General features: G+C 71.1%; 57 protein-coding genes and 1 pseudogene (2 of these 58 only partly in view). 29 read left to right on the top strand and 29 right to left on the bottom strand.

Features of this window, described 5'->3' with window-relative positions; all coding sequences use genetic code 11:
• A protein-coding gene (locus AB0I83_RS14135; protein WP_363304751.1) for a sigma-70 family RNA polymerase sigma factor crosses the window boundary here: on the bottom strand, positions 1-820 show its 5' portion. 767 nt of this gene lie to the left of the window's left edge; the window shows 820 of its 1,587 coding nt (coding positions 1-820); it begins with the start codon at positions 818-820; the stop codon falls past the left edge of the window.
• A gap of 232 nt (positions 821-1,052) precedes the next feature.
• A complete protein-coding gene (locus AB0I83_RS14130) occupies positions 1,053-1,247 on the bottom strand; it encodes an antitoxin (protein WP_356529891.1) in 195 nt (64 codons plus the stop codon).
• 329 nt (positions 1,248-1,576) lie between these two features.
• Here AB0I83_RS14130 and AB0I83_RS14125 point away from each other — a divergent pair, with 329 nt between their 5' ends.
• Entirely contained in the window at positions 1,577-2,380 is an 804-nt protein-coding gene (locus AB0I83_RS14125; RefSeq protein ID WP_363304750.1) for an SAM-dependent methyltransferase, read from the top strand.
• 34 nt (positions 2,381-2,414) lie between these two features.
• Positions 2,415-3,704: an FAD-binding protein gene (locus AB0I83_RS14120; RefSeq protein WP_363304749.1), complete on the top strand. Its 1,290-nt coding sequence runs from the start codon at positions 2,415-2,417 to the stop codon at positions 3,702-3,704.
• Positions 3,705-3,785: 81 nt separating this feature from the next.
• Here the strand turns inward: AB0I83_RS14120 and AB0I83_RS14115 are convergent, their stop codons facing one another.
• From AB0I83_RS14115 to AB0I83_RS14105, 3 genes are all read right to left on the bottom strand, one after another.
• On the bottom strand, positions 3,786-4,775 hold the full coding sequence (locus AB0I83_RS14115) for an MASE1 domain-containing protein (RefSeq protein ID WP_363304748.1): 990 nt from the start codon (positions 4,773-4,775) through the stop codon (positions 3,786-3,788).
• 66 nt (positions 4,776-4,841) lie between these two features.
• Positions 4,842-5,666: a PP2C family protein-serine/threonine phosphatase gene (locus AB0I83_RS14110; RefSeq protein WP_356529898.1), complete on the bottom strand. Its 825-nt coding sequence runs from the start codon at positions 5,664-5,666 to the stop codon at positions 4,842-4,844.
• Positions 5,667-5,790: 124 nt separating this feature from the next.
• A complete protein-coding gene (locus AB0I83_RS14105) occupies positions 5,791-6,270 on the bottom strand; it encodes a MarR family transcriptional regulator (RefSeq protein WP_363304747.1) in 480 nt (159 codons plus the stop codon).
• Positions 6,271-6,381: 111 nt separating this feature from the next.
• Here AB0I83_RS14105 and AB0I83_RS14100 point away from each other — a divergent pair, with 111 nt between their 5' ends.
• From AB0I83_RS14100 to AB0I83_RS14090, 3 genes are all read left to right on the top strand, one after another.
• Positions 6,382-6,792, top strand: coding sequence for an organic hydroperoxide resistance protein (locus tag AB0I83_RS14100; protein ID WP_356529901.1), 411 nt, complete (start codon positions 6,382-6,384; stop codon positions 6,790-6,792).
• A 281-nt stretch (positions 6,793-7,073) separates the two neighbouring features.
• Entirely contained in the window at positions 7,074-7,235 is a 162-nt protein-coding gene (locus AB0I83_RS14095; protein WP_356529902.1) for a hypothetical protein, read from the top strand.
• Positions 7,236-7,303: 68 nt separating this feature from the next.
• Complete coding sequence (locus tag AB0I83_RS14090; protein WP_356529903.1) at positions 7,304-7,936, top strand: SGNH/GDSL hydrolase family protein; 633 nt, start codon at positions 7,304-7,306, stop codon at positions 7,934-7,936.
• A 38-nt stretch (positions 7,937-7,974) separates the two neighbouring features.
• Here AB0I83_RS14090 and AB0I83_RS14085 read toward each other — a convergent pair.
• Positions 7,975-8,445 (bottom strand): annotated as a pseudogene (locus AB0I83_RS14085) (ATP-binding protein); the annotation flags it as partial.
• A 209-nt stretch (positions 8,446-8,654) separates the two neighbouring features.
• On the opposite strand from AB0I83_RS14085, the gene AB0I83_RS14080 reads away from it, so the two are divergent.
• Both AB0I83_RS14080 and AB0I83_RS14075 read left to right on the top strand, forming a co-directional pair.
• Complete coding sequence (locus AB0I83_RS14080; RefSeq protein WP_356529905.1) at positions 8,655-8,891, top strand: DUF397 domain-containing protein; 237 nt, start codon at positions 8,655-8,657, stop codon at positions 8,889-8,891.
• 151 nt (positions 8,892-9,042) lie between these two features.
• On the top strand, positions 9,043-9,951 hold the full coding sequence (locus AB0I83_RS14075; RefSeq protein WP_363304746.1) for a helix-turn-helix transcriptional regulator: 909 nt from the start codon (positions 9,043-9,045) through the stop codon (positions 9,949-9,951).
• A gap of 36 nt (positions 9,952-9,987) precedes the next feature.
• Here the strand turns inward: AB0I83_RS14075 and AB0I83_RS14070 are convergent, their stop codons facing one another.
• The gene (locus AB0I83_RS14070) at positions 9,988-10,803 is read right to left on the bottom strand and encodes an SAM-dependent methyltransferase (RefSeq protein WP_356529907.1); all 816 of its coding nucleotides are present in this window, start codon (positions 10,801-10,803) and stop codon (positions 9,988-9,990) included.
• Positions 10,804-11,212: 409 nt separating this feature from the next.
• Here AB0I83_RS14070 and hemC point away from each other — a divergent pair, with 409 nt between their 5' ends.
• The 3 genes from hemC (at position 11,213) to AB0I83_RS14055 (ending at position 13,297) form a co-directional block, all read left to right on the top strand.
• Positions 11,213-12,148, top strand: coding sequence for a hydroxymethylbilane synthase (gene hemC / locus AB0I83_RS14065; RefSeq protein WP_363304745.1), 936 nt, complete (start codon positions 11,213-11,215; stop codon positions 12,146-12,148).
• A gap of 220 nt (positions 12,149-12,368) precedes the next feature.
• Positions 12,369-12,812: an SRPBCC family protein gene (locus AB0I83_RS14060; RefSeq protein ID WP_363304744.1), complete on the top strand. Its 444-nt coding sequence runs from the start codon at positions 12,369-12,371 to the stop codon at positions 12,810-12,812.
• Between the two features lie 101 nt (positions 12,813-12,913).
• Positions 12,914-13,297, top strand: a complete 384-nt coding sequence (locus AB0I83_RS14055) for a VOC family protein (RefSeq protein WP_356839272.1) — start codon at positions 12,914-12,916, stop codon at positions 13,295-13,297.
• A 112-nt stretch (positions 13,298-13,409) separates the two neighbouring features.
• Here AB0I83_RS14055 and AB0I83_RS14050 read toward each other — a convergent pair whose 3' ends face one another.
• The 5 genes from AB0I83_RS14050 to AB0I83_RS14030 all read right to left on the bottom strand — a co-directional run bounded on the left by AB0I83_RS14050 (position 13,410) and on the right by AB0I83_RS14030 (position 16,923).
• Positions 13,410-14,510, bottom strand: a complete 1,101-nt coding sequence (locus AB0I83_RS14050) for a YncE family protein (RefSeq protein ID WP_363304743.1) — start codon at positions 14,508-14,510, stop codon at positions 13,410-13,412.
• Between the two features lie 450 nt (positions 14,511-14,960).
• Positions 14,961-15,521: a restriction endonuclease gene (locus AB0I83_RS14045; RefSeq protein ID WP_363304870.1), complete on the bottom strand. Its 561-nt coding sequence runs from the start codon at positions 15,519-15,521 to the stop codon at positions 14,961-14,963.
• A 207-nt stretch (positions 15,522-15,728) separates the two neighbouring features.
• A complete protein-coding gene (locus AB0I83_RS14040; protein WP_363304742.1) occupies positions 15,729-16,145 on the bottom strand; it encodes a DUF393 domain-containing protein in 417 nt (138 codons plus the stop codon).
• Between the two features lie 83 nt (positions 16,146-16,228).
• A complete protein-coding gene (locus tag AB0I83_RS14035; RefSeq protein ID WP_356529917.1) occupies positions 16,229-16,621 on the bottom strand; it encodes a VOC family protein in 393 nt (130 codons plus the stop codon).
• Entirely contained in the window at positions 16,618-16,923 is a 306-nt protein-coding gene (locus tag AB0I83_RS14030; RefSeq protein ID WP_356529919.1) for a metalloregulator ArsR/SmtB family transcription factor, read from the bottom strand. Before AB0I83_RS14030 ends, AB0I83_RS14035 begins: the two co-directional genes overlap by 4 nt.
• Before the next feature lie 271 nt (positions 16,924-17,194).
• Between AB0I83_RS14030 and AB0I83_RS14025 the strand changes: the two genes are divergently transcribed.
• The gene (locus AB0I83_RS14025; protein ID WP_363304741.1) at positions 17,195-18,298 is read left to right on the top strand and encodes a glycerophosphodiester phosphodiesterase family protein; all 1,104 of its coding nucleotides are present in this window, start codon (positions 17,195-17,197) and stop codon (positions 18,296-18,298) included.
• A 133-nt stretch (positions 18,299-18,431) separates the two neighbouring features.
• Here AB0I83_RS14025 and AB0I83_RS14020 read toward each other — a convergent pair whose 3' ends face one another.
• The 3 genes from AB0I83_RS14020 to AB0I83_RS14010 form a co-directional block, all read right to left on the bottom strand.
• A complete protein-coding gene (locus AB0I83_RS14020; RefSeq protein ID WP_356529923.1) occupies positions 18,432-18,602 on the bottom strand; it encodes a hypothetical protein in 171 nt (56 codons plus the stop codon).
• A gap of 221 nt (positions 18,603-18,823) precedes the next feature.
• The gene (locus AB0I83_RS14015; RefSeq protein WP_363304740.1) at positions 18,824-19,534 is read right to left on the bottom strand and encodes a hypothetical protein; all 711 of its coding nucleotides are present in this window, start codon (positions 19,532-19,534) and stop codon (positions 18,824-18,826) included.
• 143 nt (positions 19,535-19,677) lie between these two features.
• The gene (locus tag AB0I83_RS14010; protein ID WP_363304739.1) at positions 19,678-20,061 is read right to left on the bottom strand and encodes a DoxX family protein; all 384 of its coding nucleotides are present in this window, start codon (positions 20,059-20,061) and stop codon (positions 19,678-19,680) included.
• A gap of 455 nt (positions 20,062-20,516) precedes the next feature.
• On the opposite strand from AB0I83_RS14010, the gene AB0I83_RS14005 reads away from it, so the two are divergent.
• Genes AB0I83_RS14005 through AB0I83_RS13995 form a run of 3 tightly spaced genes read left to right on the top strand, consistent with a single transcriptional unit; the run spans position 20,517 to position 24,412 of the window.
• A complete protein-coding gene (locus AB0I83_RS14005; protein ID WP_363304738.1) occupies positions 20,517-21,362 on the top strand; it encodes an ABC transporter ATP-binding protein in 846 nt (281 codons plus the stop codon).
• Positions 21,359-22,339 carry an iron-siderophore ABC transporter substrate-binding protein gene (locus tag AB0I83_RS14000; RefSeq protein ID WP_363304737.1) on the top strand — a complete coding sequence of 327 codons (981 nt, stop codon included), beginning with the start codon at positions 21,359-21,361 and terminating at the stop codon, positions 22,337-22,339. Before AB0I83_RS14005 ends, AB0I83_RS14000 begins: the two co-directional genes overlap by 4 nt.
• Before the next feature lie 6 nt (positions 22,340-22,345).
• Positions 22,346-24,412 (top strand): iron ABC transporter permease, encoded by a 2,067-nt coding sequence (locus AB0I83_RS13995; RefSeq protein WP_356529929.1) that lies wholly within the window; start codon positions 22,346-22,348, stop codon positions 24,410-24,412.
• Between the two features lie 59 nt (positions 24,413-24,471).
• Here AB0I83_RS13995 and AB0I83_RS13990 read toward each other — a convergent pair whose 3' ends face one another.
• From AB0I83_RS13990 to AB0I83_RS13980, 3 genes are all read right to left on the bottom strand, one after another.
• Entirely contained in the window at positions 24,472-25,326 is an 855-nt protein-coding gene (locus AB0I83_RS13990) for a DUF3592 domain-containing protein (RefSeq protein WP_363304736.1), read from the bottom strand.
• A 100-nt stretch (positions 25,327-25,426) separates the two neighbouring features.
• Positions 25,427-25,705 (bottom strand): hypothetical protein, encoded by a 279-nt coding sequence (locus AB0I83_RS13985; protein ID WP_363304735.1) that lies wholly within the window; start codon positions 25,703-25,705, stop codon positions 25,427-25,429.
• A complete protein-coding gene (locus tag AB0I83_RS13980; protein ID WP_356529935.1) occupies positions 25,702-26,136 on the bottom strand; it encodes a hypothetical protein in 435 nt (144 codons plus the stop codon). Before AB0I83_RS13980 ends, AB0I83_RS13985 begins: the two co-directional genes overlap by 4 nt.
• 208 nt (positions 26,137-26,344) lie before the next feature.
• Between AB0I83_RS13980 and AB0I83_RS13975 the strand changes: the two genes are divergently transcribed.
• The 3 genes from AB0I83_RS13975 to AB0I83_RS13965 are packed head-to-tail and all read left to right on the top strand — an operon-like array spanning position 26,345 to position 32,010.
• Positions 26,345-27,718: a hypothetical protein gene (locus tag AB0I83_RS13975; protein ID WP_363304734.1), complete on the top strand. Its 1,374-nt coding sequence runs from the start codon at positions 26,345-26,347 to the stop codon at positions 27,716-27,718.
• Entirely contained in the window at positions 27,715-29,031 is a 1,317-nt protein-coding gene (locus AB0I83_RS13970) for a hypothetical protein (protein ID WP_363304733.1), read from the top strand. The genes AB0I83_RS13975 and AB0I83_RS13970 overlap by 4 nt, the downstream gene beginning before the upstream one ends.
• A 3-nt stretch (positions 29,032-29,034) precedes the next feature.
• Entirely contained in the window at positions 29,035-32,010 is a 2,976-nt protein-coding gene (locus AB0I83_RS13965; RefSeq protein WP_363304732.1) for a hypothetical protein, read from the top strand.
• Between the two features lie 200 nt (positions 32,011-32,210).
• Here the strand turns inward: AB0I83_RS13965 and AB0I83_RS13960 are convergent, their stop codons facing one another.
• Entirely contained in the window at positions 32,211-32,660 is a 450-nt protein-coding gene (locus AB0I83_RS13960) for a hypothetical protein (RefSeq protein WP_363304869.1), read from the bottom strand.
• Between the two features lie 660 nt (positions 32,661-33,320).
• Between AB0I83_RS13960 and AB0I83_RS13955 the strand changes: the two genes are divergently transcribed.
• The 3 genes from AB0I83_RS13955 (at position 33,321) to AB0I83_RS13945 (ending at position 36,725) form a co-directional block, all read left to right on the top strand.
• Positions 33,321-35,525 (top strand): helix-turn-helix transcriptional regulator, encoded by a 2,205-nt coding sequence (locus tag AB0I83_RS13955; protein WP_363304731.1) that lies wholly within the window; start codon positions 33,321-33,323, stop codon positions 35,523-35,525.
• A gap of 6 nt (positions 35,526-35,531) precedes the next feature.
• Positions 35,532-36,086 carry an XRE family transcriptional regulator gene (locus AB0I83_RS13950; RefSeq protein WP_356529942.1) on the top strand — a complete coding sequence of 185 codons (555 nt, stop codon included), beginning with the start codon at positions 35,532-35,534 and terminating at the stop codon, positions 36,084-36,086.
• Between the two features lie 189 nt (positions 36,087-36,275).
• Positions 36,276-36,725 carry a spore-associated protein gene (locus AB0I83_RS13945; protein WP_363304730.1) on the top strand — a complete coding sequence of 150 codons (450 nt, stop codon included), beginning with the start codon at positions 36,276-36,278 and terminating at the stop codon, positions 36,723-36,725.
• Positions 36,726-36,891: 166 nt separating this feature from the next.
• Here the strand turns inward: AB0I83_RS13945 and glpK are convergent, their stop codons facing one another.
• Complete coding sequence (glpK, locus tag AB0I83_RS13940; RefSeq protein ID WP_363304729.1) at positions 36,892-38,409, bottom strand: glycerol kinase GlpK; 1,518 nt, start codon at positions 38,407-38,409, stop codon at positions 36,892-36,894.
• A 27-nt stretch (positions 38,410-38,436) separates the two neighbouring features.
• Complete coding sequence (locus AB0I83_RS13935) at positions 38,437-39,282, bottom strand: MIP/aquaporin family protein (RefSeq protein WP_356529946.1); 846 nt, start codon at positions 39,280-39,282, stop codon at positions 38,437-38,439.
• Positions 39,283-39,626: 344 nt separating this feature from the next.
• On the opposite strand from AB0I83_RS13935, the gene AB0I83_RS13930 reads away from it, so the two are divergent.
• From AB0I83_RS13930 to rox, 3 genes are all read left to right on the top strand, one after another.
• Entirely contained in the window at positions 39,627-39,857 is a 231-nt protein-coding gene (locus tag AB0I83_RS13930) for a hypothetical protein (RefSeq protein ID WP_363304728.1), read from the top strand.
• Positions 39,854-40,114, top strand: a complete 261-nt coding sequence (locus AB0I83_RS13925) for a hypothetical protein (RefSeq protein WP_363304868.1) — start codon at positions 39,854-39,856, stop codon at positions 40,112-40,114. Before AB0I83_RS13930 ends, AB0I83_RS13925 begins: the two co-directional genes overlap by 4 nt.
• Before the next feature lie 354 nt (positions 40,115-40,468).
• On the top strand, positions 40,469-41,917 hold the full coding sequence (gene rox, locus AB0I83_RS13920; RefSeq protein ID WP_363304727.1) for a rifampin monooxygenase: 1,449 nt from the start codon (positions 40,469-40,471) through the stop codon (positions 41,915-41,917).
• Positions 41,918-42,071: 154 nt separating this feature from the next.
• On the opposite strand, the gene AB0I83_RS13915 is transcribed toward rox, so the two are convergent.
• The gene (locus AB0I83_RS13915; protein WP_363304726.1) at positions 42,072-42,956 is read right to left on the bottom strand and encodes a SigB/SigF/SigG family RNA polymerase sigma factor; all 885 of its coding nucleotides are present in this window, start codon (positions 42,954-42,956) and stop codon (positions 42,072-42,074) included.
• A gap of 266 nt (positions 42,957-43,222) precedes the next feature.
• On the opposite strand from AB0I83_RS13915, the gene AB0I83_RS13910 reads away from it, so the two are divergent.
• Positions 43,223-44,410: a PP2C family protein-serine/threonine phosphatase gene (locus AB0I83_RS13910; RefSeq protein ID WP_363304725.1), complete on the top strand. Its 1,188-nt coding sequence runs from the start codon at positions 43,223-43,225 to the stop codon at positions 44,408-44,410.
• A gap of 36 nt (positions 44,411-44,446) precedes the next feature.
• Here the strand turns inward: AB0I83_RS13910 and AB0I83_RS13905 are convergent, their stop codons facing one another.
• On the bottom strand, positions 44,447-44,944 hold the full coding sequence (locus AB0I83_RS13905; RefSeq protein WP_356529955.1) for a MarR family transcriptional regulator: 498 nt from the start codon (positions 44,942-44,944) through the stop codon (positions 44,447-44,449).
• Positions 44,945-45,230: 286 nt separating this feature from the next.
• Here AB0I83_RS13905 and AB0I83_RS13900 point away from each other — a divergent pair, with 286 nt between their 5' ends.
• Positions 45,231-45,596, top strand: coding sequence for an STAS domain-containing protein (locus AB0I83_RS13900; RefSeq protein ID WP_363304724.1), 366 nt, complete (start codon positions 45,231-45,233; stop codon positions 45,594-45,596).
• Between the two features lie 83 nt (positions 45,597-45,679).
• Here AB0I83_RS13900 and AB0I83_RS13895 read toward each other — a convergent pair whose 3' ends face one another.
• A complete protein-coding gene (locus AB0I83_RS13895) occupies positions 45,680-46,516 on the bottom strand; it encodes a hypothetical protein (protein WP_363304723.1) in 837 nt (278 codons plus the stop codon).
• Between the two features lie 213 nt (positions 46,517-46,729).
• Positions 46,730-47,548, bottom strand: coding sequence for a response regulator (locus AB0I83_RS13890; protein ID WP_363304722.1), 819 nt, complete (start codon positions 47,546-47,548; stop codon positions 46,730-46,732).
• Between the two features lie 104 nt (positions 47,549-47,652).
• On the opposite strand from AB0I83_RS13890, the gene AB0I83_RS13885 reads away from it, so the two are divergent.
• A complete protein-coding gene (locus AB0I83_RS13885) occupies positions 47,653-49,266 on the top strand; it encodes an ATP-binding protein (RefSeq protein WP_363304721.1) in 1,614 nt (537 codons plus the stop codon).
• A gap of 46 nt (positions 49,267-49,312) precedes the next feature.
• On the opposite strand, the gene AB0I83_RS13880 is transcribed toward AB0I83_RS13885, so the two are convergent.
• Together AB0I83_RS13880 and AB0I83_RS13875 are read right to left on the bottom strand one after the other, a co-directional pair.
• Positions 49,313-50,047: an ABC transporter ATP-binding protein gene (locus AB0I83_RS13880; RefSeq protein ID WP_363304720.1), complete on the bottom strand. Its 735-nt coding sequence runs from the start codon at positions 50,045-50,047 to the stop codon at positions 49,313-49,315.
• Positions 50,044-51,123 (bottom strand): ABC transporter permease, encoded by a 1,080-nt coding sequence (locus AB0I83_RS13875; protein WP_363304719.1) that lies wholly within the window; start codon positions 51,121-51,123, stop codon positions 50,044-50,046. Before AB0I83_RS13875 ends, AB0I83_RS13880 begins: the two co-directional genes overlap by 4 nt.
• 239 nt (positions 51,124-51,362) lie before the next feature.
• Here AB0I83_RS13875 and AB0I83_RS13870 point away from each other — a divergent pair, with 239 nt between their 5' ends.
• Positions 51,363-52,583 carry a sensor histidine kinase gene (locus AB0I83_RS13870; protein ID WP_363304718.1) on the top strand — a complete coding sequence of 407 codons (1,221 nt, stop codon included), beginning with the start codon at positions 51,363-51,365 and terminating at the stop codon, positions 52,581-52,583.
• Positions 52,580-53,221: a response regulator transcription factor gene (locus AB0I83_RS13865; RefSeq protein WP_363304717.1), complete on the top strand. Its 642-nt coding sequence runs from the start codon at positions 52,580-52,582 to the stop codon at positions 53,219-53,221. Before AB0I83_RS13870 ends, AB0I83_RS13865 begins: the two co-directional genes overlap by 4 nt.
• Before the next feature lie 39 nt (positions 53,222-53,260).
• Here the strand turns inward: AB0I83_RS13865 and thpR are convergent, their stop codons facing one another.
• Positions 53,261-53,857 (bottom strand): RNA 2',3'-cyclic phosphodiesterase, encoded by a 597-nt coding sequence (thpR, locus tag AB0I83_RS13860; RefSeq protein ID WP_363304716.1) that lies wholly within the window; start codon positions 53,855-53,857, stop codon positions 53,261-53,263.
• Between the two features lie 242 nt (positions 53,858-54,099).
• Here thpR and AB0I83_RS13855 point away from each other — a divergent pair, with 242 nt between their 5' ends.
• Positions 54,100-54,408, top strand: a complete 309-nt coding sequence (locus AB0I83_RS13855; RefSeq protein ID WP_356529971.1) for a hypothetical protein — start codon at positions 54,100-54,102, stop codon at positions 54,406-54,408.
• A 173-nt stretch (positions 54,409-54,581) separates the two neighbouring features.
• Here the strand turns inward: AB0I83_RS13855 and AB0I83_RS13850 are convergent, their stop codons facing one another.
• Positions 54,582-54,925, bottom strand: the 3' portion of a protein-coding gene (locus AB0I83_RS13850) for a DUF4396 domain-containing protein (protein ID WP_363304715.1). Its footprint extends 169 nt past the window's final position; 344 of the gene's 513 nt are visible here — the last part of the coding sequence; its start codon lies beyond the right edge, outside the window; it ends in the stop codon at positions 54,582-54,584.

Genomic DNA, 54,925 nt, shown 5'->3' with positions numbered 1-54,925 from the left:
TAGCGGCCGCGGGAAGAAACGCCGTCGGCAGGAGATCGGTCCCGGAGCCACCGGCGGACGCGGCGACGGGTACCAGGGCGAGCCCGACCAGGAGTCCCTCCGCCGGAACCAGCCCCGACCGGTGCCCCGCGCAGACCGTGCACTCACGGGCGTGGCGGGCCAACCGCTTTCTCCAGAGGGCGGAGGGCACCCCGTCCCACCGCGCCGCCAGGTCCTCCAGCAGGACGCAGCGCGGGTCCGCGGTGAGCGCGCGGACCACGACCCGAGAGGCCTCCAGCCGCTCCTTCATCCGCTGGACCCGTACCGCGGTGTGCTGGGGCGACAGGTCGAGGGCGTCCGCGACCTCGGCCCTGGTCAGCTCGCCGGCCGTCTCCAGCCACCACAGCGACGCCAGCTCGCGGTCGTCGTCGTCCAGCCACCGGGTGGCTTCGGCCGCCTCGCGGCGCTGCCCGGTCAGGCCGAGCCGCACGATCGTCAGCTCGACGAAGTCGGCGGCGGGATCGACGACGTCGTAGGCGTCTCCCAGCGGGTCGGCGGATATGTCCCCGGTACCGCGCTGACGCCGGTAGCCGCGTATCTCGTTCATGGTGATCGCCACGAACCACGACCGGAAACTCTTCGGGGAGCGCAGCGACGGCAGCCCCCGGAGCATGCGCAGCACGCTGTCCTGAACGACGTCGTCGACGTCGGTGTGACCGTTCAACGCGCGGCCGACGATGTTGTAGACGAGCGGCAGGTAGGCCGCGACGAGCCGGTCCTGTGCCTCCGTATCGCCCTTCCGAGCAGCCTTGATCAACGCCGTCTCGCGTGCCTCGCCCATGCTGTGCTCACTCTTCCGGGGTCCTGTTCCGTCACTTCCCACACTCGGGAGACGCTGTGCGGCGGGGACGATAACAGGAATCCGGGCGCATGCTCGAGATCCGCTCCTGATTCCGTACGTCCCGAAGGCAGGGCACGGGCGCCGGAGGCCCCGGCCGTCGACGGGCCAGGGACGCGGGACCGGAAGGGCGGACGAAGCGCCGCCCGGCGGGACCGGGCGGCGCGATCCGCTGTCAGGTGCGGGGCGGACCGTCCTGGTCGCGGTCGGTGCCGAGCTGCTGCTTGAGCTTGTCCTGGCCGGTGTCGACGTGCTTGGCGTACTTGCCCCCGGTCCGGTCGTCGATCATGTCACCGGCCTTGTCGACACCCTTTCCGGCCTGGTCCTCGTGGCCCTTCAGCATCTTCTTGATCTTGTCCATCGCGGACATGGCGGATCCTCCTCAGGCTCGGCTTCCCCCACCCACCCAGGGTCACCGCACATGGCCCCGTCCGCATCCCCGAGGACAGGCCGACGGCCCAGAGACGGCTCGCGACGTGTGAAGGGCGGCTGGATGGGCAGATACCGGGTTACCAGGAGGAGGTGGTGGCCGTGGGCCGCATCCAGATCGTCCGCCGTCCGCGACCCCCCACGGGGCCGCCCCCGCTCGATCTGCGCACACCGTCCGGACGGCCCCTGCCGTACTGAGCCCCCGGGCAGTGCACGCGCCCGGGCGCGCGCCGGCTGCGCGGGGTCGAGGTGTGTGAGGGGTGTTCGCACATGACCGCCGACCGAAGGCCGCCCGCCGACCCGCTACGGACGGACGAGGCGCACTCCGCCCGCGTCTGGAACTACCTGCTGGGCGGGAAGGACAACTACCCCGCCGACGCCGAGGCCGGCGAGATGATCATCAGCGCGTTCCCCGACATCGCCGGAATCGCGCGTGACCAGCGCGCGTTCCTCGCGCGAGCCGTCCGGTACCTGGCGGGCGAAGCCGGAATCCGGCAGTTCCTCGACATCGGCACCGGTCTGCCCACCGCGAACAACACGCACGAGGTCGCCCAGCGGACGGCACCCGGGTGCAGGGTGGTCTACGTCGACAACGACCCCCTGGTCCTGACGCATGCCCGCGCGCTGCTCACCAGCACCCCCGAGGGCGCGTGCGCGTACGTGGACGCGGATGTGCGCGATCCCGGCCTCATCCTCCGGGAGGCCGCCCGGACCCTGGACCTCGACCGTCCCGTCGGTCTGACGATGCTCGGGATCATGGGACAGCTGCCGGACGAGGAGGACCCGTGGGCCCTCGTCACCAGGCTGATCACCGCGCTGCCGTCGGGAAGCCATCTGCTCCTCGCCGACGGCACGGACACGAGCGCCACGATGAGCCACGCGATCGAGGCGTACAACGCCCGTTCCGCGAGCTCGTACCACCTGCGCAGCCCGGCGAGGATCGCCGAGTTCTTCGACGGCCTGGAGCTGGTCGAACCGGGTGTGGTCCGGACATCGCGGTGGCGGCCCGACCCCGGCAGGAGCGGGGGCGCACCCCCGAGTCACGCGGTCAGCGGCGTGGCACGCAAGCCCTGAGGCCGCGAACCGGCAGAGCGTAAGCTCCGGAGCCATGATCGACCATTCGGCGCCCGCCCCGTCCGCCCGGCAGACGAACTGGGCCGGCAACATCACCTTCGGCGCCAGACAGCTGCACACACCCACCTCGGTGGCCGAGCTCCAGGACGTGGTGGCCGCCGGTACGGCGGTGCGGGCGCTGGGCACGGGCCACTCCTTCAACACCGTCGCCGACACCGCGGGCGACCTCGTCTCGGTCGCCGGACTGCCTCGTTCCGTCCAGATCGACGAGGGTGCCGGGACGGTGACGGTGAGCGCCGGGCTGCGCTTCGGTGAGCTGACCGGGACCCTGCACCGCAGCGGGTTCGCCCTGCACAACCTCGGCTCCCTGCCCCACATCTCGGTAGCAGGCGCGTGCGCCACCGGGACGCACGGGTCGGGCGTGGGCAACCGGGCTCTGGCCGGCGCCGTGCGCGCCCTGGATCTCGTCACCGCGGACGGCGGCCTGGTGTCGCTGGAGCGCGGCGACGCCGATTTCGCCGGTGCCGTGGTTTCCCTGGGCGCACTGGGGGTGGTGACCCGTCTGACCCTGGATCTCGTACCCGCGTTCGAAATGCAGCAGTGGGTGTACGAGGGCCTCCCGCAGGATCAGCTTCTCGGCCGGTTCGACGAGGTGATGTCCGCGGCGTACAGCGTCAGCCTCTTCACCGGCTGGCACGGCGGCGCGATCGACCAGGTGTGGCTCAAGGCACGCGTCGCGGAGGCCGGGCCCCGCACCCTCCCGGACGTGTGGCACGGAGCGAAGCTCGCGGAGGGGCCCAGGCACCCGGTCCCAGGCATGTCGGCCGAGCACTGCACACAGCAGCAGGGCGTGCCCGGCCCCTGGCACGCCAGGCTTCCCCACTTCCGGCTCGAATTCACCCCGAGCAACGGGGATGAGCTGCAGTCCGAGTACTTCGTCGCCCGGCGTGACGCGGTGGCGGCCTACGAGGCCCTGGACCGCGTCCGGGAGCGCTTCTCGCATCTGCTCCAGATCGGCGAGATCCGGACCGTGGCCGCCGACGACCTGTGGCTCAGTCCTGCCGAGGGCCGGGACTCCGTCGCGTTCCACTTCACCTGGGTGCCCGACACCGCGGCCGTGACGCCTGTCCTCGGGGTCGTGGAGGAGGCTCTCGCGCCCTACGGGGCCCGGCCGCACTGGGGCAAGGTGTTCACCACCCCGCCCGGCACACTGCGGGATCTGTACCGGCACCACGCCGACTTCGAGCGGCTGGCCGAGCGGTTCGACCGTGCCGGAACCTTCCGGAACGACTTCATGGCGCACCACTTCCCCCGTACCGCCTGAGGCCCTGGCTCGTACCAGCCGAGCGGAAGGCGGCGCTCGCGGGCCGAGTGGGCCCGGTGGCGTCGGCCGCGTGCGTCCTGTTCAGCCCGGCTCGCCCTGCGGCTCGTCCGGCCGGCCCCCCTTCGACGGACGTGGTGCCAGCTCCTCCACCAGCGCGGCCAGCTCCTCGCACGCCACCTCCGTCTCGTGACGGATGTTGTTGTGCTCGGTCACGATCGCCGCCAGCAGCAGTGCGGTGAGCGCCACACAGCCGTTGAGAATGCACAGGTTGAGCATCACCTCGAGCACCGAGTCGTCGGAGAACGGCCCCGCGCCGTCGGTCCCCGCGATGATCGCCATGACGGACATGAAGAGGGCGCACGGGGCGCTGCCGGCCAGTTGGAAACGCAGGGCTGCCCAGATCAGCACGGGGAAGATCACATAGATCATGGGGAGCGGGCTCCTGGTCGCGACGATCGTCGCCCCGACCGCGACGACCGCGAGTGCCGAGGCCTCCGCCCACCGGGCGTCCCGGCCGGGCGGACGTGCCCGGCGCAGGACCAGCAGCAGGGGGGTGACCATCAGCACGCCCATCGCGTCGCCCGCCCACCAGGCCGACCAGACCGGCCAGAACTGGTCGGCCGGCAGCGCGCCGCTCAGCATCCGAGTCCCGGCGCCGACCGTGGCACTGATGAGCATGCCGCCCAGGGCCCCGAGGAACACGAGGGCGACCCCGTCGCGCAGCCGGTCGAGCTCCGCACGGAACCCCACCGCGCGCAGCGCCAGGAAGGAGCACAAGGGGGCGAGTGCGCTGCCCGCCGCGATGACGACACCCCACCAGGTGAGACCGTCACTGATCGAGATGATGGTCAGCAGGGCGCCGAGGGCGATCCCGGGCCAGATCCGGAGTCCCAGGTACAGCAGCGCCGCGACGGCGATCCCGCTGGGCGGCCACAGCGGGGTGACGACCGAGCTCCGCACCTCGACCTGTCTGAGCAGACCGAGCTGTCCGGCGGCGTAGTAGGCGGCGGCGATGCCCAGCATCTGCAGAACGATCACGACTCGGCGTCTGGTTCTCTCCCTGCGGATCACGCATCTCATCAGACACCGCCCGCGACTGCGGGCCGCCGTGACACGCGCGGTGGCGTGTCCGCGTGGTCAGGCTGTCACGGCGCCGTGCCGCAGGACGAGGACGGCGGCGTCGTCCTCGTGCCCCGTGAACACGGCCGCCTGGAGCACCCGGTCGGCCAGTTCCTCGGCGTCGGCCAGCACGTGGGCGCTCACCAGGCGCCTGATCCGGTCCAGCCCGTCGTCGATGGTCAGCGACGGTCCCTCGACGACTCCGTCGGTGAGCAGGACGAAGGCTCCGTCGACGTCCAGGTCGCGCCGGGTGACGGGGTAGTGCTGATGGAGTTCTATGCCCAGCGGGAGGCCGCCGGCGTCGGCGGTGATCCCCGAGCGGCCGTCGGCGGTCGCCCAGACACACGCGACGTGACCCGCGCGGGCGCTGCGCAGCTCCCGGGTCCTGGGGTCCAGGCGGAGGAACGAGCACGTCGCGAAGAGCGTGGAGTCCATCGACATGATCAGGTCGTTCGTACGCCCCACGACCTCACCCGGATCGGCGGCCGAACTGGCGACCGCGCGCATGGCGATCCGGATCTGCCCCATGAAGGCCGCCGCCTCCACGTCGTGGCCCTGGACGTCACCTATGGCGAGCCCGAGAGACCCGTCCGGCAGCAGGAAGCCGTCGTACCAGTCGCCGCCGATGTCCAGTCCGTCACGTGCCGGTGCGTAGCGGGCGGCCGTCCGGAGCCCTGGGAAGGAGGGGAGCGTCGCGGGCAGCATCTTGCGCTGCAGGGCCTGCGCCAGTTCGACGCGGGCCTGGTGCAGTTCCACTTCCTGGCGGGCACGCGCGGTCAGGTGCTGCAAGGTGCTGAGCAGGTCCTCGGCGCTCGCCGACCGGGGAGTTCGACGCCGATTCATGGGCCGCTCCGCGTTGCGATTGGTCCCTGCATCATATTTCGGTGGTGAAGGTCCGGCGAGCGCTGCGCCCCGGCCCTCCCGTACGGCCCGTGCGCGGCGCCCCGGCCATACGTACGGGGCCCGGTCAGCCCGCGCGGCCGAGCGACTCCGTGAGCCGTCCCAGGGTCTCCTGCAGCGCGAGCACCTCCTCGACCGAGAGACCGGTCGCTCTCAGGATCGACCGGGGAACGGGGAGCGCGCGCTCCCGCAGGCCGGTCCCCGCGTCGGTGAGGTGGACGGTCACCGACCGCTCGTCCTCGGGACTGCGCTCGCGCCTGACGAGGCCGGCCGACTCCAGCCTCTTCAGCAGCGGGGAGAGGGTGCCCGAGTCCAGGTGGAGCCGCTCGCCGATCGTCTTGACCGGCAGCGGTCCGTGCTCCCAGAGCACCATCATCGCCAGGTACTGCGGGTAGGTGAGCCCCAGATCCTTGAGCGCTTCCCGGTAGACGCCGCCGAAGGCGCGGGACGCCGCCTGCAGGGAGAAGCAGACCTGGTGGTCCAGCCGGAGCAGCTCGGTGTCCGGCAGGCCGGTCAGGTCGGGGGCGGCGGATGGCGGTGGCCTCATAGGTCCAGAGTAGCTTGCCGTCCATCATTCAGTTGTGTGCAATTGAATTGTGTGGCACTCTTTTGTGGGTGGCCGGTCCTCGGTCACCGTCGTACGAGAGAGGGTCTCCCCATGGACGCGCTGTACACCGCCGCCGCCACCGCGAACGGCCGCGAGGGCCGGGCCGTGAGCTCGGACGGCCGGATCGACCTCGCGCTGGCACTGCCGCCCGCCCTCGGGGGCAACGGCGAGGGCACCAACCCGGAGCAGCTCTTCGCCGCCGGGTACGCGGCCTGCTTCGCCAGCGCGATGAGTTCGGTGGCCCGCGAGATGAAGGTCGACACCAAGGACGTCGCCGTGACGGCCGAGGTCTCGATCGGCAAGGACGGGGAGGGTTTCGGCCTGGCCGTCGTCATGCGTGTCGAGCTGCCCGAGGCGCTCGAGGGTGAGACCGGCCGCCGGCTGGTGGAGGCGACGCACGCCTACTGCCCCTACTCCAAGGCCACCCGGGGCAACATCGAGGTCGAGCTCGTCATCGAGTAGTGGATCGTGTGCCCCCACCCGCACGGGGTGGGGGCACACGTCGCGCAAGGGAGGCGGGAGCCGGACCTGCGGCATCCGGGTCCGGAGGTCGACGCTCCGGGCGCTGGGCTCCGCCTCTTCGGCGGAAACGGTCTCGCAGTCGCAGTCCCCGCCGACAACGGGATTTCCGAGGCCTCGGCCCGTTCCCCGGGGTCCGCCCCGAGGCGGCTGCTGGGCGACGCGTACACTCAGCTCCCGTTTCCGCTGATTGGCGGGGATAACCGATCGTTAGGCAGTTTCACGTGAGTTTCGCAGAGGCATCCGAGGCGCCGATCTACGCCGGACTGGTGGAGGAGCAGGGCGACGTTCCGGCCGAGGTCCGGCGGGTGGCCGAGGCGACCCTTGAAGAGGTGGACCGCGTGCTCGACTTCAGCACGATGAGCGTCCCGGCCGCCGCGCGTTAGGCCTGGTCCGGTCTCCGGCGGGCAGAATCGGCACGGTACCTCTCGATCCCGACCGTACGGAGCACCGCGTGGCCATCAGCCTGCACGATTCGGCAGTCGTCCTGTTCCAGGGGGACAGCATCACCGACGTGGGCCGGCTGACGGAACCGGACAGTCCGCTCGGGCTGGGCTACGCGCGCAGAGCGGCCGATCTCGCGCGATCCGCCCGCCCGGACAGCGGCATCACCTTCGTCAACCGGGGGGTCGGCGGTGACCGGGTCTCGGATCTGCGCGCCCGCTGGCGCGAGGACACGATGGACCTCCGGCCGGACGTGGTCTCCGTCCTGATCGGCGTGAACGACACCTGGCGCCGCTACGACTCCGGTGAAGCCACCTCGGTCCGCTCGTACGAGAACGACTACCGAGCCATCCTCACCCAGGTGCGCGACGGCCTGGACGCCCAGCTGATCCTCGTCGAGCCCTTCCTGGTCCCGGTGCGGGACGAGCAGTGGGCCTGGCGCGAGGACCTCGATCCCAGGATTCAGACGGTCCGCAGGCTGGCCGAGGAATTCGATGCCGCCCTGTTGGCCGCGGACGGTCTGCTCAACCAGGCCGCGCGCACGGCGGGCGGGCCGGAGCACATCGCGGGGGACGGGGTGCACCCGACGCCGCTCGGGCACAGGCTGCTCGCCGACGCCTGGGTGGCGCTCGCCGGGCTGTGATCCCCGGGCTCCCGGGGTACGGCGATCCTGGCCCAGACGGTCTTGCCCGCGCGGGTGGGCCGTGACCAGCCCCAGGAACTGCTCAGCGCGTCGACGATGCGCATTCCCCTGCCGCGTTCCAGGAACTCGTCCTCGGCCCGCAGTACGGGCAGCTCCGGACTGGGGTCGTTCACCGCGCAGACCAGCGTGCTGTCCTGTCGCGCGAGGCCGAGTCGCGCCGTGGACGCGGCCGCGGGAGGAAGTCCGTGGCACACCGCGTTGCTCATCAGCTCACCCGCGACGAGGGCGACCTCGTCCGCGCACGACCTCAGGCCCCACCGTTCGAGCGAATCGCGGACGAACTCCCTTGCCTGCCGCAGGCTTTCGGGATCGGGCCCCAGGCCGCGCGTGGTGAATCCGGGCGCTCTGATCCCGAGATCGCGGGCCAGCTCGTCGTGAGGATCTCCGACCGCCCGACAGGGCGCGGGGGTGACGGTCACGTGGCGTGGTGGTGTGTTCTCCGAGTGCATGAGCGCTGATCACCCTCCGGTGAAGGCCGGTGCGAGGTTCCGTGGGGGCCCGACGGCCACTAGTATCCTCGCCGTTCGCGTTCCGTGTGCAATTGCATCGGAAATTGCACACGGGGGTGTGAGCGGAGGACATCTGTTCACCCGGCGCGGGTAGGCGCCTCGGCGCGCACGTGAGGAACAGAGCAGACAGTCGAAAAGGAATGAACCGCATGCAACACATCGACAACGGTGTCCCCGCCAACTCCCTGACCGGCGTGGAGTGGAGGAAGAGCCATCACAGCAATCCGAGCGGGAACTGTGTCGAGATGGCACTGCTGCCCGGCGGTGAGGTGGCGGTGCGCAACTCCAGGCATCCGGAAGGGCCCGCCCTCGTGTACACCGGGGCCGAGGTACGTGCGTTTCTGGCCGGTGTGCGGGACGGCGACTTCGACGGCATAGCCGGCTGAGGACCCACCACCAGGAGGGCTCCAGAGCCTGAGTGGTTGGGCCCGCGCGGCGCCGACCGGCTGAAAATCCGCCGTACTTCGCACCGAACGGCCTTTCCTGGGGCTCCTGATGGCACACTGGCGTCAAGACGTCCGCCTTCAGGAGCCCCGCATGCCCGGCATCGAACCACTGCAGCCGTCACCGAGGCCCGCGCTCGCCACGGCCTCGGGGGCAAGTCCCACGGCACTGCGCCTGGTTCTGGGTGCGCAACTGCGGCGGCTGCGTGGCGAGGCGGGTCTCACGACCGAGGCCGCCGCCACCCGTATCCGGTGCTCCATCGCCAAGATCAGCCGTATGGAGACGGGGCACTCTCCGTGCAAGGAGCGCGACGCGGTCGATCTCCTGGCGCTCTACGGTGTGTCTGATCCCGCTCGCACCGACGAGTTCATCGACCTGGTGCGCAGGGCCGGGCAGCGCGGATGGTGGCGAAGCTTCGCCGACGTACTGCCGGACTGGTTCGAGCCGCTGGTCGGTCTCGAGGAGGCCGCGGCCTCCATCCGTACATACGAGGGCCACTACATTCCAGGCCTTCTCCAGACGGCTGCCTACGCCCACGCCGTGGTGCGTTCCGGGCACGCACTCGAATCGGAGGAGCTCACCCGGCGCAGGGTCGAACTACGGCTCAAGCGACAGGAGTTGCTCAGCCGCTGCGACGCACCGAAACTCTGGGTCCTGCTGGACGAGGCGGTGTTGATGCGCCCGACGGGCGGCGCCGCCGTGATGCGCGAACAGCTCGCCCATCTCCTGGAGATGACCGAACTGCCCCATGTGATCGTGCAGGTCGCCCCGTTCGATGTGACTGCTCACACCTCTCCGGGCAACGGCATCACGTATCTCAGGTTCGCGATGGAAGGGCTCCCCGACGTCGCGTACATCGAGCACCTGACCAACGCCACGTCCGTCAACAAGCCGGAGAGTACGGACGAGTACCGGTGGATCCTGGACTCCCTGAGCGCCCAGTCCCCGAGCCCGGTCGCGAGCAGGGAACTGCTGAGGCAGGCGCTCAAGCGTTACGCCTGAGCGCCCACCCCGCCCGGAGCCGTCACTCGGGGCGCGTCACCGTTTGCGGCCGACACCGCCGTACTCGATCCACTCCTGGGTCTCCTGCTTCGGCGCGAGATCGGAGTCCGGCCGCCAGGTCGAGACCTCCACCAGGCCGGGCTCCAGTACCTCCAGGCCTTCGAGGAATTCCCGGACGTCGTCCTGGCGGCGCACCCTGCCCCACTGGTTTCCGGTGCTCTTCGCCATGAAGTCCGTGACGAAGTCGCGCGTCGCCTTGTCCTCGCTCACCAGCTGACACACCACCAGGAAGCTTCCAGGCGCCAGTCTGTCGGCGACCCGGCGCACCAGGGCGGCAGGGTCGTCCTCGTCCGGGATGCAGTGCATCACCGAGACGAACAGGGCGGCCACCGGCTTGTCGAAATCGATCAGCCGGGTCACCTCCGGGTGGCCGAGGATACCGTCGGTGTCCCGCATGTCCGCCTGGATCACGGCGGTCCTGTCGTTCTCCTCGAGTATCGCCCTGCCGTGTGCCAGGACGATGGGATCACTGTCGATGTAGATGACCCTGGCGTCGGGATCCACGAGCTGCGCGACCTGGTGGACGTTGTCCTGGGTCGGCAGGCCGGATCCGTGGTCGATGAACTGACGGATCCCGTACTCGGACGCCAGATGGTGGACGACACGGCGCAGGAAGCGCCGGTTGTTCACCGCCAGGACCTTGGTGCTCGGTACGACCTCCAGCAACTGCTCGCACGCGACGCGGTCGGCGGGGTAGTTGTCCTTTCCGCCCAGGTAGTAGTCGTACATCCGCGCGACGCTCGGCACGTTCACATCGATGTTCTTCGGAATGGAGGTGTCCCCGTTGCTCATCCAGCCCCTCGCGGTTCATAGAGAAGAAGTCGGTTGTCGAAACGCCATGCTAGGTATCTCGTGGTGCGGCTGACAGTCCTCGGGGGAGTGAGGCAAGACCGCAGGGCGAGATATCGGCCAGCCGGGGCGTTCGCAGGACACCCGCACCGACGGGAGATGGTGCGCGGTCTTCGGGGCAAAGGCCCCTTACTGATCATGCGGATGAACAACTCTGCGTGATTGAAGCCCTTTTGCCGCGTCGTGGGGCGGACTGTAATGCTCTGCGCAGACCTCTGCGGCAGCCCCGTAACGCGGCTTGAAATCGATGTCGATCGTCTTCTTCTGCCCCTGGCCGCAAGCGTGACGTGCGACGGTCAACGACTCGCGTCGGACGATCGGCGCTCGAGTCCGGCGGACTATCGTGGACACCATGTCCGTCCCTGAGCTGATCCGTATCGTCTCGCGCGACTCACCCATGGCCCTCGCCCAGGTCGAGCGTGTCCGGGCCGAACTCGCCGTCCTGCATCCCGCGACCGTCACCGAGGTGGTGCCCGTCAGCACCACGGGCGACCGGTGGCTGGGGGACCTCTCGCAGGTCGAGGGCAAAGGGGCCTTCACCAAGGAGGTCGACGCCGCACTGCTGGCCGGTGAGGCGGACCTCGCCGTGCACTGTGTCAAGGACATCCCCGCCGACCGCCCGTTGCCGGCCGGCACGACGTTCGCCGCCTTCCTGAAGCGCGACGACATCCGTGACGCCCTCGTCCATCCGGAAGGGCTGACGCTCGACCAGCTTCCCGACGGCACGCGCATCGGCACCTCCTCCGTCCGCCGGGTGGCGCAGCTCGCGGCCTCGCACCCGCAACTGGAGTGTGTTCCCTTCCGTGGGAACGCCAACCGCAGGCTGGCGAAGCTCGCGGCGGGCGAGGTCGACGCGCTCCTCCTGGCGGTCGCCGGCCTCCACCGCATCGGCCGCCCCGACGTGATCAGCGACGTCCTCGGCCCTGAGGTGATGTGCCCGCCGATCGGAGCGGGCGTCCTCGCCCTCCAGTGCCGGGAGGACGACACGGCGACCATCGACGCCGTCGGTGCGCTCAACCACCCCGGCACCTACCGGGAGATCACGGCCGAGCGCATGTTCCTCCACGTCCTCCAGGGGCACTGCAACTCCCCGATCGCGGGGTACGCCACCGCGCACCGCAACGGCGATCTCTCCCTTCGGGCCTGTGTGTTCACACCTGACGGCAAGACCGTCCTCAACGCACACGAATGGGCGGGGCCGCTCGACCCCGCCACTCTCGGCACCTCGGTCGCCGTGGCGCTCCTGCGCCAGGGGGCACGCGACCTGATCGACGGCATCGCGCACTGAGATCGTGGGGATGCCCGGAGTCCGGGCATCCCCACGCACCGGCCGCCCGGGGACCCCGTGAGCCCTGGTCGCCCGGCTGCCCAGGGAGCCCGGACACCCGTTTGCACGCGGAAGGTGCCCGACCGGCTGCCGACGGGGCCCCCAGCCCGGATCCTTGGAGGGAGCACCCGGCACGGGTGGGCCGCGCCGCGTCCGCACCCGTCCCGCGAGAGGAGAAGGCATGGCCAGGTTCGAGGTGGCGGTCGAGGTCGACCGCCCTGTCGCCGATGTGTACGCGTTTCTCGCCGACGGTGAGAACGACAGGAAGTTCAGCCCGCGTGTGCAGAGCATCTCGAAGACACCGACCGGGCCGACGGCGGTGGGCACAGTCTTCCGGAGCACGGTGAAGGACGCGGGCATGACGACCCGGCGCGAGTTCAGGATCAGCGAGCTCGTCGCACCGACCCGGATCCGCTGGCAGGAACAGTCGACGAACCTGGTGACGGCGAGGGAGGGCGGGTACGACCTTGAGCCCCTGGCCGGTGACCGGACCAAGGTTCGAATCTTCAACGATCTGGAAGGACATCGTCTGGGCAAGCTCCTGGTCGGCTTCGCCGCCGCTGCCGCGCGGAAGGACGCTCCGGCCTTCGGGCAGCGGATCAAAGCCGCGGTCGAGGCCTCCTGAGCATCGCGCAGCCTCGACGTCGCACATCCTTTGAACGGTGCCTGCCTGGCAGACGCGCCGGGGGAGGGCTCCGGCGCCGCCGTCGACGTAGGGTCTCAGCCATGCACGTACTGAGCAGCCGGATTCTGCTGAGGCCCCGTGACCCGGAGGTCTCCCGCGACTTCTACGGCCGTACGCTCGGGCTGGCCGTCTACCGGGAGTTCGGCACCGGGCCCGAGCGCGGAACCGTCTACTTCCTCGGCGGCGGATTCCTCGAGGTCTCGGGACGCTCGGACGCTCCGCCGACCGAGACCCTGCGGCTGTGGATGCAGGTCGCCGACTGCGCCGAGGCCTACGAAGAGGTGTCACGGAGTGGGGCCGTCGTGCTCCGCCCGCCTGTCCAGGAGCCTTGGGGGCTGATCGAGATGTGGATCGCCGACCCGGACGGCCACCGCATCGTGCTGACCGAGGTACCCGCGGACCACCCGCTGCGTTACCGCCCCTGACGTTCGCGGATCAGCGCTCGGACCGGTCGCGGAGTGCTTCTGGACGTGGCCGGTCCCGAGGACCGCCGTGGTGACGCGGGGGGAGCGCTGCCGCGTCCCCCGTGCCTCACGGTCAGCACCCGCGACGCTTCCCCGCCGCCGCGTGCGGGGCCTGCGTGGCGGAGCCCAGGCGTATCCGGGTCAGTCCGTCCTCACCCTCCGGGCCCGCGGCGGACTTGTCGAGGACGTAGGCGGTGCCGGTCCCGGTCGTCCTGACGTGGTTGGGGAGGGCGTCGGTGGTCACCGTCTCCACGACGGTTCCCGTACGCGGATCGACCACCGACACCCCCGCTGCCAGCCGGTTCACGACCAGCACGCGGCCGGAGCACGGCTCCGTGGCAACGGACTTCGCGCCTTCGCCGGTCGGCACCGACCTGGTGACAGCGCCCTTGCGCAGGTCGACCACGGAGAGGGTTCCCGAGGTCTGGTCGGCGGTGTAGGCGGTACGCCCGTCCTTGGACAGGGCGACCGAGAGCGGTCCGCCGCCGGTGGGTATCAGCCGCGGCGTCCGGGAGCCAGGAGTGACCTCGATGATACGGCTGTTGGTGAAATCGGCGGCGTAGACCGCCCCGGTCCGTTCGTTCACCGCGAGCCCGGTCGGGCCGCTCCCCTCCACGGTGACACGCTCGACCTCCTCGAACGTGCGGCTGTCGAAGGCGACGAGGGCGCCGTCACCGAAAGCGGTGGCCCACACGACGTCGCGGACCTCGTCCACGACGACCTCGCGGGAGTGGTTCACATCCGGACGGGTGGCGAGGTGCCTGCCGGTCCTCTGGCTGTAGACGGCGACCGAGTTGTTCCGGGTGTTGGTGACCCAGACGGTGTTGTGCTCGTCGTCCACGTCGATTCCGTACACGGCTTCGACGGTGCCGTTCGTGGGAGGTGTGTACGCCGCCTCCACTTCGAGGGTGCCGGGGTCGATCCTCAGCAACCGGGACCCGGTCACCGGGGCCGGCGGCTGTCCCATGGCGGAAGTGGCCCACAGCGTGTCGTTGCGCGCCGAGTAGGCGGACTGGTAGAGACCCTGCGCGAGCGGCACCGAAGTGACGTGCGAGCCGGCCTGTGAGCCGGGGGCCACCGCCGTGGCGGATCCGGTCAGGGTGAGGGCACTGCCGACCGCGAGCGCCACGGCGGTCGCGGCCGCTCGGCGGACACGGCGATTGAGCGAGGACATGTGTGCTGTTCTCCCTGGAGGCGCGCCTCCGTCGAGGCGCACGCGGTCTGGGGCGCGAAGCCGCCACGCCGCGTGTCCACTGGTGGCCGGGGTGATGGGGCCGTGGGGCGTCCCGCCGATGCGCACCGTCGGCACGCGGCCGGCACGCGCGGACGGTGCGCCCCTCGGACATCGAGTAAAAGTTAGGTAACCCTAAGCTCATTCTTCCTCAAAGGGCAACCGGTGATCAGGTTGGGGAGGGGCTTGGTGGCGGTCTCACCGCCGCATCGAAGCGGTTCGCCACCGCGGCAGTTCGGCCTGTCGTACCGCAGTCGACGTCAGGGCGATGATCACGCCCGGACCGGCGAACGCACCGCAGTCGACGAACACCGGAGCCACGCCCCAGGTCCTGTGCGCGGCGATGCGTGCCTTGTTGGGGTTACGGGGGAGTGGGGGCATCGCGGGCGCCCGTCAGCCGTAGTCCGGGGGGAGCTTCCGGTTGTTCCCGGACCGGCCGATGTCGAGGTCGAGGAACGAGGTGAGCGCGGTACCGCTGTTCCAGAATCCGAGCAGGTCGACGTCGATGAGGGTCAGGCGCTGTGTGTCGGCGAACTTCCTGGCCGGGGCGGTGAAGACGCAGGAGGCGACGAAGAGCGGCACGTCGGCGCCGTGGTGCGCCCGGGCGGTCCCGTTGAAGGTCTGGATGTCCCTGCTGCCGACGGTCCGGTGCTTCGCGTAGCGCTTGCACTGGACGACCAGTCTCCTGCCGTCCGGCAGGAGGCCGATCACGTCGGCGCCCAGGTCACCGGCGCCACCCACGCGCCGCACCTCGGTGCATCCGTCCCGGCGGCACAGTTCCGCGACGTACTCCTCGAACTCGCGGTCGTCCATCTCCCAGACCGTGTCCAGTGTCCGTCGTGCCCGCCGTCGTGCGTCCTCGGCCAGCCGCACCTTCTCGGCCCGCGCCTCCCGACGTCCGGTACGCACCAGTCCGGTGACGACGGCCCCGGCGACTGCGGCCACCAGGGCCATCAGCAGTGCTGTGCTCACGCGTGCGCCTCCCCGTCGAGTGATACCGCCTGTTGCTCCCCATCGGGCGGCGGTTTCATCCGGGCGTGAGCGGCCGGAACGAGCCGTTCTCCCGGCCGGGGCGGTGGACGCGGGTACGGCCCTTCGCGCGTACGGCGAGGATTCGGCGCCCGGACCTCCGAAGAGTCCGGTCGGTCCTCGTCGACAGGGTCAGCTCGTGCTCGGCGGCCGTGAGCCGTGCGCACCTGGCCGTTGTCCTGCGGGCACGGCGCAGGCGGGTGTGCCACCGGGCATCCGTTCGCGGTGGTCGGCGACGAGTCGGTAGGCGCCGTGGGCGATCCATCGGACGGGCGGCAGCGTGAGCAGGGCGCCCAGGACGCTCCACCCTCCTCCGGCGCTCAGCAGCAGCTTTGCGACGGCCTGGGCCCCGCCGTGCACCGTCCCGGTCGGGGTGATCCACAACAGTTCGTACGCGGCACGCTCTCGCGTGACGCCGAGGGGCGCCAGGTCCGCGAACTGCCAGGGCGTGCTCTCGCAGTCGGGCCGCAGACGGCGTTCGGCGAAGACCACCGAGGAGGTGCAGAAGGCGCAGTCTCCGTCGTAGACGAGCACAGGTCGGGTCCGCATGACCTCATGATGCCGCATCGCCTACAGGGCCGATCCGTCGCGCGGGCCCACCTCCCGCGCCCCACGCCACCTCCCCGATGGCGTCAGGGCTGTTCGCTGTGCACGATCTGGATGAGGTTGCCGCAGGTGTCGTCGAACACGGCCGTCGTGACCGGGCCCATCTCCAGCGGTTCCTGGGTGAAGCGCACTCCGAGCCCGTGCAGCCGGTCGAACTCCGCGTGTACGTCGTCCACGGCGAAGGAGGTGGCCGGGATGCCGTCGAGGACCAGAGCCGTCTTGTAGGGCCTCACCGCAGGATGGCTGTCGGGCTCCAGCAGTAGTTCGACGCCGTCGGGGGCCTCCGGCGAGACCACGGTCAGCCACTTGTCCTCGCCCAGGGGGACTTCCGTCTTCTTCACGAAGCCCAGCACCTCCGTGTAGAAGCGCAGGGCCTTGTCCTGGTCGTCGACGAAGACGCTCGACAGGTGAATCTTCATGGGTGCTCTCCGTCGTGTCGGGCCGTCTTGTCGGGCCTGAGCCATCGGGTCACGATCTGTTGCAGTGGTTCGGTGTCCAGATCGTGGAACTTGTAGCGTCCCTGGCGTCGCGAACGGACCAGGCCCGCCGATTCCAGTACGGACAGGTGCTGGCTGACGGCCTGGCGCGACAGCCCGAGTCCGTGTTCGGTCACCAGTCGCGTGCAGATCTCGAACAGGGTCTGGCCATCGCGTTCGGACAGCGCGTCGAGGATGCGCCGACGGGTCGGGTCACCCAGCGCCTTGAAAACATCCTCCGCCACGGAACCACCATAGGCAAGTATCTGCTTGCCTATCAAGCGTCGCGTCGCGCGTGGAGCATGACGGCGACGGACGAGTGCCGTTCCCGGCGACAGTCCGCACAGGAGGAGAGCCCGGCCGGGTGGTGCCAGCCGTCACCGGTCCGACTGGCCCCAGGCCGCTCGGTGGACACCGTTTCGCGCGCGTTCACCACGGCCACACGGCTCCTGTGCCTACCGGTCGCCCTCCTTCGATTGGCTTCCCGGCATCCGGTACGACAGAGACGAGGCACGCATGCCCCTCAAGCGCACAGTCGCCGCCCTGGCCCTTCTTCCCGCCCTCGCCGTCCCGGCGACGTCCGCCGGGGCGGACGCGGCCCATCACGACCACCAGCCCTCTCGGGGCGCTGCCTTCGACCTCCAGGCACACCGCGGAGGCCTCGGCCTGACCACGGAGGAGTCCCTCGAAGGCTTCGGCAAGGCCATACGCCTCGGTGTCAGCACCCTGGAGCTGGACACCCAGATCACCAGGGACCAGAGGGTGGTCGTCAACCACGACCGGCAGATCAGCGCCCAGAAGTGCAGGGACACCGGGCCGGTGGCCCCGGGGGACGCCCAGTACCCGTACGTCGGGAAGTACGTCAAGGACCTGACCCTCGCGCAGATCAAGAGCATGGACTGCGGGTACCAGCAGCTGCCCGGTTATCCCGAACAGGAGCAGATCAAGGGCTTTCGCATGGTCGAGCTCAAGGATGTCCTCGGCCTGGTCAAGAGCTACCGTGCGAAGCGCGTCAAGCTGAACATCGAGACCAAGGTTGAGGCCGGAGCGCCCGAGCAGACCGCACCCCGCGAGCTCTTCGTGCGGCGGGTCTTCGAGGAGATCCACCGCTCCGGCATCGAGAAGCAGGTCACCGTCCAGTCCTTCGACTGGGGTGCGCTGAAGGAGATGCACAGGCTCGCGCCGGCCTACCCCTTGGTGGCGCTGACCAACTACGACTTCCTGCAGGTGGGCCAGGCCGGTGCGTCGCCCTGGCTCGGTGGTGTCGACGCCGATGACTACGACGGTGATTTCGTGAGGGCCGCGGCGTCGATCCCCGGAGTCACCGCTCTGTCGCCCAATTACGGCTTCCCGCAGAACGGCACGGTCGCGGACCCGGACTTCCGGTTCTACCCGGACAGGAGAATGGTGTCCGATGCCCACCGGCGCGGACTGAAGGTCATTCCGTGGACGTGCGACGACCCCGCCACCATCGAGGCGCTCATGGACCTGGGTGTCGACGGGGTGATCACCGACTACCCCGACCGGGTACGCGCCGTCATGGCCGGCCGCGGGATGCGCCTGCCCACCTCGTACCCGGCGCCGCGGCACTCCGAGGGGGAGCGGGGAGCGCGAGCCTGAGCGTAGGCCGGGAGAGCCGTCGTGAACCAAGCCCCCCACATGCGAGTTGGACAGCCCCCGGTGCGAAACGGCCCGCAAGGGCCGGCCGCGATCACACCGAGGGCTGTCGAACTCATGGGCGTTCACCCGCAGATCACCGTCTGCCGGGCCGGCGTCCGTTGCCGATTCCCGCGACGTGCAGAGCCAGCAGGCCGAGGCCGATCAGCATGACGTTCACGGACGAGAAGATGTCGTTCGTCGCGATGTCGGCTGCGTTGATCAGGAAGGAGATGAAGAACAGTACTGCCGCGGCGATGGCCAGCATGAGGTAGCTCCTTAGTAGGTTGGAACACGTGTGCCCAGCCGCGCGGCAAACAGACCTGGGTGCGCAGGAGCAGTCCGAGGCGGCCACGGGGACCGGCAGAGGGGTCGCGCCCGATCGAGGCGTCCGGTCCGCGGGGCGCAGCGCATTCCGAGGCCTCGGGTTCCGCCGTACACATCCCGCGGGCGCGGCACCGGACTCGGCAGGAGCCGACTGGTGACTCCTCAGCCGTGCAGCCAGATCCGCAGCGGGCCGACGGGCTCGAAGCCATGGCGCACCGCAGCCGCCAAGGTGTCACCGTGTTCGTAGCCGACCGCAGGCAGGCCGGGAAACAGGCGGTGCAGTGCTCCCGACACCAGAGGCCAGGCTGTGTCGGGGCCACCATCCAGGGCGAAGACGTTGGAGACGCCGACCGCCTGGGCGCTGCGACTCGCCACCGCTCCGGCCGTCACCCGGCCGACCGGCGAACGCCCGGCGAGCACGAAGGTGCACGGGTCGTCGAGCAACTCCGGCCTGAAGAGTCCCGCGTTGCCGTCCCCGTCGTCCCAGGCGGCCGCCCAGGCGCCCAGCGCCGCCGGGTCGTCCACGACGTCCCATACGAGATCGGATGCCTTGGCCGGCGCACCGGCCGGGCGGTGGATCCACTGCGCCTCGAACAGGACCTGGTACCCGGCGGCCGTGAGGTCGAGGTCGGCGAAACTGTCCTTGACGGAAGCGCCCGGCACGCTGGTGTCGATCCGCCGCGCCAGCTCGGCAGGGGCGGCGCCCGGCGCCAGCGTTACCGCGTCGGGGTAGAACAGCGGGGTACGGACCGGAGCGCTCCAGGCGTCCGCGCCGAATTCGCCCGGCACGCCGTGGGAACGGCTCATCGCCGCGCACCACTCGGCGTTGTTCCGGGCGGCGGTCCGGACCAGGAGCTGCTTCTGCGTCGTCACGAGAGCGGATCATGGCCCGATCGGGCAGGCCTGTCGAACGGTTTTCCACTGCCCGGTGGTCCGGATGTCCGGGCGGGGGAGGAGGCCGGTACCCGCTCCGCCGGGACGCCGGAGGCGCGCACTGCCTGAATCCGTCGGGCCGGTCAGCCCGTGGTGGGACGGCCTGCCGCGCGGGCCCACAGGTAGAGGGGGAGCTGCAGCGGGAGCCGGCCGTAGGCGAGCGCCCGCACCGGTGCGGGCCGGTTGCGCCAGTCGTAGGCCATCTTGACGTTGGCGGGGAAGACGCCGACGAAGAAGAGCGCGGTGGCCCGGGCGCTGAGACGCCGGGTTCCCGGCAGGGCGAGTCCCGCCGCGAGCGCCAGCTCCACGGCACCGCTGGCCCGGGTCCATGCCCTGGGGCTACCGGGGAGCGCTCGCGGCACGAGTGCGTCGAACGGCTCGGGAGCGGCGAGGTGCGCGGCCCCGGCGGCGGCCATCAGACCGGCGAGCAGCAGGGGCGAGCTCGGGATACGAGGGGCGCGTGCCATGGAGATCTCCTGGGGCTGGGACAGCGGTTCGGGAGACTGAGGTTACTTCGGAGTAAGAAAATCCCGTCGAGCCGGGGAGGAACCTGCGGCGCCTGTTCGCGCACCGTCGGCCGGCAGGGGCGGTGCCCCGCGCCTCCCGTGGCGGGGCCGGCCGGCCTGACATCCGGTCAGATCGCAAGTGCGCTCCGGTGCCCGGGCGCCGGCCTCCCTTGTCGGCGTACCGCTGCCCGCCGGCTCCGTCCAGGTGTCCGCGGTGCGTACCCGGGCCGACGGCATCGGCCGGGCAGGGACTCCCCGCGCGCCCTCCGTGGCGAAGTGGCCGCCGACTGCGCGAGGTCGGCTCCCCCTGAAAACGGGGGGTGCGGTTCCCGTGGGCATTAGGTGAGGCTAACCTAATGCCCATGAGAGCTGGTGAGAGCACTTCCGGTGCTGTGCGTGCCCCGGTGGCTGAGGGTATGCCACTGACGCGTGGCCACGGTCTGTCCGCCGACGGAGTGACCGTCGCGTACGGCAAGGTCGACGTCGTGCACGGCGCGGCCATCGCCCTGCGGCCCGCCGAGGTGACCGTCCTGGTAGGGCCCAACGGCAGCGGGAAGTCGACGCTGCTGCGGACGCTCGCCCGACTCCAGACAGCTCGCACCGGCTCGCTCACCGTCGACGCGGGGACCGACCGGGCCGCGGACGGCTTCACCCTCGGTGCCCGCGAGTTCGCGCGGCGCGTCGCCCTTCTGACCCAGTCCCGGTCGACGCCGGGCGGGCTGACGGTGCGGGACGTCGTCGACTTCGGCCGCTACCCCTACCGAGGGCGCTGGGGCCGACCCGACCCCGCAGGCGCGGCCGCGGTCGACCGGGCGCTCGGCCTGACCGGTGTCGAGGACCTGGCCGGGCGGGGCGTCGAGCAGCTCTCCGGCGGGCAACTCCAGCGCGTGTGGCTCGCGAGCTGCCTCGCCCAGGAGACGGGTGTCCTGCTCCTGGACGAACCGACCACCTACCTCGATCTTCGCTACCAGGTCGAACTCCTCGACCTGATCCGCGATCTCGCCGACGACCACGGGATCGCGGTCGGCGTCGTCCTCCACGACCTCGACCAGGCGGCGGCGATCGCCGACCGTGTCGCACTCCTGCACGAGGGACGCATCGTCGCCGACGGTGCGCCCGAGGACGTGTTCACGCCGCAGCGGCTGTCGGACGTCTACGGCATCCGCATCGACGTCGGCACCGATCCCTCGACCGGCCGCCTGCGCACCCGCGCGATCGGCCGTCATCACTCCAGAACCGAAAGGCTCAGCACCTCCCCATGAGACGCCACCTCCTCGCCACGGCCGCCGTCGCCGTCGCCGCTCTCTCCCTGGCCGCCTGCGGAACAACCGAGCCGTCCTCCGACGCCTCCGCCGCCGCTGACAAGCCCGCAGGAAAGATCACCCTCACCGACGCCACCGGCACGAAGGTGACGCTCGACGGCCCGGCCACGAAGGTCGTCGCCACCGAGTGGAACGTCGTCGAGGACCTGGTCTCCCTCGGCGTCGCCCCGGTCGGTGTCGCGGACGTGAAGGGCTACACCGCGTGGAACACCGCGGCTCCGCTCACCGGCGCCCCCAAGGACATCGGCACCCGCGGCGAACCGAGCATCGACACCGTCGCGGCCCTCGCACCCGACCTCGTGGTCGCCACCAGCGACCTCTCGCCCGCCGTCGTGAAGCAGCTCCGCAAGGTCGCCCCGGTCCTGGAGCTGACCGCCGCCGACGCGGCCGACCAGATCGGCACCATGAACGACGGCATCGACCTCATCGCGAAGGCCACCGGCAAGGAGGCCCAGGCGGACACGCTCAAGAAGGACTTCGAGACGAGCATCGCCGAGGGCAAGAAGGCTCTGGCGGACGCCGGACTCGGCGGCGCCGAGATCGCCTCCGCCGACGGCTACGTCCAGTCCAACCAGGTCTCCATCCGCGCCTACACCGGTGGATCCCTCCTCGGCGCGGTCAACGAGAGGCTCGGCCTGAAGAACGCCTGGACCGTCGAGGGTGACAAGAGCTACGGCCTCGCGACCACCGACGTCGAAGGCCTCACCGGCCTCGGCGACGTCCGGTTCACGTACGTCGCCAACGACGCCGACGGCGACGCGTTCACCGGCCTCGCGAAGAACGCCGTGTGGAAGTCGCTGCCCTTCGTGAAGGACGGCCACGTCCACCGGCTGCCCGACGGCGTCTGGATGTTCGGCGGCCCCCGCTCGATGGAGGCGTACATCGACTCCCTCGTCGACGCCCTGACGAAGAAGTAGTCCGCCGTGGCCGTCATCGACGACACCGCGGTCGGCCGTGACCGCACCGCGGCGGCCACGACGGGCGCGGTCGCGGTGGCGGCCACGCTGGTCGTGCTGGTCGTGGTGCTCGCCGCCGTCGACATCACCCAGGGAACCGCGGACGTCGGCGCGGCGGAGGTCTGGAACGCGTTCACCGGCCACGCCGAGGCGGGGGACGCCTCCGTCGTCGTCGCCTCCCGGCTGCCGAGGATGGTGGCAGCCGTCCTCGTCGGACTCGCCCTCGGCATGTCCGGCGCCGCCCTCCAGGCGGTCAGCCGCAATGTGCTCGCCTCGCCCGACACCCTCGCCGTCAACGCCGGTTCGTATCTCGCGCTCGGTGTCCTCGCGGTCGCCGGCACCAGCCTGCCGCTCCTCGCCTCCTCAGGCGCCGCGTTCGTCGGCGGACTCGCCGCAGCGGCCGTCGTGCTCGGACTCTCCGGGCTCGGCAGGGGAACCGTCCGCCTGGTCCTCGCCGGCACCGCGCTCGCCCTCGGCCTGAACGCCGTGACCGAGGCCCTCCTCCTCCTGTTCCCCCAGAAGACCGAAGGCCTCTACAGATGGGCCCAGGGAGGCGTCGGACAGAACGGCTTCGACGGGGTCCGCCAGATGGCGCCGGTCATCGCCGTCGCCCTCGTCGGCCTGCTGCTCGTCGCCCGTCGCGTCGACGCGCTCGCCCTGGGCGACGACGCGGCCCGAGGCCTCGGCGTACCCGTACGGGGGACCCGGGTCACCACCGTCGTGCTGGCCACCCTGCTCGCCGCGGCCGCGGTCACGCTCGCCGGACCGATCGGGTTCGTCGGCCTCTGCGCCCCCGCGCTGGTGCGCCCCTTGATCCGCCGGTTCCGAGGGCTCTCCAGGTCCCGGGTGAGTCTGCCGGTCGCCGGACTCGTCGGTGCGGCGCTCGTCCTCGGCTCGGACGTCCTGCTTCGCGCGGTCGTGCCCGCCGACACCGCGGTGGAGGTGCCGACAGGGGTCGTCACGACCGTGGTGGGCGGGGTGTTCCTCGTCGTGATGGCGATCCGCACCCGCGACACCGCGACCTCCGACGCGCCCGACCGGCTGCGGATCCCGGGACGTTCGGCATTCGTGGCGACCCTGGTCGTCCTCACCGTCGTCCTCGTCGGCGTGACGGTCGCCGCGGTGCTGCTCGGCGACGCGAAACTCCTGCTCGGCGACGTCGTGAACTGGGCGCAGGGCCGGGGCGGGCGGATCGTCACGTACGTCCTGGACACCCGGGTGCCCCGCGTCACCGCGGCGCTCCTCGCCGGGGCGGCGCTGGCCCTGTCCGGCACGATGGTCCAGGCCGTGACCCGCAACCCGCTCGCGGAGCCCGGCGTCCTTGGGGTCTCCGGCGGTGCCGGCCTCGGCGCCGTACTGCTCGTCACCGGCGTGCAGTCACCGGGTTCCTGGGCGATCGCGGGAGCGGCGTTCGGCGGCGCGGCCCTCGCCGCCTCGATCGTCTTCGGCCTGGCCGCGCGGGGTGGCTTCGGGCAGAACAGGCTGGTCCTGCTGGGCGTCGGGGTGTCCGCCGCCGCGGCCGCGCTGATCAGTCTGGTCATCGTGCTCAGCGACCCGTTCGACACGACCAGGGCACTCACCTGGCTGAGCGGATCGACGTACGGGCGGAACATGCCCGACGTACTGCCGGTCGCCGTGGTGCTCGCCCTCGGCGTCGGCATGGCCGTGACACGGCGACGGGAGCTGGACCTCGTCGCCCTGGACGAGGACACCCCGAGACTCCTCGGTCTCGGCCTCACCCGGGCCCGGCTCGGCTTCCTCGTCATGGCGGTCCTGCTCGGCGCCACCGCGGTGGCCGCGGCGGGCACGATCGGCTTCGTCGGGCTGGTCGCGCCGCACGCCGCGCGCGCCCTCGTCGGGCGCAGGCACGTCCGGGTGGTCCCGGTCGCACTGCTGCTCGGAGCTCTCCTGGTCTGCCTCGCGGACCTGGCCGGCCGTACGGTGATCGCACCTGCCCAGCTGGGTGCCGGCCTGATGACGGCCGTCATCGGCACCCCGTACTTCTTCTACCTGCTGGTCCGTACACGCCGCTGACACCGGGGGAGGGGCGGGGCCCTGCTGCCGGGCGGGAGGCCCGCCCCTCCCACGAGTCGTCACAGCAGGACCAGACCGGTCGCGACCGCCGCTGCTCCGACGGCGAGCAGGGTGACGATCGTGCCGACGGCCTGCGCGTTCCCACGGCGGTCGGCCGCCGGGTCGGCCGTCCAGACGGCCGGGTCGGTCGGTGCGTAGTGGACGGTGAGGGCGCGGTCGAGGGACGGGCCGGGGTCGGGAATGCCGTCGAGCGACAGGACGGTGACCTCGGTTCCCTCGCGTGTGGTGAACCGGACGACCGGCGCGTGGCTCACGAACTCCTCCCCCTCCCCGTCGGTGTGGACGTCCATGGTGACGGCCACGACACGCGCCGGGACAGCGACGGCCGAGGCCATCAGGGCGTCTCTGGCGCGTGCCTGGCGGATGTCCGGGCTGGCCGCCGCGAAGGCGGCGAACAGGGCACCGAAACCGACCAACGCCCATGGGTAGCCCCGCACGACGGCCGCGTGGACGACCGACCCGACGAGAAGCAGTGCGACGGCACAGTTCGAGCCGATGCGGCCGTGCTTCTCACCCGCGGTGTCGAGCACGATCCGGAACCGGTGCGGATGTCCGGGTGGATAGCGCACCTCGAACTCACGGCCCACCCAGGCCTCGTGAACGACGTCTCCGTGCCTGCCGGTGTTCGGCAGGACGAACTCCCGCCGGGTGGACGGATCTCGGAACGTGATCGCCACCGGCAGCCCGGATCGCTTCGAGGCCCCATGGGCGAGCCGTCCCACCCGGACGACGCGGGCCGACACCCACACCGCCCGCTGAGCCCGGGTCAGGCCGGCCAGCGACAGCGCGTAGCCCGACAGCGCCACTCCGGCGGGCAGCACCCACCACAGGCCGAGCACCTCGTACGCGGACAACGGAACCCCCTCTCTCCATGGAGCCGACCCACGGGAGCCGGCGCGTGTGCGGCCGACCGGGTCATGCCGGGCGCCGTGTGGCCGAGAGCGCGTCCCCGTGTCAGCGTCCCCGCCTCGCCGACAGGGTCCGCTCCACCAGGTCGGACAGCGCCCGGAGGCCGGCGAGCCGGTCCGCGTCGTACGGGATGGAGTGGCGCCTGCCGCTCCGCACGGTGATCGTCATCCGGCGGAACCGGCCGGAGCCGAACTCCAGGCGGGGCTCCTCCCAGATGTGGTAGCGGGCCGCGTCGGCGTATCCGAACACCTCCAACACCCGCCCGTCGAAGGACAGCAGCACCGAATCGCCGGTCGGCGCCTCGTACGGCGGTGTCGGGGTCACGGCGCCACACCGTCCCCCGCGTAGAGGTAGCCGCCCGGCCGGGCGGGGTCGGCGACGAGCAGCACACGGTCGCCGGCGCGCGGACTACGCAGCTTCGAGACCAGGGTCTGAAGGGTGATCCGGTCCGAGGCGCCGGACGGTTCCCGCACGAGGTCGACCACCAGGTCGACGACCGGGTCGAAGTTGACCAGCCTGCCCGTGTCGGTGACCGACACGACGACGGCAGGGAAGGCCGGCGCCCCGGCGGCCAGCAACCCCTGCGCGCTCACACCGGAGTTGTACGCACCGATCGACTGCTGGACCCTGGCGAAGTCCTTGTCCCCGAGGAACGCCCGCGTGGCGCGACCGTAGAAGCCCTTGCCGTCGGCAACCTGGCCGACGATCTCCGCGGCCCGCTCCTCGCGGCTCCTGCGCTTTCCGAAGAATCCCATGGCGTCTTCCCTTCCGGTGATGGCGGGCGCGGGGGCCTGCCCACGTGGTCGTACGAGCTTGTGGAGGCGGGTGTCGGGTCGACGGGTTTCCCGGTCGCGGGCCCGCTCCGCCGACTCCACAGGCCCGACGCCGAGGACGCTAGAGGCCGGGCATCGCCTACCGATCCCAGGTTGGCCGACGCGAATCCGGGCGGCGTACCCTCCTGACATGGCGCCTCCGAGCCGGTCGACCGGCGAGCAGCGACCCCGCGCACTGGTCATCGACCGTGCCTGGCGTGCTCTCGGACCGGGGCTGGAATCGCTGTCCGGCCCCGGTGGCGCACCGCTGACCCGGTCGGTGAAGCTCGTCGTGCTACCGCTGGTCGTCAGACCCGCCATGCGTCCCGAGCTCGCGGTGGACTTCCTCGGGCCCGCACAGGTCGCGCGTCTCGACGGGCTGATCCAGGAGGCCGGCACGCGCCTCGCGGCGACGGCCCAGTGGTTCACCCTGCTCAAGAAGGCCCGCCGCGCACTGGGCATAGTCGCGGGCAACCCCCAGGACCTGTACTTCCAGCGCTGCTTCGAGCTGGCCACCGAGTACGGAGCCCCTGCGGACGGCGCGGACCTGACGGCCCGGGCGGTGGTCGAGGAACTGGCGGTCACGGCCGGAGACCGCACGGTCGAAGCGCTGAGGAACCATCTGTCCGACACCGTCCGGCGCTCCCGCCTCGACGGAGAACTGGCCACGGCGTGGGAGAACCGTGCTCCCGTGCCGGTGGCCGAAGCCGCCGCGGCGATCAGGCTGGCGGGCGAGGTGCTGGACACGTGCGGGACGCCCGAAGCCCCGGTCGACTCGGCCGGGTACGCCGCCATGGTCGGGGCGGGACACGGAGGCCTGTTCGGACGTGCGCTGTGGGCGCACACGACCGGCGTCTGGGGCACGCACGACCTGCCCGCGCATCTGGGTCTGACGGCAGGGCAGTTGCCGCCGCGTCCCGAGGTCGGCAGCGCGGCCTCCACAGCCACGCTTCCCGCACCGCTGGACCGGTCGCTCTTCGAACGGCTCTTCGCGGTCCTGCAGTCGTCGGCCCGGCGGGAGGAGCTGCCGACCGTCACCGAGCTCGTAGGCCGGGAGGCCGGACGCAGTTGCGCTCCGCTCGGGCTGCACGACGAGAGCCTGCGCGTCGCCCTGGTCCTCGGCGGACGACTCGCCGCAGGGCTCGATCCGCTGGGGACGGAGGAGCCCGCCCCGGGGCGGACCGCGGCACACCGGGCCGTGAACAGCCGCTGGCGACGGGAGGCATCGGTCCTGCGCGCACGCAGGATGACCGTCTCCTCGCACCCCGACCCCGACGGAGGTGCCCTGGACGCCCTCGCCCAGGATCTCCGCACCCCGTGGGCCACCTACATGCGGCGGCTCTGGGTGCGGCTGCACGGGCGCGACGTACGGGACGCGCCACTGGACGACCTCGCGTCGGCCTGGGAGGTGCTCGAAGGGGTCGCCCGCTCGGTGATGATGGACCACCGTGCCAGGGTCCGGTCCGCGCTGCGTCACCTGGCGTCGGCCCGGCCGAACACTTCCGGACCGAGGAGCGCGTCGTGACGCCGACGTACACCGGCGTCCACGTCCGGAGGGACGCCGACGGCGCGATCCGGATCACCACCGACCGGGGCTCGGGTCCGGGCGGTCCGGTCCCTGACCGCGCGGGCGACGCCGCGGACCCCGGCTTCGGCCTGGCCGTCCTCGACGCCGCTGGTGCGGTGCTGACCTGGCCGGTCCTGCACGGCTCCGGCCTGCCGTCGGCGGAGGTCCACGACACGCGACGCGCACAGCAGTGGCTGTGGGCCCTCTACGGAGAGAGTGTCGCCGCGGCCGTCCAGGACCTGGCGTCGGGAGAGCAGGGCGGCGTCCGCGTGACGGCCGGCGTGACCGCCCTCGCGGACGGTGCCGCACGTCTCGCCTTCGGGCACTGGGCGGCCAGATGGTGGCCCGCCTCGTACACGGACGGGATACCGGCCCTCGACCCGGGCGTACTCGGCCTGGAACTGGCAGCGCTCACCCACCGATGCCATCAGTTGTTCGACGACCGCTCCGACCAGCCCGACGACTGCGCGGCCGAACTGATCCAGGAGCACCTGGCCGCTCTCGATCCGCTGATCCAGTGGTGGCGTGCGCCGTCCCCGCACCGGGACGCGGGCCGACGGCTGGGAGACGTACTGCGTCTCATCGACGACGCGGCGGACAGCACCGGACTGGACGGGCCCGAGCTGCGCCGTCTCCGATCGGCGCTCGACCGGCCCGGCCCCGCCGGCGCCACGGCCGATCCGACCGCACTGTTCGCCCGACCCGACGGTTACGCACTCGCGGCGGGTGAAAAGCCCGCTGCGGGCGGCCGGGTGATCGCCCGGGGCTCGGGAGTCAACGACTGGCGCCGATACCCACCCGGTTTCGTCGACGCCGCCGAGGACGCGGTGTCCTGGACCGCCCGCGCTCTCGGTGCCCGGCGACGGATCGAGGTCGAGGTCCTGGCACACGCCGCGGCCCCTGACGGCGGGGCGTCCCTCGTGGCGGAGATCCAGGTGGACGACGGCCGTCCGGACCGGATACCTCTGGCCCGACGGGACGAGGTGTGGGAAGGCCGGGCGGGCCTTGACCTGCCGGCGGAGTCGACGGAGCCGACCGTCGAGGTCGGCATCCTGCTGCCCGGATTCGACCCCGGCCCAGGTCCCGAGCACCCCGCCGGGCCGGATGGAGCCACGGACCGCGCCCGGCGCGACGCGATCCGCGCACTGGCCCGACACCGCCTGGCCGCCGCGGACCGGCCACCCGCGCACGACGCGGCGCGGCACCGCCCGTTCGCCCCGGAACCGCTGCTCGCCGAGACCGCCGCCGCTGCTACCGACGAGGACTACTGACCGATGCCGGAGCGCACCGAGGGGGACCATGAGGTCCCGAGGCTGTACGGGGAACCGTTCGACAGCGGTTTCGCAGCCGCCGAGGCACACCGGTCGGCCGCGGATCTCACGGCCGCGTGCGAGGTCTACGAGGAGTTGCTCACCTCGGCCGGCTCCGTCGAGGACTCGCCCGACGCACGGTTCCTGCGGGCACACCTCCTGTCCGACCTCGCCGCCGTCCGTCTCGCCGCGACGGACCCGGCGGGTGCGGAGGACGCCGTGGAGCGCTCCCGGACCCTCCTCGACGGCCTCGCGTCGGCGCCCATGGGCCCCCGTGGGCGGCAGCTGTGGTTGGAAGTCCTACTCAAGACGCTGCTCGCCGCAGCCGACCTTTTTCGTGGCACCGGACGCCTGGACGAGGCACTGGCCAGTCTCGACGAGGCGGCGGTGCGGCTCGCCGAGTTCGATGATCCCGAGGGGCTGCGCGCCGCCGAACTCGGTCTGAACCGGGTCCATCTCCTCATGGAGCGAAGCGAGTGGGGCGCGGCCGAGGAACAGGCGACCACACTGCTGTCGACCCTGCCGGAGACGGTGGTCGAGGCGGTGCCGCGGCTTCTGACCGCCCTCGGCGTGATCTGCGCCTCGACCGGCCGGTTCGATCCGGCCGATGACTACCTGGCCCGCGCGGATGAGCGCTTCCGCGCGGCGGGGGACACCGGCGAGCGGCAGTCGCTGCTCGCCCAGCGGGCCTACGTCGCGATGCGCCGTGGGGAGCACGGCCTCGCGGAGAGCCTGTTCACCGAGGCGTCCACGTTCTTCGAGCGGCAGCGACGCTTCGGCGATCTCGCTGTCTGCGAACAGGCCCGCGGCTTCCTCGCGGGCCTGCGCGGCGACAGCACCCGTGCGGTGGAGCTGACGACCGCGAGCCTCGCCCGGTTCGAGCGGCTCGGGGCGGCGGTCGCGGCAGCCGACACCATGCTGCTGAGCGCCCAACACGCCTACGTCCGCGGCGACACCACCGAGATGAAGCGGCTGGCCCAGACGGCCCGCGACGTGTACGAGGAGCGGGAGGTGCACGAGCGGTGCGCCCAGGTCGACCTCATGCTCGCGAGAACCCTCGAGGACAACCTCGACCGGACGGACCACGGCGGCCACGAGCGGACGTCCATCGACACGGCGCTCTCGCTCGCCCTCCCCGCAGCCCTCGCCCTGGAGGCCGCACGGTACGACTTCGCCACCGCCCACGCACGCAGCCAGTGGCTGGAACTGGCCGACGACGCCATGCGGTTGGCCTTCCGCCTCGCCGTACGCCGACAGGACCAGGGGTTGCTCTTCGAACTGGTCGAGCACCGATGCGCGGGCGCTTCCCTGGCCTGGGACCGTACGCCCCGGTCGGCGGCGAGGCCCCTCCACCCGGACCCGTCGCAGTCCTCCGACCGCCCGGAGGCCGGGGGGACCGCGGCATCCGCCCCCGGGGAGCCGGTGTCGGTCTTCCCGGCGGCGGCGTCGAAGGCGTACGGGCGGGTCGACGGGGCCGGCACGCTCGGCGGAGCGGCGGCGGAGGCCGCGGCCTCGGTGGGCCTGCGGGTCGGCCCGCCACCGAAGGTGCGGATGGCGCCTGACACGGGCCGCGTCGCGCTCCAGGAGTACATCGCAGCCGCCGAATTCCGGTATCACCGACGGATCGTGGACCAGGACGAGGTGCCGTACGGGGTACCCGGCGACCCGGGCGGCCCTCCGGTGGTCCAGGTCCGACTGGCCGACGCCGGCGACCTGTTCATGACATGGACCTGGGTCGTCGGCGCCCGGGGATTCGGTACCGGTCACGGGCCCGCCGACGAGGTCGACCGTGCGGTGCGTGAGCTCGCCGACGCGCTGCCGGGGGCCGGCGAGGGTACGGAGGGCCTGCGGCGCGCCTTCGACTCCGGAGCCATGGCGGGCCACAGTTCCGAGCGCCGCCTCGCCCGGCAGCTCGCCGAAGCAGTGTGGCCGGAGGGGCTGACAGCCCAGATACGCCACGTGTCCACGCGTGCGGGCAGGCCACTCGTGCGGATCCAGCCGTCTCCCCGCGTAGCGCAGGTGCCCTGGGAGCTTCTCGCCGTCGATGACGAGGACGTACGGCTCATCGACCTGGCGGACGTCGTCACCACCGCGCCGGCCTCGCTGCGGGTGCACGGCCCGGCCGCGGCTCAGGTCGCGAAGACGGACGCGGCCGACGGGGCGGATGCCGTCGTGCTCGTCCTCGACCCCAGGGTCCCAGGGTTCCGCGCCGACTCCACGCTCGGCTCGGTCCTGGGGCGGCCCGGCTCGGACCCCGAGTTGCTCTCCCTCGTACGGACCCGTGTCGACACGGATGTGGCCGTGCCGTCCGTCACCGATCCGGCGGAGGCCTTTCGCCGAACCGACCTGGACCGTGACTGGCTGGGCGGTGTACTCCGCGGAGGGGCGCGGAGACTCATGTACGTAGGGCACGTCACCGGCGCACCTGTCGAAGGGGGCCGGAGTGAGGACGGTGCGCTCCACCTGTGCTGTGGCCGGGGAGCCGCCGGTCTCGCCGAGCCGGTCCGCGACCACCGGCCCCTGTCGGCCAAGGACCTCCTGCTCGGGACGCTCCCCCTGCGCGCCGACGGGCAGGCGGGCGCGCTGATATGGCCCGCGCCACCGCGGGTCGCCCTCATCGGCTGCGAGAGCGGCGGCGACCTCCGGTTCGCGGAGTCGTTCGGCCTGGCGACAGCGATGATCCACAACGGTGCCGAACTGGTCACCGTCACGCGCTGGGTGCTGCCGACCAGCCTCGCCTTCCAGCGACTGGCCGGTGTGTCCGAGGACGTACGCCCGCTCTCCGAAGCGGTCGTCGCCGTCGACACGGCCCACGAGCACAGTGATCCCGTGCGTCGACTGGGCCAGTGGCAGCGAGAGCAACTCGACCGTTGGCGGGACGGCGGCCGCGTCGAGCACTCGCCGCTGCTTTGGGCAGCCATGACCTGCGTCGTGGTGTGACGGCCGCCGGTGCGCCGCACCTCCTCCGCGAACCCGTCGGTCGGTCTCCCGCCCTCCGGCCGGCCGGAGACCGGCGCCGCCGCGTCGTCCTGGCCGGCGGACGGCGGCGACCGACGGACTCGCCGACAGGGCGTCCGGAACGCCGGCCCGCCACGCTCCGACCTTCGGGAAAGTGGGCCGAACGCGTCGCGGCCGTACGGCTACTGGGCGGGAGCCTCGGCTCCGTCGCGGGCCGCATCGGCGGACGAGCTGGGTGAGGCGAGGCTGTAGAAGACGGAGCGGCCCTGCTTGTGACGCTCCAACAGCCCCTGCGCGACGCCTTGTTCCAGGGTGTTGCGCACGACCGCGACCTGCACCCCACGCTGCGGATGGGCTTCCGTCAGGCCCGCGGCGACCTCGGCCGAGGCCTTGGGCTCCCGCTGACCCGACAGGTACTCGCCGACCAGCTCGCGCCACGTCGGCTCGGCCGCGGTCCTGGACCCGGTGTTCTTCCCTGAAGTCGGCTTCTCCGCCTCGGTCTTGGACTTGGTGCTTCGCTTCCGGGGTGCCGACCTGCCCTTGGCCCGGCGCGCCGCGGGGACGGTGGCCGTCGTACGGTCCTTGGCCTTCGGGACGACCGGCTCCGCAGTGGTGTCCAGCACTGCCTGCATCTTGGTCAGAACCTGTTCGCCGGTCTCCAGGTGAACGAGTTGATCCTGAAGATGCGTCAATTCTTTACGCACACGCTCCTGTTCGGACCGATTCGCTGCCAGGTCGTCGGTGATCCGCTGCGCGTAGTCCGCACTGATGCCGGCTGAGGGAATACTTTTGGCCACGTGGTCCTCGTCTTTGGCTGGGTCTCAATGTGTGTGATCGTTGATGCTACTCACTTCAACAAGGCCGGGGGTCATTCCTTTAAGCAAAGTGTGACCGACTCGAACACAGAGCTGGTCGCGTGCACCGGCTGCGCACACAGTTCGCCCACGTGTTTGCCTATTCGGATCCGCCGCATCCCGTCAACCGCGTCGCATGAGGCGGGCAAGGCCCGGCCGACTTCGACGGCCCGTTCGGGGAGGTGTGTGATTCAGCCATCGGTGCGGTTGCGGCGACGATGTGAATCCTGCTCCGGGGATCGGCGCACCCCTTCTCCGACGTTGCCGACCCGCGAATCCCACGGTCCGCTCCGACCGCTTCCGTATCGGCGTTCGTATGCGCTGCCGGTCCGGTCGTCCGGGGGTCCTGGACGCTCCAGGAAGAGCGATTGATGAGCGATTGCTTGAGCGAACCGCTGTCGGGCGCTGCGGTACGGTTGCCCGACGGAGGTGACCTGGATGTCGGATGCGGAGAAGCTGTTCGGCGCGGTGGACGCGTTGCTGGAGCAGGTGACACAGGAAGAGCTCCCGGACCCCGCCGAGCGCAAGCGACTGCGCGAGGCGGCCGGACTGAGCCAGGCCCAGATCGCCAAGGCGCTGGACGCCCGGCGGGAGGCAGTGGGCAACTGGGAGGCCGGGAGGACCGAGCCCCGGCCGCCGAAGCGCGCCGCGTACGCCCGGCTCCTGGAGGGCCTCGCCGCACGGTTCCCCGAGACCGCCTCCGGGACGCCCGGGGCCACCGCCCCCGCGACGCCCGCCCCCGGGGCCGCAGTCTCCGGCACGCCCGCGACCGAAGTGCCGGACGGTGCCGAAACGTCGACCGGGCAGGCGGACACGTCTCCGCCGTCGCCCGGACCGTCCCGGGCGCCTGAAGCCGCGCCCGCACCAGCCGCTCCGTCCGCGCCCGCCGGTCGGCCGCCGAGGGAACCGGCCCCGCGGAAGGCGACCACGAAACCCGGCCCCGCGCAGGCCCCCGCCGACGCGCGGTTCGAGAACGGGCCTCTCGCCGTCGTCGACGTCGAGGACGGCCAGGTCCTCGCCCACTGTGCCGGTGGCCTCCTCCTGGACGTGCCGGCCAAATCCCTGCCGGCGCTGGTCGAGTGGACCCTCGCCGAGTCGAAGCTCGGCGCGCCCCGGCTGAGCGGCCCGGGCAGGGACGCCGATCCGCTGCTGGTCCTGACGGAGTCCGCCTGTGAACGGTACGGCCTGCCGGTCCGGCTCACCAAGGAGGAGCGCCTCTCAGGGCGCCTGCCCGAAGACCACAAGGCCGCCCGGCAACTGGCCCGCGCGGAGTGGAAGCTGACGAAGCGGGGCCTCGGTCCCTGGGCGCGGATCTACCGCCCGGCGCGGGACGGCAGGCGCGCGTGCGTCCAGCTGTGCATCCCGTCCTGGGACGCCCTCGAGAGCCGCCACTGGGGGAACGCCGCGGGCCTTCCGGCGCCCGACCTCGTCCGAGTGCTCGGCACCTACGCGACGCGCGTGCTCACACCCCGTGGATCGACCGCCGTGACCGGCCTGGAGCTGATGACGGCACTCCACCCACCGACCCGGGCCGGCAGACCGGATGCCGCAGGCAAGCGGCACGGGGAGCCCAACCCCGGCTCGCTCGGGGAGGATCCGGTCGACTGCGCACCGTGCGAGGCGCCCGACGGGCACCCCCTGCTCGCCCACCTGCCGAGGTTCCACGAGCGCACCCCGGCCGAGAAGCTCGTGGAGGAGGCGTACGACTGGGCCCGTCCGCTCACCGACGACGAGTACACCAAGCGCTACGTCGTCGGCATCGACGTGAACATGGCCTTCGCGGCGGGCGCCAACGGCACGATCGTGGGACTGGGTGCTCCCACGCACCTCCGGCGTCCCGACTTCGATCCGAAGCTTCCCGGTTCCTGGCTGGTCGACCTCTCCCGGCTGGAGATGGACGAACGGCTGCCGTCCCCGTTCACGCCGAACGGCGAGCGGCCCGAAGGCCCCGCCTGGTACGCGACTCCCACCGTGGCGTACGCGGTGGAGCTCGGCTGCCGGGTGGCGCCGGCCGAGGCGTACGTGAGGTACGAGAACGGGCGGTACCTGGACGGATGGTACAACCGGCTGCGCGACGCCTACATCGCCACGATGGCCGACCTGGGGGTCACCTCCGATCTCGGCCCGGGGGAGTTCCTCGCGGCGATGGAGGGCCACCGGCACCGTGACCCGCAGATGGCAGCGGTGCTCTCCGCGGTCAAGGCCACGGTCAAGGGCGGCATCGGCAAACTCCGCGAACGCCCCCGGGGCGAGCGGTGGAAGCCGGGCGAGCCGTGGCGGGCGCTGTCCCGCCCGACGTGGCGGCCGGACATCCGCGCCGCCGTCATCGCCAGGACCCGGACGAACATGCACCGCAAGATGTTCAAGCACGCCGCTTTCACCGGCGAGTACCCGGTCGCGGTCCTTTCCGACTGCGCCGTGTACGCCGCCGACGGGCCCGGGCCCCTGGACTTCCTCCCCTACCGGCAGGACAAGCCGCTGCCCGGTGGCTTCCGCCTCGGTGTGTCGCCGGGCATGGTCAAGCACGAAGGCACCCAGACCGTGCTGTGGGCTGAGGGCGTGCGCGAGGAGCACGGCCAGGAACTCAACCTCGCCCGCTACATCAAGGACGGCCAGGTCACCTCTGCGGACACGGGGGAGTAGACCGCGATGAGCATGTTCTCCGAAGGCCTCGACAAGGCGGTGGAAAGGGCGTTCACCCGGCCCGTCCCCAGATCGGCCGGCGCGCAGATGCGCTACCTCGTCAAGCAGTACAAGGGCACCAAGGCCGTCGCCCAGATGCTGCGAGTCTCCCAGCGCACCGTCGAACGGTACGTCAAGGACCAGATCAAGCATCCTAGGAAGGATCTGGCCACCCGCCTGGAGCGGGAGGTGAGGAGGCGCTGGCAGCCCCGGGTCCGGGCCAGGGCCAAGCAGTCCGCGGCCACCAGTACCGGCCTCGTCATCGACACCCGCGCCCGCTTCGGCTACACCGCGGCCCCGGGCACCACGGACGACGCCCGGCTGCGCCACCTCACGGTCGCACTCCCACCCACCTACGCGGCGCGGCTCTTCGAGGCACGTGACCAGGGGGCCGACGACCGGCGGCTCCGGGACATCGCCGCGGAGGGCCTCCAAGAGGTGTACTTCAAGGACGGTGGCCGCCGCGCCGCCGGGCTGTCCGTCGAGTACACCGACCTCGAACACATCGAGTTCGACCTGTAGGGAACCCGGCCCGGCCCGTCCGCGGTCCCCGTCCGCCCGGACGCGGTGCGCCTGCCCTTCTCCGCGGATCTCCCTCGCGCCCGTGTCCGGTGTCCGACAACTCGGTGTGAGTCCGGCGCAACCATCCGTGCCGTTCGTGGGTCACATGAAGTAGGAGCAAACAGCTCTGAGGGACACAAGGGGGAAATAATGGGAATCAGGCGCAATATCGCGACTGCCGGTGCGGTGACCGCACTGGTGGCGGGTGCCACGGCCGCCTTCGGCGGGACCGCCCTCGCCGCACCCGGCGTCACACCGCAGGGTGTGTGCGGCAGTGCCTACAAGACCGTCAACTCCGTGCCCGTCGGCTCGCTGGGAACCGTCTACCTGACCTACAACTCCTCCAACGGCAGGAACTGCGTCGCGACCATCCGGGCCACGCCGGGCAAGGCCAAGTCCATGTCCACGTACATCTACGTTCCCGCCACCGACGAGTACGCCGGGGACTCCGGGAACTACACGTCGTACGCCGGGCCGGCCCGCGTCTACGGCAAGGGCTACTGCGTGGGCTGGGGCGGCAACATCGACAACGTGTACGTGTCGGTGGAGAACTCCAACTGCGCGACGCTGAAGGAGCACAGGGTCACCGAGATCCGCTGACCCCGTTCATGACCCGGCCGTGAGTTCGGGGTGTCAGGCGCTGTCCGCCCTGCTCGGCGTCGCCCAAGCACCCGCAGCAGGCCTGGCCGGCATCCGCTGGGACGCGGATGCCGGCCAGGCCGTGCCGTGCCGTTCTACGCTTTCCGGGCTTCCCGCGCCGACGAGGTCAGGGGACCTTCACCCAGTCGAGGGTGCGTTCCACAGCCCGCTTCCAGCCCGCGTACCCCTCCGCGCGCTGCTCCTCGGACCACTGCGGCGACCACCGTTGCGACTCGTTCCAGTGGGTGCGCAGCTCGTCGGTGTTCTGCCAGAACCCCGTTGCCAGCCCCGCCGCGTAGGCTGCGCCGAGGGCGGTCGTCTCCGCGACGACCGGACGGCTGACCGGCACACCGAGCACATCGGCCTGGATCTGCATGCAGAGGTTGTTGGCCGTGACACCGCCGTCGACCTTGAGCACGTCGAGATGGACACCGGAGTCCTGCTCCATGGCCTCCACGACGTCACGGCTCTGGTAGCAGATGGCTTCCAGGGTCGCCCGCGCCAGATGGGCGTTGTCGTTGTACCTGGCCAGGCCGACGATCGCCCCTCGGGCGTCGGAACGCCAGTACGGCGCGAACAGGCCCGAGAACGCGGGCACGAAGTACATGCCGCCGTTGTCCTCGACGGAGCGCGCGAGCTCCTCGCTCTCGCCCGCCGTCTTGATGATCTTCATCTGGTCGCGCAGCCACTGCACCGCGGAGCCGGTCACGGCGATGGAGCCTTCCAGTGCGTAGACCACCGGGCTGTCACCGAACTGGTACGCCACGGTCGTGAGGAGGCCGTGCTGTGAACGGACCAGTTCCGTGCCGGTGTTGAGCACCAGGAAGTTGCCGGTTCCGTAGGTGTTCTTGGCCTCTCCGGGAGCGAAGCAGACCTGCCCGACGGTGGCCGCCTGCTGGTCGCCGAGGACGCCGCCGATGGGAATCGCGGCTCGGAGCGGCCGGGAGGTTCGCGTCGAACCGTAGGCGTCCGGGTGCGACGAGGGGTTGATCTTGGGCAGCATCGCCCGGGGGATGCCGAAGAAGCCCAGGAGTTCCTCGTCCCAGTCGAGGGTCTCCAGGTCCATCAGCATGGTGCGGCTCGCGTTGGTGACGTCGGTCGCGTGGATACCGCCGTCGGGACCGCCGGTCAGGTTCCACAGGACCCAGGCGTCGGTGTTGCCGAAGATGGCGTGACCTGCCTCCGCCGCCTCCCGTACGCCGTCGACGTTCTCCAGGATCCACTGGATCTTGCCGGCGGAGAAGTAGGTCGCGGGCGGCAGTCCCGCCTTGCGGCGGATGACGTCGCCGCGCCCCGTGCGTTCGAGGTTCGCCGCGATGGCGTCGGTGCGGGTGTCCTGCCACACGATGGCGTTGTAGTAGGGCCGGCCGTTGCGCGGGTCCCAGACCACCGTGGTCTCACGCTGGTTGGTGATACCGATGGCCGCCAGGTCGCTCGGCGAGAGTCCGCCGTGCCGCATGGCGTTCTGCATCACCGAGTTGGTGCGCTCCCAGATCTCCACGGGATCGTGCTCCACCCAGCCGGAGCGGGGCAGGATCTGGGCGTGCTCCAGTTGGTGCTTGGCGACCTCGTTGCCGCCGTGATCGAAGATCATGAATCGGGTGCTGGTGGTCCCCTGGTCCACCGCGCCGATGAAGTCCGCCATGATGTGTCGCCTCTCGGGCCGGGTTCGTCAGTCCTTGGGGGCCGGGATACGTCCCGGCGGCTCGGGTACCGCGGACGGCAGGAAGCGTCCGACGAAGCCCTTGTACAGACCCGCGCCGAGCAGACCGCCGACCAGTGGGCCCAGGATGGGCACCCAGAAGTAGAGATTCCCGTACTGATCGCGCCAGGCCCCGTTGTACCCGGTGATGAAGCTCGCGAGCCGGGGGCCGAAGTCACGTGCCGGGTTGATCGCGTAGCCCGCGTTGGTCCCCCAGGCCATGCCGATCGCGACCACCACCAGGCCGATGATGAACGGGCCCATGTTCGAGCCGGGCGGTGTGTTCAGCAGGTCGGTGATGGCCATGATCAGCAGCAGCAGGATCGCGGTGCCGATCACCTGGTCGCGGAACGCGCCCCACTCGTGGACCGGCAGTGCGGGGTTGCCGTTGGCGGGCAGGGTGGAGAACACCGTCTGCGTCTTGATGGTGTGTCCGGGGTCGGCCTTCGCCAGCGCTTCGCTGTAGTTCCAGCGGACCAGGAGTGCGGCCACGAACGCACCGGCCGTCTGGGCCAGCGCGTAGGGCGCGACCTTGCTCCAGGGGAACCCCCTGAACGCCGCGAGCGACAGGGTCACCGCGGGGTTGAGGTGGGCGCCGCTCAGCCGCGCCGCCACATAGACACCGAGGGTGACACCCAGCCCCCAGGCCCAGGCGATGCTGTCGTGGTCCCCGAGCCCGCCGGGGGGATCCGTCAGAGCACCACCGGCGGCCACCTGTGCCACCACACCGCACCCGAAGAGGATGAGGATCATCGTGCCGGCGAACTCGGCCGACAACTCACTGATCAATCCGGACTTCATACGTCGCTCAGCCATGGAAGCTCGCTCTCTCCGCCGGCTGAACCGGCCGTCGACTGTCCGAGCAGTGTCAGTAGGCTAGAACGCGTCGCAGAAGACCGCATATCAAGACGAATCGCCCCCGGGGGCTGCGTCTGTCGGTTCATCACCACGCGGATCTCCCGGAAACCTCAGGCCCCGGGCGGCCGACGGGCGGCTCTGGAGGCCCATCCGCTCGTTCAGGGACCGTCGTCCACGCTGCCGCGATCGGGTGAGACCGCGCCCGGCGCGGCGACGTCCACCGCTTCGTACGTACGGGAGACCGGGCGCCGGTCACGGCGCTACCGTGCGCAGACCGACGTACACCCGCCCAGGAGTCCTCGATGAGTGAACAGCCGGCCCCCACCGAGGCCCGCCGGCAGTTGGAACCCGCGACCGCGGACGCGGTCCGCGCCTACGCGGCCAAGACCCGTGCCGATGCCGACCGGCTGGCCGCCGTCCTCGAGGACATCGCGGCCAACGGGCTGCCGCCCGTCGACGAGTGCACCCCCTGGGAAGAACTCCGCGACGCACGCCTCTCCCACTTCGCCGCCCAGCGTCCCGCGGTGGCCTGACGGCCCCCGGGCGCGCACGCGTCGCCTTCAGAGATTCGGCGGCCAAGCAGCTCGAAGAGCTCTCCGAGAGCGCCGTACACGCCTTGAACCGCACGCTCGTGGTCATCAGTGTCAGCCCGGACATCGGCGACCCCATCCCGACGACCGGCGCGCAACCTCCCCTGCGCCTGTACGCGGACGAGATCGAGGACGTCCGGGTCCTGTACTTCGTGACCGCGCTCCGCACCGTGGCCGTCGTCGCCTACATCGAGGTCTGACCTTCAGGGGCGCTGCGTCGGCGTACCGGCGGGCACACCCGTGGCGCGTATCTGTGCGGTGGAGGAGGGGGACCGTGCCCCGCCGGGCGTCACGAGGCGACCTGGCCCGGCACATGGCAAAGGCAAGGAGTTGTGCCCCTCCTTGCCACTCTCAAGGTATAGCGCACAGGGGGCCTTGCGGCAAGACCCGGGTCGTGACGCAGAATCTCCGACCGGAGCCGGCCCCGCCGACATCACGCCCGCCCGTGGTTCGTTCGCATCCCGGGTGCCGCGGTTCCGCGGAACGCCTGGTCGCCCATGGCCTGACCACGCGGAGTGACCGGCCTGGACCGACATCACGCCCTGGGGGTTTTCATGATTGACGTCATCGTGGTCGGCGGGGGGCCGACCGGCCTGATGCTGGCAGGCGAGTTGAGGCTGCACGGCGTCCGGGTGGTCGTGGTGGAGAAGCTGACCGCGCCGACCTCGCAGTCCCGCGGGCAGGGCCTGCACGCGCGGAGCGTCGAGATCATGGACCAGCGGGGACTGCTGGACCGGTTCCTCGCGGTCAGCGAGAAGTTCCGGGTCGGCGGTCTCTTCGGTGGCATAGCCAAGCCGTGGCCGGACCGGTTGGACACCGCCCACCCCTTCGGGCTCGCCACCCCGCAGCCGGTCACCGAGCGGCTGCTCGACGAACGGGTGCGCGAACTCGGTGCCGACATCCGGCGCGGCTGCGAAGTCACCGGGGTGAGCCAGGACGCGGACGGCGTGTCCGTCGAGCTGGCGGGTGGGGGCACCGCCCACGCGGGAGGCGCACACCTTCGGTCGCGCTACCTCGTCGGCTGCGACGGGGCCCGCAGCGTCGTGCGCAAGGAGTCCGGGATCGGTTTCCCCGGCGAGCCGGCCACGGTCGAGACACTCCTCGGTGAGATGGAGCTGACCGAGGATCCGGCGACGATCGCAGCCACTGTCGAGGAGGTCCGCAGGACCCAGCTGCGGTTCGGGCTCATCCCCCTCGACGGCGGTGTGTACAGGGTCGTCGTGCCCGCCGACGGCGTGACCGAGGACCGTACGGCCGCGCCGACCCTCGACGATTTCAGGCAGCGGTTGCGGGCCGTCGCGGGCAGTGACTTCGGCGCGCGTTCGCCGCGCCGGCTCTCCCGGTTCGGCGACGCCACCCGGCAGGCGGAGCGCTACCGTCTCGGCCGGGTGCTGCTGGCGGGCGACGCGGCGCACATCCACCCGCCGACCGGTGGGCAGGGCCTCAACCTGGGCGTGCAGGACGCCTTCAACCTGGGGTGGAAGCTCGCAGCGGAGGTCAACGGCTGGGCACCGGAAGGGCTGTTGGACAGCTACCACGCCGAACGCCACCCGGCGGGCGCACGGGTGCTGGAGAACACCCGCGCGCAGATGGCGCTGTTGGGGTCCGATCCGGGCGCGACCGCGCTGCGGCAGCTGTTCTCCAGGCTGATGGACTTCGAGGAGGTGAACCGGTACGTGACCGGGATGATCACCGCGGTGGGGGTCCGCTACGACTTCGGCGAGGGGCATGAGCTGCTCGGCCTGCGGATGCGGGACCTGGAACTGAGGAGCGGGCGCCTCTACGAGCTGATGCGCAGCGGCCGCGGACTCCTGCTCGACGGGACCGGCCGCCTCTCGGTCGAGGGCTGGGCCGACCGGATCGACCACGTCGTCGATGTCGGTGGGAACCTCGGCATGCCGGCCGTGCTGCTGCGTCCGGACGGCCACGTGGCGTGGGTCGGTGAGGACCAGCCGGATCTGCTCGGCCGGCTGCCCAGGTGGTTCGGCGCTCCCGCCACCTGAGCGAGCGGGCCGCCGGAGCCGGCGCGCGGACCGGGGACCGCCGGGTTCCGCGGCCGACCCCGCGAGGCTCACCCGGTTCCGTGCGGCAGCCTCACCGCCCGGAAGGCCCGACCTGGCCCGTACGGACGGATCCACGGGCGCGGTCGGTCGTGGGTCAGGCCAGCATTCCCGCGCGCAGCTTGCCGAGGGTGCGTGTGATGAGGCGTGAGACATGCATCTGGGAGACGTCGAGTGCGGCACCGATCTGCGACTGCGTCATCTCCTGACCGAAGCGCATCTCGATGATCCGGCGCTCGCGCTCGTCGAGCTGCTCCAGCAGCGGGGCCAGGGCGTGGAGGTTCTCCACCGTCTCCATGGCGGAGTCCGGCTCGCCCAGGATGTCGGCGAAGGTCCGCGACCCGGTGCCCGTGGTCTCACCGGTGTCGGTCGGCAGGTCCAGCGAGCCGGCGGTGTAGCCGTTCGACGCGATGATGCCCTCGATGACCTCGTCCTCGGTGAGGTCCAGGAAAGCGGCCAGTTCCTTCGCCGTCGGGTCACGGTCCATCCGCGTGGCGAGCTCGTCCTTCGCCTTCGCCAGTTCCACTCTGAGCTCCTGAAGCCGTCGTGGTACGTGGACGGCCCAGGTGGTGTCACGGAAGAAGCGCTTGATCTCGCCGACGATGTACGGCACGGCGAAGGTGGTGAACTCGACCTCTCTGGAGAGCTCGAACCGGTCGATCGCCTTGATGAGGCCGATGGTCCCGACCTGGGTGATGTCCTCCATGTCACCGCTGCCCCGGTTGCGGAAGCGGCGGGCGGCGAATCGGACCAGGGAGATGTTCATCTCGATGAGGGTGTTGCGCGCGTACTGGTACTCGCGCGTCCCCTCCTCCAGGACCCGGAGCTGCTCGAAGAACAGCGTCGACAGAGCGCGTGCGTCCTTGGGGGCGACCTTGCCCGCGTCCTCGATCCAGGGCAGTTCACCGACCCGCTGCGGTGAAGTCCCCGAAGTCGGCGCGCCCCCGGTGTGTATGGTGCCCGCGGTCTGTTCAGCGATCATTTGATTTCCCACCCTTGCTCGTGCTGAGCGTGCTTCGTGCCGAGCCCCTGCCCTGCTTGGGTGGGCCCATGCGTGAGATCGCGATTTTTCTTGCTGTGCGGAAACAGTTGTCTCCGGACATCGTAAGATGAGCAGCGTCGGCCATCGGTGCGCCCTCGTGGGCGCGCCGCGCCGGTCGGGTACAGGCCCCGTACGCTGGAGGTCGAGAACCTGGGCCCCGTCAGCGGTCCCGGGGTTCGGCGCAGCATGATGAGGAACAGGATCACGTGGACAGATTCGCTGCCGTTGAGCGGGAGCTGCGCAAGGCCGCACCTCATCTGCTCCTCGATGCCGTCACGGTGGCACTGCGGGAGCAGTACGACGTGCGGAGCGTGGAACTGCGGCTCGCCGACTACGGCATGACCACGCTGCAGGTGGTCTCGGAGGTGCCGCTCGCGGAGCCGGTGCACGTCCACGACAGCCCGCAAGGTCGGGCATTCGGCGCGCAGGAACCGCACGTCGAGTCCCGGAGTACACCCGGCGAGGTCACCGCGCACCTTCCGGTCACCGTGCGCGGCGACCGGCTCGGTGTCCTCACGGTCACCGCGCCGGAGGGCGGCTGCTCCGGCGAGGACCTCGAGGGCATGCAGCGGATCTGCGAGGCGCTCGGCCACGAGATCCTCGTCGCCGAGCGCGACACCGACCTCTACCTCCTCGCCCGCCGCGCCACCCGGCTGACGCTGGCCGCGGAGATGCAGTGGCAGCTGCTGCCGGGCCGCTCCGTGTCCCGGCCCGAGTTCACGCTGGGCGCCCATCTCGAACCGGCGTACGCGATATTCGGCGACAACTTCGACTGGTCGGTGTCGGCCCATCACCTCACGCTCACCGTCACCAACGGCATGGGCAAGGGGATGGAGGCGGCGCTGCTGACCAATCTCGTCGTCAACGCCCTGCGGAACGCCCGGCGTGCCGGGCTGGACCTTCCCGGTCAGGCCAGTCTGGCCGACCAGGCCGTCTATGCCGAGTACCGGGGTGCCCTGCACGCGGCCGTGCTGCTGCTGCGCTTCGACCTGGCCACGGGCGAGGTCGAGGCCGTCGACGCGGGATCTCCCCGTATGTGGCGGATGAGGGGTGGCAGCGTCGAGGCCGTCGACTTCGACGCGCAGCTGCCGCTGGGCATGTTCGAGGAGACGGAGTACGTCACCGAGCACCTGCGCGTGGACCCCGGCGACCGGCTGCTCATCGGTAGCGACGGTGTCTACGACAGCGCGTCGGAGGCGGGGGAGCGCTACGGGCAGCACGCTCTCGCGCGGTCGCTGTCGGCGCACCGCTTCCTGCCCTCCGCGCAGGTGCCTCTCGCGGTTCTGCGGGATCTGCGGAGTTACCGGGGCGACACCCCGCTGGACGACGACGCGCTGGTGGTCTGTATGGACTGGTTCGGCAGGCAGTCCTCGGGCGGCGGCAAGTCCGCCTGACCTGAGGCGACGCTGGACGCGACGGTCGGCCGGTGCCTATCCGGTCGACCGCAAGGGTCTCGCCCCGCCGCTGTCCTGCCCCGAGGCCCCGGCCGCGTTGCGGAAGGCCCTGAGCCCTTCGAGGAACGAGCGTCGCGCCTTGGCCGGCATGGCGCCGATCGTGGACATCAGCACCTCCTCCCTGCGCATCCGCAGGTCGACGAGGTAGTCCTTGCCGTGGCCGGTCAGTCGTAGTTCCAGTTCCCGTCGGCTCACCGGGCTGGGTGTGCGCTCCACGAACCCCGTGGCCTGCAGTCGGTCGCACAGCCTGCTGACCGAGGGGGAGGCCGAGCCCAGGGCCTCCGCGAGCATGCGCAGATTGATGCCCTCCTCCCGGTCCAGGATGTACAGCACCCGCAGCTGGGAAGGGGACACCGGGCCCGTCGGCACCGCGTCCCGCCCGTGTTCCCAGAGGACTTCGAGGAGTTCGACGAACTCGGAACCCTCGCGGCCCGCGTCCCGGGACCGGTGGTCGGGTTCAGGGTTCAGGCCCATGGTGTTGACTCTCCGATCCGGCATCGTCTCACTCGTCCGTCTGGCCACCGGGCGGGTAAACAAACCGGGTGTTCGATGCGCTCTTGTGGAAAGCCAGGGCAAAGGTTCCGGGACACGCGCGTGGCCCCGAGTATCGTACCTCCGTCCGCATCAGGTTCTGGGGTCCAGGCCGGGCCCGGTATGTTTCCGCATGGCAACAGTTTCCGTAGGGTACGGTTCCGCAGTCGACAACCGTTACGTGATCTTCAGCGGTCACCGCCGCTCCCGGCCTGGAGTACGCATACCCATGACGCACAGCCCGCCCCTCATCCTCACCGTCCGGCACCCGGCGGAGTCGATCGCCGTCCTCACCGTCGCAGGCGAGATCGACGTGGACAGCGTGCCCGCCCTGCGGACCAGGGCGCTGGAGCTGATCAGGCGGGGCAGACCGCATCTGATCCTCGATCTGGCGTCCGTGGGGTTCTGCGACTCCTCCGGCCTCAACACGATGATCAGCGTCCTGCGCTATGCGAAGGACCGGCACGGATCCCTCTCGCTCGTCGCGGCGCCACCCCACGTCACAAGGCTGCTGGACGTCACGGGGGTCGGCTTCCTGATACCCGCGTTCCCCACCACCGCCGAGGCCCTGGGGCGCATCGGGACGGCCGGCTGATCCTCCGAGGAGCACGAGGAACTCCCTCAGGCGGCCCGTGGCCGGCAGTGGGCCCGACGGTGCCGGACCGGTCGGGCACCGGTTCAGGGGTGTTCGCAGTACTGGAGCACCCCTCCGACGGAGAAGCAGAGCGCTCCCACGAGCGTTCCCCAGTCGGCCACGTCGACGTTCACTAGGCTTCCCGTGGCGGGGCGGGTGAAGGCGGCCAGCGCCGCGGCCATGAAGCACGCGGACCCGAGCTGGTTGACGGCGACGATCCACCAGCCGAGGTCGCCGGATCGGACCCGCGGACGGCCGTGGCAGACCTCGACCAGGGCGAGGTGCCCCGAGACAAGGAACAAGAGGCACCCGACCATGTCGGGTGCCCACACCAGTGTGTCCACCTGGCGGACGGAGAGACCTTCGAGCAGGGAGCTCAACAGGTTGATACCGAAGACCAGGGTTCCCGCGAGGAGCAGGAACGTACTCAGCCAGTCGATCCGCGTGGGCTCGTAGCTCCACCATCTCCAGCGCCGTACGGCCCGCACCACGGTCCCGTCGTCCTGGCGAGGAGCGTTGACCGACTGGAGCAGGGACGCGTAGCCACCCGTGGTGAAGAACAGGCCGCCGACGAAGTAGATCCAGGCACCCGTCGCGTCCCCGGGACCGAACTGGGCCACTCCGGCGCCGACGGCGAAGAAGCCCCCACCGACGGTGAACGCACCCGCCGTGACGGAGTTCAGCCGCCGCAGGCGGCCGATCGACACGCTGTCCGCTCTCCGGGTACGCGGCTCACGCCCGCCCGCGGCCCGGACGGTGAACAGGCCGCGCTTGCGTGCCGGGCGTGACTCCCAGACGGCGGTGCCACCGTCGTCGAGGCGCCAGGTCAGCCGCGTCGTGAACGGTCCCGCACCCTCGGCGGTCTCCTCGGTTCGGCTCACCCGGCCGACCCTAGCCGCCCGGCGCGGCACCGCCGGGAACATCCACGCGCGCGCCGACGGCGCCCCGGCGTGCTGCCGGCCCCCGGGCATGGCGCGCGCTGGTCCTCCTCGGTGAACGACTGGACGGTCAGGATCGGCCCATAGGCCAGCGTCGGGGCGTAGAAGTACCCCTTGTCGCCATACCCCCGCGACCGGCCGGAACGCGACCGCAGGTCAGCTTTCGGTGTCCGGGTGCCGGGGGAGAGTCGTGGCGGTGTCGAAGAAGAAGGAGTCGATGCTCTGGACCGTCTCGATGAATTCGTCGAGGTTGACGGGCTTGGTGACGTACGCGTTGGCGTGCTGGCGGTACGCGTCGTCGATGTCGTCCGGCGCCGCCGACGTGGTCAGCACGACGATGGGGATGCTGGACAGGTCCGAGTCGTTCTTGAGGACGTTCAGGACCTCGCGGCCGTTCATCCGCGGCATGTTCAGGTCGAGCACGATCAGGTCGGGCCGGTCGGTCCGCGGATCGCGGAGGTACTCCAGCGCCGCCACCCCGTCGTCGGCCCGCTGGATCCCGCGCGCCATACCGTGCTCCGTCAGGGCCTCTTCGATCAGCATGGCGTCGGCCATGTCGTCCTCGACGAGCAGGACTGTGTAGCTGCGTGGGGCGAGGCCGTTCATGAGCGAGCTCCGGGTCTGATGGTGGGGGAGGGGGCGTGATGCGGGACGGGCGGTGAAGACGAGTCCGGGCCAGCGTTTACGGGCGCCCTGACGGCTGACACCCCATGCCCTGCCCAGCTGCGGATAGCCGGCGCCCTCCTGCGCGGCGGTCCGCGCGGCCAGGGCGGCGCACTCCTCGACCGCCCGGCCGAGGTAGGCGAGTGCGCGCAGTGACGCGAGAGCGTCGTTGCGGAGCTCGTCCGGATCCTGACCGTCGGGAACACCCACGGGAGAGCTCACGACGAGTTGCCGTGCCGCTTCCGCGACGGCCAGTCGTGCCCGTTCGGCCAGTTCCTCCTGCTCAGGGTCCATCCGCGTCTCAACTGCCATGGGTGCACCGTAGACTCCGAGGCGGCCCGGGGACAACCATGGTTGTCCCCGAGGGTAAAGTGACCCGCCCCGGTAAGCCTCCGGGCCGAGGAGAGTGGACCGACGTGCAGATCGACGCCGTTCAGCAGGCCCCGGTGACCCCGAAGCGGCAGGCCGAACACGGCTGGACCACCCGTGGCTGGCTGGGTGCGTGCTCCGCGGCGGCGCTGGTCGTCCTCCTCGCCCTCACCGGGTGCGGAGTCTGGGTCCTCGCCCATGCCACGGACGTCAACAAGCAGCTCGTCGAGCGCTGGTCCCCGGCTCTCGTCGCCTCCGTCCGGATGGAGAGCGCCCTGATCAATCAGGAGACGGGCATCCGCGGGTACGGCATCACGGGGAAACGCGAGTTCCTCAAGCCGTACCAGGACGGCACAGCCCAGCAGACCGCGGCGGCCGCGGAGCTGGCCCACCTCGTCGAAGGCGACGAGCACGCCACCGCCGACCTCGCCCGGGTGCGGGAGCGCTCCGAGCGATGGCAGGCCACCACCGCACGCCCGGTGAGCGAGGCAGCCGACCCCGTCGGTTCCGCCGCACGGCACATCGAGGCCGGCAAGGCGGAGTTCGACGCCCTCCGTACCGCGCTGGCGGACCAACAGGTCCGCATCCAAGCCGAACGAGACCAGTCGCGCGACGATCTGCGGGCGGCGCGAACCCTGCGCAACACGGTGTTCACGGTCATCGCCGGCGTGGTCCTCCTCCTGATGGCGCTCGCCTTCGCCGGCCTGCGCCGGGGCGTCCAGGTACCGCTGGACCGACTGCGTACGGACGTCCGGAAGATCGCGGACGGGCAGTTCGACCACTCCGTCGCGCCTTCGGGCCCCGCGGACCTGCGGGCACTGGCGACGGACGTGGACGGGATGCGCCGACGCCTGGCCGGAGAGCTCGAGTTCAGCGACCGCGCCCGCGCCCAGCTCGACGAACGGGCGACGGAGCTGCGACGCTCCAACGAGGAGCTGGAGCAGTTCGCCTACGTGGCGTCCCACGATCTCCAGGAGCCGCTGCGCAAGGTCGCCAGCTTCTGCCAGCTGCTGGAACGCCGCTACTCCGATCAGCTCGACGACCGCGCCAGGCAGTACATCGCCTTCGCGGTCGACGGCGCCAACCGGATGCAGACACTGATCAACGACCTCCTGACCTTCTCCCGGGTCGGGCGCTTGCACGCCGTCGACACCGACGTCGCTCTGGAGACCGTGCTGCGCCGCACGACCAACGCCCTCGGGTTGGCCATCGAGGAGACCGAGGCGGTCGTCACCCACGACCCGCTTCCGGTGGTCCACGGAGATTCGACCCAGCTCGGAGTCCTGCTGCAGAACCTGATCTCCAACGCCATGAAGTTCCGCGCCCCCGGTGTCCCGCCCCAGGTCCACATCAGCGCCCGCGAAGCCGTGGACGGCGCGGAGGGCTCGCAGGACACCGATCCCCGCTGGGAGCTCGCGGTGAGCGACAACGGCATAGGCATCGGCCAGGAGTACGCCGAAAGGATCTTCGTGATCTTCCAGCGCCTCCACACCCGGGACAGCTATCCGGGCAACGGCATCGGCCTCGCCCTCTGCAAGAAGATCGTCGAGTACCACGGCGGGGCCATCACCCTCGACAGCGACCACACCCCCGGCACCCGCTTCGTCTTCACCCTCCCGCGCGCCCGCGCCGAAGCGCCCACGGTGGCTTCCGAACTCTGATCCGGCCGAGCCGACGACCCGCCGGGGGAGGCAGGAACCCGTGCGATCAGCCGCTCACGTCCGGCACCGCCCCGGAGGGCCCGCCGCGGGATGGAGCGCCGAGCCGGCCGTCGCGGACCTCGGTGACCGCGTCGGCGGCACCGAGCAGGGACCGGTCGTGCGTCACCAGGACGGTGGCGGTCGACCTCTCACGGGTCAGGGTGGTGATGAGGCCGATCACGGCGGCGCCGTGTTCGTGGTCGAGCGCGCTCGTGGGCTCGTCGACCAGGAGCACGGCCGGGTCGTTCATCAGGGCGCGGGCGATGTTGACGCGCTGTCGTTGGCCACCCGAGAGCTGATGGGGGCGGCGGCCGGCCTGGTCGGCGAGGCCTACGGCGTCGAGCATGTCCAGGGCACGGGCGCGCTCCTTCCGGGCACCGCGGCCGTCGAGGTGCGCCATGACCTGGAGCTGCTCGCAGGCGGTGAGGGAGGGCAGCAGACTGGGTTGCTGGAAGACGAGGCCGATGCGCGTGCGGCGCAGGGCCGTCAGGTCGGCGCGGCTCAGCCCTCCGGTGTCGGTGCCGGCGATCGTCACACGCCCGGAGTCGGGGGTGACGAGCGTCGCGGCCACCGCGAGAAGGCTGGACTTGCCGGACCCGGACGGTCCGACGACCGCGGTCATGGTCCCGGCGGGGACACTCAGGCTCGCACGGTCCAGGGCGGTCAGGCGGCTCGCGCCGTCCGGGTAGGTCAGGGTGACATCGGCCAGACGCAGACCGGTCGTGGGGGTGGCGGTGTTCATCGGGCACTTCCCAGGGCGGTGAGGGGGTCGACGGAGGTGATGCGCCGGATGGACAGAGCCGCCCCGAGCAGGCCGAGGACGATCATGACGGTCATCGGGACGAGGACGGTGGCGGCGTCCAGCACGAAGGGGACCGGGCCGCCCCCCACGGCGGCGCCGAGGCCGGCCGCGAGGACCGTGCCGGAGGCGGTACCCAGGAACAGGAGGACCGCGGCCTGTCCCAGGGCGTCCCCGAGGAGATACCCGGTGGAGGCGCCGAGCGCCTTGAGCACAGCGATGTCGCCACCGCGCTGAATGGTCCACACGGTGAAGAAGGCGCCGATCACCAGGGCCGAGATGGCGAACAGGAAGCCGCGCATCAGCTGCAGTGAACCGTTCTCCGCGGCGAACGAGCCGATCGCCTGGAGCGCGTCGCCGCGGCTGACGGTCCTGGTGCCGAGCCTTCGGTCGGCCGCCGGGAGGTCCGCCCCGGGGGAGGCGGAGAGTGCGACGACGGTGGCCTGCTCGCCGCCGCCGTCCGCCGGGCCCCCGAGGCGCTGCCAGTCACCGAGAGAGGTCCACACGACGGGAGCGTGGCTGTACATCGCCTCGCCCGCCACGGCCGCGACGGTGACCCGGTGGCCGCCCAGGGTGAGGACGTCCCCGGTCCGCACGCCCAGTTCGCCCGCCGCCTTCGTGGACATCACCACGGAGCCGTCCCCGAGTCCGCCGGGGGCCAGGCTTGAACCCGGTCGCACGCCGAAGGCGGACAGGGAGGCGGTGGCGGAACCTGCCTCGGCCCTGGTCATAGTGATTCCGAGCGGCTGGGCCGACTCCACGCCCGGTACCCGGGCCCATTGCTCCCACGTGTGCTGCTCGACGCGCGAGTCGCCGAAGGAGACGTCCTGCCCGTCAGCCGGAGCGGAGAAGGCCAGGTGGCCGGCAGGCAGGCCCGAGACGGCAGAGGTGTTCTCCCTGCCCAGCCCGGCCGTGAGACCGGACAGCAACCCCACCAGCAGCGTGATCATCACGATCACGGCGCCCATGAGGCCGAAGCGGCCCTTGGCGAATCGGAGATCTCTCCAGGCGACGAACACGACACTTGCCTCTTCCGGTGCGGTCCCGGCCGGGCCTGTCGCCCGGCGGCGTATCGCAACCGTCGCCCGACGGGGCACACGGGGGCATCGGACCGAGGAATGTCCGGCACCCGCCGAAGTGAGGACAGTCGGCTACACCTTTCGATCGATGCCCCGCCCACGGGACCTGCCTACTCTTGTCTGGGGCGTGCCGTCCGACCTGTGGAGGGGCACGACGGGGCTGATGTGTCCGACGGCCGATGAGAGATGTTGTGAGCGAACCTTCCCTGACACCCGCCCTGCGGGTGCTGCGCATCTGCCTGCACCTCATGGTCGTCGGCCTTCTCGCCCTGGCCGTGGTCCGTGCGGTGGCCGACGGTGTGGGGAACGTCCCGGCGGTTGCCACGGCAGCCTGCGTGTTCGCCGTGCTCTACGGCAGCGGCCCCCTGCTGAGACCCGTCCGCACCCGAGCGGCCGCCGCGGCATGGTGGCTGGCGGCCGTCATGGCCGCCTGGGCGGTGCTCCTCGCGCTCACCCCGGACGGCATCTGGCTGGCCTTCCCACTCTTCTTCGTCCAGCTGCACCTGCTGCCACGCGCATGGGCGCTGACCGCCGTGGCCGCCACGAGTGCGCTGGCGATCGCCGGATTCGTCCTGCACACCCGCACCGTCAGTCCGGGCACCGTCATGGGCCCCCTGCTCGGAGCCTCCGTCGCCGTCGCGGTGAGCCTGGGCTATCAGGCCCTGTACCGGGAGAGCGAGCAGCGCCGCCGTCTCATCGACGAGCTGACCGCCACGCGCGGCGAGCTCGCCACGGCCGAGCACACCGCCGGCGTCCTGGCCGAGCGGGAACGACTCGCACGCGAGATCCACGACACCCTCGCCCAGGGGCTTTCGTCCATCCAGCTGCTGCTGAGCGCAGCCGAACGCGCCCAGACCGCCGACCAGCCCGAGGCGGCGCTGGACCACGTCCGGCACGCGCGCCGGACCGCCGTCGACAACCTCGCCGAAGCCAGGCGGTTCGTCCGCGCACTCAGTCCGCCCGGCCTGGAGGCGGGCAACCTGCCATCCGCGCTCGAACGGCTGTGCGCCGCCGCCGGCACTTCGAGCCTGCGCGTCCACTGCCAGATCTCCGGCACCCCCGTCGACGTACCCACCCCGCACGAGGTCGCACTGCTGCGCATCGCCCAGTCCGCACTGGCCAACACCGTCCAGCACGCGGACGCCACCCACCTTGAGATGACCTTGAGCTACATGGACACCGAGATCGCCCTCGACGTCGTCGACGACGGCCACGGTTTCGACCCCGGCTCGCTCCCGGGCCCGGGTGGGACGGCCTCCGGATCCGGCTTCGGACTGACAGCCATGCGCGCCCGCGCCCGGGCCCTGCAAGGCGCCCTCACCATCGAGACCTCCCCCGGGCGGGGAACCGCCCTGGCTGTCACCCTCCCGCTCCCCGCCCACGAAGGAGTCGGCACATGAGCGCGTCCCCCGTCCGGCTGCTGCTCGCCGACGACCATCCGGTGGTACGGGCGGGCCTGCGCGCCGTACTCGAGACCGAACCCGGCTTCACCGTCGTCGCCGACGTACCCACCGCCGAAGAAGCCGTCGGCCTGGCCGCCGACGCCGGTCTCGCCGTCGATGTCGTACTGATGGACCTCCGGTTCGGCGGGCAGATGCTCGGCTCCGGTGCGACGGCCGCCATCACCGCCCGTGCGGGTGCGCCACGGGTGCTGATCCTGACCACGTACGACACCGACGTCGACATCCTGGCCGCCATCGAAGCCGGGGCGTCCGGCTACCTCCTCAAGGACGCTCCACCCGAAGAGCTCGCCGCCGCCGTACGCACCGCGGCTTCCGGGAAGTCCGCCCTCGCACCGGCTGTCGCCCTCCGGCTGATGGACCGGATGCGCGAGCCCGCCACCACACTCACTCCGCGCGAGACCGAGATCCTGCAGCTGGTCGCCGACGGCCTGTCCAACGCCGCGATCAGCGGAAAGCTCTACCTCAGCCAGGCCACGGTCAAGTCCCATCTGGCCCACATCTACACCAAGTTGGGCACCGACTCCCGCACCTCCGCGGTCGCGGTCGCGACAGCCCGTGGCCTCATCCGCCGCTGACCGGTCCGTCCTGTGTGCACGACCCGTTCCGGCGACCGTTCAGGCCCCGCCGTGTTCCCCGCTGCCCAGGGCCCAGGACTCGATGTCGCGGTAGCGGATCGGTCCGGGACCGCGTCCGTCGTTGCTGCCCACCAGGTGCAGACGCTCGGCCGTCCATCGGCGGCCGGCGAACTCGGCGAGACCCGCAGCGATCTCCGACGTCGAGGACAGATCGCCGCGACGGGCCCTGGCCAATGTCAGATGAGGCCGCAGGGGCCGGTCCTCGAAGGGCACACCGCAACTCCTGACCACGGTGCGCACATCGGCCGCGAGCGCGTGAAGGTCGTCGAGGTCGCCGTCGATCCCGCTCCACAGCACCCGGTCGTCGAAGCTTCCGCTGCCCCGCAAAGCCAGACGAGGAGGCTCGTGGGCCGCCGCGAGGTCGGCGAGGGGACGGCACAGGACCGGCACGGTCCCGGCCGGAAGCTCACCGAGGAACGCCAGGGTGATGTGCCAGTCCTCGACGCGGTTCCACCTCATCCTCGGGTGCGTTCCGTAGGACGGGCGCAACTCCCGTACGAGTTCCTCCTTCGCGTGGTCGGGCGGGGCGAGGGCGATGAACACACGCACGGTCGCGGGTCGGGTCTCTTCGTTCACACGGGTCTTCGTACCGCATCGGGGTGACAGGTGCGAAAGGCGCCCCAGGTGTCCCGGGGGGAGGAGCTCGTGCGAGGAGGCGGAGAGGCCCGGACCCGAATTCGGGGTGCCGGCAGCCGGTTCCGAGCTGGGAGAGGATCCGGCCTCCGGTGCCGGGCCGACTGCTCCGCACGGTGACTTCCGAAAATCTGGGAAACCGGAACGAGACGCAAACTATTGCGCACCGGACGTGAGGAGCTGCCATGACCACCTTTGTCATCACCGTGCCCGGAACCTTCGTCACCGGAATCACCGACACCTCCCGCGCCGCTCTGGAACGGAGGCTGGCCGACCAGGACACGGACGTGATCAGGAGCGAGGGCCTCGCTCTGTTCACGCTCAACGACGACGGCACCTTCTCCATCCGGCTCGAAGTCGATGCCTCCGACCGCTACGAGGCCGAACTCGACGCTGTCGGCCTCGTTTCCACCGCCCTCCAGGAGACGGGGTTCTCGGAGACGGACGTGCCCCTGGGCACGCCTGCGGTCACCGGGATCGACAGCGACCTCTGAGCGGATCCGGACCCGCTCGAAGGGACCGCCATCCCGTGGTGGTCGCCGTGCGGGGGCGAGCCCGGGCCCGACCTGCTCGCCCCCGCGGTCCCGCACACCTGCGCCCCCGGTGTTCAGGGTGATTCGGGGGACACCCCCGGGTCCAGGTGGAAGGGTCTCGGTGAAGGGCGTTCTCAGTGGAAGGCGTGCACGACGGCATGGCCCTTGCCGCGGCCGATCATCCACCTGTTGACCGGGGTCGTGATCACGAAGGCGACCACCAGCCCGCCCAGCAGGGTGGACCAGAACAGCCCGTCCGACAGGTACGCGTCCATCGCGCCCGGCACCAGGGCGATGATGCCGTTGTCCACGAGTTCCATCACCGCGATGGAGAGGGTGTCAGCGGCCAGCGCGACCTTCACCGCGGCCCTGAGGCCCAGGCCGGCCCTACGGATCGCGAACAGGGTGAAGGAGTATCCGAAGACGAACGCGAGGACGATCGCGAGGACCATGGTGGGCACGTTGCCCCACAGCAGTG

The organism is Streptomyces sp. NPDC049970 (assembly GCF_040660235.1).
GTDB lineage: Bacteria > Actinomycetota > Actinomycetes > Streptomycetales > Streptomycetaceae > Streptomyces.
The sequence above is the reverse complement of the archived record's forward strand: the minus strand, read 5'-3'. Positions and strand labels throughout refer to the sequence as shown.

Coding starts and splice junctions, on each gene's coding strand:
- AB0I83_RS14050 (WP_363304743.1), bottom strand. CDS start 14,510: ATGTCCTCGCTCAATCGCCGTGTCCGCCGAGCGGCCGCGACCGCCGTG.
- AB0I83_RS14010 (WP_363304739.1), bottom strand. CDS start 20,061: ATGGCACGCGCCCCTCGTATCCCGAGCTCGCCCCTGCTGCTCGCCGGT.
- AB0I83_RS14035 (WP_356529917.1), bottom strand. CDS start 16,621: ATGAAGATTCACCTGTCGAGCGTCTTCGTCGACGACCAGGACAAGGCC.
- AB0I83_RS14130 (WP_356529891.1), bottom strand. CDS start 1,247: ATGTCCGCGATGGACAAGATCAAGAAGATGCTGAAGGGCCACGAGGAC.
- AB0I83_RS14025 (WP_363304741.1), top strand. CDS start 17,195: ATGCCCCTCAAGCGCACAGTCGCCGCCCTGGCCCTTCTTCCCGCCCTC.
- AB0I83_RS14070 (WP_356529907.1), bottom strand. CDS start 10,803: ATGAGCAACGGGGACACCTCCATTCCGAAGAACATCGATGTGAACGTG.
- AB0I83_RS13880 (WP_363304720.1), bottom strand. CDS start 50,047: ATGAACACCGCCACCCCCACGACCGGTCTGCGTCTGGCCGATGTCACC.
- rox (WP_363304727.1), top strand. CDS start 40,469: ATGATTGACGTCATCGTGGTCGGCGGGGGGCCGACCGGCCTGATGCTG.
- AB0I83_RS13935 (WP_356529946.1), bottom strand. CDS start 39,282: ATGGCTGAGCGACGTATGAAGTCCGGATTGATCAGTGAGTTGTCGGCC.
- AB0I83_RS13945 (WP_363304730.1), top strand. CDS start 36,276: ATGGGAATCAGGCGCAATATCGCGACTGCCGGTGCGGTGACCGCACTG.
- AB0I83_RS13975 (WP_363304734.1), top strand. CDS start 26,345: ATGGCGCCTCCGAGCCGGTCGACCGGCGAGCAGCGACCCCGCGCACTG.
- AB0I83_RS14060 (WP_363304744.1), top strand. CDS start 12,369: ATGGCCAGGTTCGAGGTGGCGGTCGAGGTCGACCGCCCTGTCGCCGAT.
- AB0I83_RS13890 (WP_363304722.1), bottom strand. CDS start 47,548: ATGGCAGTTGAGACGCGGATGGACCCTGAGCAGGAGGAACTGGCCGAA.
- AB0I83_RS14080 (WP_356529905.1), top strand. CDS start 8,655: ATGCAACACATCGACAACGGTGTCCCCGCCAACTCCCTGACCGGCGTG.
- AB0I83_RS13865 (WP_363304717.1), top strand. CDS start 52,580: ATGAGCGCGTCCCCCGTCCGGCTGCTGCTCGCCGACGACCATCCGGTG.
- glpK (WP_363304729.1), bottom strand. CDS start 38,409: ATGGCGGACTTCATCGGCGCGGTGGACCAGGGGACCACCAGCACCCGA.
- AB0I83_RS14100 (WP_356529901.1), top strand. CDS start 6,382: ATGGACGCGCTGTACACCGCCGCCGCCACCGCGAACGGCCGCGAGGGC.
- AB0I83_RS14000 (WP_363304737.1), top strand. CDS start 21,359: ATGAGACGCCACCTCCTCGCCACGGCCGCCGTCGCCGTCGCCGCTCTC.
- AB0I83_RS13905 (WP_356529955.1), bottom strand. CDS start 44,944: ATGGGCCTGAACCCTGAACCCGACCACCGGTCCCGGGACGCGGGCCGC.
- AB0I83_RS13950 (WP_356529942.1), top strand. CDS start 35,532: ATGAGCATGTTCTCCGAAGGCCTCGACAAGGCGGTGGAAAGGGCGTTC.
- AB0I83_RS13915 (WP_363304726.1), bottom strand. CDS start 42,956: ATGATCGCTGAACAGACCGCGGGCACCATACACACCGGGGGCGCGCCG.
- AB0I83_RS14075 (WP_363304746.1), top strand. CDS start 9,043: ATGCCCGGCATCGAACCACTGCAGCCGTCACCGAGGCCCGCGCTCGCC.
- AB0I83_RS14105 (WP_363304747.1), bottom strand. CDS start 6,270: ATGAGGCCACCGCCATCCGCCGCCCCCGACCTGACCGGCCTGCCGGAC.
- AB0I83_RS14020 (WP_356529923.1), bottom strand. CDS start 18,602: ATGCTGGCCATCGCCGCGGCAGTACTGTTCTTCATCTCCTTCCTGATC.
- AB0I83_RS13960 (WP_363304869.1), bottom strand. CDS start 32,660: ATGCAGGCAGTGCTGGACACCACTGCGGAGCCGGTCGTCCCGAAGGCC.
- AB0I83_RS13980 (WP_356529935.1), bottom strand. CDS start 26,136: ATGGGATTCTTCGGAAAGCGCAGGAGCCGCGAGGAGCGGGCCGCGGAG.
- AB0I83_RS13900 (WP_363304724.1), top strand. CDS start 45,231: ATGACGCACAGCCCGCCCCTCATCCTCACCGTCCGGCACCCGGCGGAG.
- AB0I83_RS14110 (WP_356529898.1), bottom strand. CDS start 5,666: ATGAATCGGCGTCGAACTCCCCGGTCGGCGAGCGCCGAGGACCTGCTC.
- AB0I83_RS14040 (WP_363304742.1), bottom strand. CDS start 16,145: ATGCGGACCCGACCTGTGCTCGTCTACGACGGAGACTGCGCCTTCTGC.
- AB0I83_RS14005 (WP_363304738.1), top strand. CDS start 20,517: ATGCCACTGACGCGTGGCCACGGTCTGTCCGCCGACGGAGTGACCGTC.
- hemC (WP_363304745.1), top strand. CDS start 11,213: ATGTCCGTCCCTGAGCTGATCCGTATCGTCTCGCGCGACTCACCCATG.
- AB0I83_RS14055 (WP_356839272.1), top strand. CDS start 12,914: ATGCACGTACTGAGCAGCCGGATTCTGCTGAGGCCCCGTGACCCGGAG.
- AB0I83_RS13965 (WP_363304732.1), top strand. CDS start 29,035: ATGCCGGAGCGCACCGAGGGGGACCATGAGGTCCCGAGGCTGTACGGG.
- AB0I83_RS14045 (WP_363304870.1), bottom strand. CDS start 15,521: ATGGCCCTGGTGGCCGCAGTCGCCGGGGCCGTCGTCACCGGACTGGTG.
- AB0I83_RS13930 (WP_363304728.1), top strand. CDS start 39,627: ATGAGTGAACAGCCGGCCCCCACCGAGGCCCGCCGGCAGTTGGAACCC.
- AB0I83_RS13855 (WP_356529971.1), top strand. CDS start 54,100: ATGACCACCTTTGTCATCACCGTGCCCGGAACCTTCGTCACCGGAATC.
- AB0I83_RS14125 (WP_363304750.1), top strand. CDS start 1,577: ATGACCGCCGACCGAAGGCCGCCCGCCGACCCGCTACGGACGGACGAG.
- AB0I83_RS13955 (WP_363304731.1), top strand. CDS start 33,321: ATGTCGGATGCGGAGAAGCTGTTCGGCGCGGTGGACGCGTTGCTGGAG.
- AB0I83_RS14120 (WP_363304749.1), top strand. CDS start 2,415: ATGATCGACCATTCGGCGCCCGCCCCGTCCGCCCGGCAGACGAACTGG.
- AB0I83_RS13870 (WP_363304718.1), top strand. CDS start 51,363: ATGAGAGATGTTGTGAGCGAACCTTCCCTGACACCCGCCCTGCGGGTG.